Annotated in this window: 46 protein-coding genes, 1 tRNA gene and 1 pseudogene (1 of these 48 only partly in view); 21 read left to right on the forward strand and 27 right to left on the reverse strand. The window is 44.0% G+C overall.

Annotation, left to right across the window (positions count from 1 at the left end; translation table 11 throughout):
- Positions 1 to 18: 18 nt before the first annotated feature.
- The 3 genes from AAXE93_RS06645 to AAXE93_RS06655 are packed head-to-tail and all read right to left on the reverse strand — an operon-like array spanning position 19 to position 3,282.
- Complete coding sequence (locus AAXE93_RS06645) at positions 19 to 837, reverse strand: hypothetical protein (protein ID WP_390129287.1); 819 nt, start codon at positions 835 to 837, stop codon at positions 19 to 21.
- Complete coding sequence (locus AAXE93_RS06650; RefSeq protein ID WP_390129289.1) at positions 830 to 1,567, reverse strand: class I SAM-dependent methyltransferase; 738 nt, start codon at positions 1,565 to 1,567, stop codon at positions 830 to 832. The genes AAXE93_RS06645 and AAXE93_RS06650 overlap by 8 nt, the downstream gene beginning before the upstream one ends.
- A gap of 35 nt (positions 1,568 to 1,602) precedes the next feature.
- Positions 1,603 to 3,282, reverse strand: a complete 1,680-nt coding sequence (locus AAXE93_RS06655; protein WP_390129291.1) for a hypothetical protein — start codon at positions 3,280 to 3,282, stop codon at positions 1,603 to 1,605.
- 91 nt (positions 3,283 to 3,373) lie between these two features.
- On the opposite strand from AAXE93_RS06655, the gene pseB reads away from it, so the two are divergent.
- The 6 genes from pseB (at position 3,374) to AAXE93_RS06685 (ending at position 10,640) form a co-directional block, all read left to right on the forward strand.
- On the forward strand, positions 3,374 to 4,381 hold the full coding sequence (gene pseB, locus AAXE93_RS06660) for a UDP-N-acetylglucosamine 4,6-dehydratase (inverting) (RefSeq protein WP_390129293.1): 1,008 nt from the start codon (positions 3,374 to 3,376) through the stop codon (positions 4,379 to 4,381).
- On the forward strand, positions 4,381 to 5,565 hold the full coding sequence (gene pseC, locus AAXE93_RS06665) for a UDP-4-amino-4,6-dideoxy-N-acetyl-beta-L-altrosamine transaminase (RefSeq protein WP_390129296.1): 1,185 nt from the start codon (positions 4,381 to 4,383) through the stop codon (positions 5,563 to 5,565). Before pseB ends, pseC begins: the two co-directional genes overlap by 1 nt.
- A gap of 196 nt (positions 5,566 to 5,761) precedes the next feature.
- The gene (locus AAXE93_RS06670) at positions 5,762 to 7,102 is read left to right on the forward strand and encodes a DUF4910 domain-containing protein (RefSeq protein ID WP_390129299.1); all 1,341 of its coding nucleotides are present in this window, start codon (positions 5,762 to 5,764) and stop codon (positions 7,100 to 7,102) included.
- A complete protein-coding gene (locus AAXE93_RS06675; protein WP_390129301.1) occupies positions 7,102 to 8,658 on the forward strand; it encodes a GNAT family N-acetyltransferase in 1,557 nt (518 codons plus the stop codon). The genes AAXE93_RS06670 and AAXE93_RS06675 overlap by 1 nt, the downstream gene beginning before the upstream one ends.
- On the forward strand, positions 8,648 to 9,859 hold the full coding sequence (locus tag AAXE93_RS06680) for a glycosyltransferase 61 family protein (protein ID WP_390129303.1): 1,212 nt from the start codon (positions 8,648 to 8,650) through the stop codon (positions 9,857 to 9,859). The genes AAXE93_RS06675 and AAXE93_RS06680 overlap by 11 nt, the downstream gene beginning before the upstream one ends.
- A gap of 4 nt (positions 9,860 to 9,863) precedes the next feature.
- Complete coding sequence (locus AAXE93_RS06685; protein WP_390129306.1) at positions 9,864 to 10,640, forward strand: hypothetical protein; 777 nt, start codon at positions 9,864 to 9,866, stop codon at positions 10,638 to 10,640.
- Here the strand turns inward: AAXE93_RS06685 and AAXE93_RS06690 are convergent.
- Genes AAXE93_RS06690 through AAXE93_RS06700 form a run of 3 tightly spaced genes read right to left on the reverse strand, consistent with a single transcriptional unit; the run spans position 10,618 to position 14,361 of the window.
- Entirely contained in the window at positions 10,618 to 12,213 is a 1,596-nt protein-coding gene (locus tag AAXE93_RS06690; protein WP_390129309.1) for a hypothetical protein, read from the reverse strand. The two genes, AAXE93_RS06685 and AAXE93_RS06690, sit on opposite strands and share 23 nt — an antisense overlap.
- Before the next feature lie 44 nt (positions 12,214 to 12,257).
- Positions 12,258 to 12,977: a class I SAM-dependent methyltransferase gene (locus AAXE93_RS06695; protein WP_390129311.1), complete on the reverse strand. Its 720-nt coding sequence runs from the start codon at positions 12,975 to 12,977 to the stop codon at positions 12,258 to 12,260.
- Positions 12,978 to 12,984: 7 nt separating this feature from the next.
- Entirely contained in the window at positions 12,985 to 14,361 is a 1,377-nt protein-coding gene (locus AAXE93_RS06700) for an HAD hydrolase-like protein (RefSeq protein ID WP_390129314.1), read from the reverse strand.
- Positions 14,362 to 14,481: 120 nt separating this feature from the next.
- Between AAXE93_RS06700 and AAXE93_RS06705 the strand changes: the two genes are divergently transcribed.
- Positions 14,482 to 16,086 (forward strand): TIGR04372 family glycosyltransferase, encoded by a 1,605-nt coding sequence (locus AAXE93_RS06705; protein ID WP_390129316.1) that lies wholly within the window; start codon positions 14,482 to 14,484, stop codon positions 16,084 to 16,086.
- An 8-nt stretch (positions 16,087 to 16,094) separates the two neighbouring features.
- Here AAXE93_RS06705 and AAXE93_RS06710 read toward each other — a convergent pair whose 3' ends face one another.
- The 11 genes from AAXE93_RS06710 to AAXE93_RS06760 all read right to left on the reverse strand — a co-directional run bounded on the left by AAXE93_RS06710 (position 16,095) and on the right by AAXE93_RS06760 (position 25,533).
- The gene (locus tag AAXE93_RS06710) at positions 16,095 to 17,063 is read right to left on the reverse strand and encodes a hypothetical protein (RefSeq protein ID WP_390129319.1); all 969 of its coding nucleotides are present in this window, start codon (positions 17,061 to 17,063) and stop codon (positions 16,095 to 16,097) included.
- Entirely contained in the window at positions 17,057 to 17,668 is a 612-nt protein-coding gene (locus AAXE93_RS06715) for a hypothetical protein (protein ID WP_390129321.1), read from the reverse strand. Before AAXE93_RS06715 ends, AAXE93_RS06710 begins: the two co-directional genes overlap by 7 nt.
- A complete protein-coding gene (locus AAXE93_RS06720; RefSeq protein ID WP_390129323.1) occupies positions 17,668 to 18,561 on the reverse strand; it encodes a transketolase family protein in 894 nt (297 codons plus the stop codon). Before AAXE93_RS06720 ends, AAXE93_RS06715 begins: the two co-directional genes overlap by 1 nt.
- Before the next feature lie 20 nt (positions 18,562 to 18,581).
- A complete protein-coding gene (locus tag AAXE93_RS06725) occupies positions 18,582 to 19,424 on the reverse strand; it encodes a transketolase (RefSeq protein ID WP_390129327.1) in 843 nt (280 codons plus the stop codon).
- Between the two features lie 4 nt (positions 19,425 to 19,428).
- Positions 19,429 to 20,379: an NAD-dependent epimerase/dehydratase family protein gene (locus AAXE93_RS06730; protein ID WP_390129330.1), complete on the reverse strand. Its 951-nt coding sequence runs from the start codon at positions 20,377 to 20,379 to the stop codon at positions 19,429 to 19,431.
- Positions 20,376 to 21,398, reverse strand: a complete 1,023-nt coding sequence (locus AAXE93_RS06735) for an NAD-dependent epimerase/dehydratase family protein (RefSeq protein WP_390129333.1) — start codon at positions 21,396 to 21,398, stop codon at positions 20,376 to 20,378. The genes AAXE93_RS06730 and AAXE93_RS06735 overlap by 4 nt, the downstream gene beginning before the upstream one ends.
- Entirely contained in the window at positions 21,395 to 22,882 is a 1,488-nt protein-coding gene (locus tag AAXE93_RS06740; protein WP_390129335.1) for a PfkB family carbohydrate kinase, read from the reverse strand. The genes AAXE93_RS06735 and AAXE93_RS06740 overlap by 4 nt, the downstream gene beginning before the upstream one ends.
- Before the next feature lie 81 nt (positions 22,883 to 22,963).
- On the reverse strand, positions 22,964 to 23,389 hold the full coding sequence (locus tag AAXE93_RS06745) for an LIC12192 family sporadic carbohydrate cluster protein (protein ID WP_390129338.1): 426 nt from the start codon (positions 23,387 to 23,389) through the stop codon (positions 22,964 to 22,966).
- Between the two features lies 1 nt (position 23,390).
- Complete coding sequence (locus tag AAXE93_RS06750) at positions 23,391 to 24,215, reverse strand: sporadic carbohydrate cluster 2OG-Fe(II) oxygenase (RefSeq protein WP_390129342.1); 825 nt, start codon at positions 24,213 to 24,215, stop codon at positions 23,391 to 23,393.
- A 24-nt stretch (positions 24,216 to 24,239) separates the two neighbouring features.
- Positions 24,240 to 24,911 (reverse strand): class I SAM-dependent methyltransferase, encoded by a 672-nt coding sequence (locus AAXE93_RS06755; protein WP_390129344.1) that lies wholly within the window; start codon positions 24,909 to 24,911, stop codon positions 24,240 to 24,242.
- 7 nt (positions 24,912 to 24,918) lie between these two features.
- Complete coding sequence (locus AAXE93_RS06760) at positions 24,919 to 25,533, reverse strand: SIS domain-containing protein (protein WP_390129346.1); 615 nt, start codon at positions 25,531 to 25,533, stop codon at positions 24,919 to 24,921.
- Positions 25,534 to 26,370: 837 nt separating this feature from the next.
- On the opposite strand from AAXE93_RS06760, the gene AAXE93_RS06765 reads away from it, so the two are divergent.
- Entirely contained in the window at positions 26,371 to 27,036 is a 666-nt protein-coding gene (locus AAXE93_RS06765; RefSeq protein ID WP_390129349.1) for a CatB-related O-acetyltransferase, read from the forward strand.
- Between the two features lie 60 nt (positions 27,037 to 27,096).
- Positions 27,097 to 28,332 carry a methyltransferase domain-containing protein gene (locus AAXE93_RS06770; RefSeq protein ID WP_390129352.1) on the forward strand — a complete coding sequence of 412 codons (1,236 nt, stop codon included), beginning with the start codon at positions 27,097 to 27,099 and terminating at the stop codon, positions 28,330 to 28,332.
- 87 nt (positions 28,333 to 28,419) lie between these two features.
- On the opposite strand, the gene AAXE93_RS06775 is transcribed toward AAXE93_RS06770, so the two are convergent.
- The 5 genes from AAXE93_RS06775 to lhgO form a co-directional block, all read right to left on the reverse strand.
- Positions 28,420 to 29,580 carry a class I SAM-dependent methyltransferase gene (locus AAXE93_RS06775; protein ID WP_390129354.1) on the reverse strand — a complete coding sequence of 387 codons (1,161 nt, stop codon included), beginning with the start codon at positions 29,578 to 29,580 and terminating at the stop codon, positions 28,420 to 28,422.
- A gap of 155 nt (positions 29,581 to 29,735) precedes the next feature.
- Complete coding sequence (locus AAXE93_RS06780) at positions 29,736 to 30,119, reverse strand: WbuC family cupin fold metalloprotein (RefSeq protein ID WP_390129357.1); 384 nt, start codon at positions 30,117 to 30,119, stop codon at positions 29,736 to 29,738.
- Between the two features lie 5 nt (positions 30,120 to 30,124).
- Complete coding sequence (locus AAXE93_RS06785) at positions 30,125 to 30,883, reverse strand: SDR family oxidoreductase (RefSeq protein ID WP_390129361.1); 759 nt, start codon at positions 30,881 to 30,883, stop codon at positions 30,125 to 30,127.
- A gap of 112 nt (positions 30,884 to 30,995) precedes the next feature.
- Positions 30,996 to 31,712 carry a nucleotidyltransferase family protein gene (locus AAXE93_RS06790; protein WP_390129362.1) on the reverse strand — a complete coding sequence of 239 codons (717 nt, stop codon included), beginning with the start codon at positions 31,710 to 31,712 and terminating at the stop codon, positions 30,996 to 30,998.
- Positions 31,709 to 32,956 carry an L-2-hydroxyglutarate oxidase gene (gene lhgO / locus AAXE93_RS06795; protein ID WP_390129363.1) on the reverse strand — a complete coding sequence of 416 codons (1,248 nt, stop codon included), beginning with the start codon at positions 32,954 to 32,956 and terminating at the stop codon, positions 31,709 to 31,711. Before lhgO ends, AAXE93_RS06790 begins: the two co-directional genes overlap by 4 nt.
- 520 nt (positions 32,957 to 33,476) lie before the next feature.
- Here lhgO and AAXE93_RS06800 point away from each other — a divergent pair.
- The 4 genes from AAXE93_RS06800 to AAXE93_RS06815 all read left to right on the forward strand — a co-directional run bounded on the left by AAXE93_RS06800 (position 33,477) and on the right by AAXE93_RS06815 (position 38,470).
- Positions 33,477 to 33,548 (forward strand) — tRNA-Gly (locus tag AAXE93_RS06800).
- Positions 33,549 to 33,788: 240 nt separating this feature from the next.
- Complete coding sequence (locus AAXE93_RS06805; RefSeq protein ID WP_390129365.1) at positions 33,789 to 35,462, forward strand: glycosyltransferase family 4 protein; 1,674 nt, start codon at positions 33,789 to 33,791, stop codon at positions 35,460 to 35,462.
- Entirely contained in the window at positions 35,462 to 36,160 is a 699-nt protein-coding gene (locus AAXE93_RS06810) for a class I SAM-dependent methyltransferase (protein WP_390129367.1), read from the forward strand. The genes AAXE93_RS06805 and AAXE93_RS06810 overlap by 1 nt, the downstream gene beginning before the upstream one ends.
- A gap of 960 nt (positions 36,161 to 37,120) precedes the next feature.
- Complete coding sequence (locus AAXE93_RS06815; protein ID WP_390129370.1) at positions 37,121 to 38,470, forward strand: sugar transferase; 1,350 nt, start codon at positions 37,121 to 37,123, stop codon at positions 38,468 to 38,470.
- A 33-nt stretch (positions 38,471 to 38,503) separates the two neighbouring features.
- Here AAXE93_RS06815 and AAXE93_RS06820 read toward each other — a convergent pair whose 3' ends face one another.
- The 3 genes from AAXE93_RS06820 to AAXE93_RS06830 form a co-directional block, all read right to left on the reverse strand.
- Positions 38,504 to 39,514 carry a GDP-L-fucose synthase family protein gene (locus AAXE93_RS06820; protein ID WP_390129373.1) on the reverse strand — a complete coding sequence of 337 codons (1,011 nt, stop codon included), beginning with the start codon at positions 39,512 to 39,514 and terminating at the stop codon, positions 38,504 to 38,506.
- A gap of 13 nt (positions 39,515 to 39,527) precedes the next feature.
- Positions 39,528 to 40,640, reverse strand: coding sequence for a GDP-mannose 4,6-dehydratase (gmd, locus tag AAXE93_RS06825; protein WP_390129376.1), 1,113 nt, complete (start codon positions 40,638 to 40,640; stop codon positions 39,528 to 39,530).
- A 407-nt stretch (positions 40,641 to 41,047) separates the two neighbouring features.
- Complete coding sequence (locus AAXE93_RS06830) at positions 41,048 to 42,142, reverse strand: glycosyltransferase family 9 protein (RefSeq protein WP_390129379.1); 1,095 nt, start codon at positions 42,140 to 42,142, stop codon at positions 41,048 to 41,050.
- Positions 42,143 to 43,209: 1,067 nt separating this feature from the next.
- Between AAXE93_RS06830 and AAXE93_RS06835 the strand changes: the two genes are divergently transcribed.
- From AAXE93_RS06835 to AAXE93_RS06845, 3 genes and pseudogenes are all read left to right on the forward strand, one after another.
- Positions 43,210 to 44,142, forward strand: a complete 933-nt coding sequence (locus AAXE93_RS06835) for a hypothetical protein (protein WP_390129381.1) — start codon at positions 43,210 to 43,212, stop codon at positions 44,140 to 44,142.
- A gap of 991 nt (positions 44,143 to 45,133) precedes the next feature.
- A pseudogene (locus AAXE93_RS06840) lies at positions 45,134 to 45,676 on the forward strand (glycosyl transferase); the annotation flags it as partial.
- Entirely contained in the window at positions 45,677 to 46,372 is a 696-nt protein-coding gene (locus AAXE93_RS06845) for a glycosyltransferase (RefSeq protein ID WP_390129774.1), read from the forward strand.
- Between the two features lie 148 nt (positions 46,373 to 46,520).
- Here AAXE93_RS06845 and AAXE93_RS06850 read toward each other — a convergent pair whose 3' ends face one another.
- Positions 46,521 to 47,825 carry a glycosyltransferase family 4 protein gene (locus tag AAXE93_RS06850; protein WP_390129384.1) on the reverse strand — a complete coding sequence of 435 codons (1,305 nt, stop codon included), beginning with the start codon at positions 47,823 to 47,825 and terminating at the stop codon, positions 46,521 to 46,523.
- Here AAXE93_RS06850 and AAXE93_RS06855 point away from each other — a divergent pair.
- The 5 genes from AAXE93_RS06855 to AAXE93_RS06875 all read left to right on the forward strand — a co-directional run bounded on the left by AAXE93_RS06855 (position 47,794) and on the right by AAXE93_RS06875 (position 56,438).
- Complete coding sequence (locus AAXE93_RS06855; protein WP_390129387.1) at positions 47,794 to 49,365, forward strand: glycosyltransferase family 4 protein; 1,572 nt, start codon at positions 47,794 to 47,796, stop codon at positions 49,363 to 49,365. The genes AAXE93_RS06850 and AAXE93_RS06855 overlap by 32 nt on opposite strands.
- Positions 49,366 to 49,630: 265 nt before the next feature.
- Positions 49,631 to 50,581: a hypothetical protein gene (locus AAXE93_RS06860; RefSeq protein WP_390129389.1), complete on the forward strand. Its 951-nt coding sequence runs from the start codon at positions 49,631 to 49,633 to the stop codon at positions 50,579 to 50,581.
- A 12-nt stretch (positions 50,582 to 50,593) separates the two neighbouring features.
- Positions 50,594 to 51,853 carry a glycosyltransferase gene (locus AAXE93_RS06865; RefSeq protein ID WP_390129391.1) on the forward strand — a complete coding sequence of 420 codons (1,260 nt, stop codon included), beginning with the start codon at positions 50,594 to 50,596 and terminating at the stop codon, positions 51,851 to 51,853.
- Between the two features lie 101 nt (positions 51,854 to 51,954).
- Positions 51,955 to 54,246 (forward strand): beta strand repeat-containing protein, encoded by a 2,292-nt coding sequence (locus AAXE93_RS06870; RefSeq protein WP_390129393.1) that lies wholly within the window; start codon positions 51,955 to 51,957, stop codon positions 54,244 to 54,246.
- A gap of 47 nt (positions 54,247 to 54,293) precedes the next feature.
- Positions 54,294 to 56,438 (forward strand): hypothetical protein, encoded by a 2,145-nt coding sequence (locus AAXE93_RS06875; RefSeq protein ID WP_390129395.1) that lies wholly within the window; start codon positions 54,294 to 54,296, stop codon positions 56,436 to 56,438.
- Position 56,439: 1 nt separating this feature from the next.
- On the opposite strand, the gene AAXE93_RS06880 is transcribed toward AAXE93_RS06875, so the two are convergent.
- On the reverse strand, positions 56,440 to 57,671 hold the 3' portion of the coding sequence (locus AAXE93_RS06880) for a hypothetical protein (RefSeq protein ID WP_390129397.1). Its footprint extends 934 nt past the window's final position; the window shows 1,232 of its 2,166 coding nt (coding positions 935-2,166); its start codon lies off the right edge, out of view — the gene reads right to left on this strand; it ends in the stop codon at positions 56,440 to 56,442.

Consider the following 57,671-nt stretch of genomic DNA (forward strand, 5'->3'; position numbering starts at 1 on the left):
ATCTTGTGTCAATATTGCTTAAAAAGGACATGATTTTTGAACGTAAGGCTTCGAAAATAATGAAGAAGAAGTAGTATTATCTTTATCGATATCAAAAATTCTTGCCACAAGTGTTAAAGCTGGTTTATTTGAGTAATTAAGAGTACTACCATGGATTAGAAATTGGTCAAACAGTACATATTCCCCCGAATCTACTGTAAGATCTTTATAGCTATCAAGTATAGCTGTTGGCAGTATTGGAAGAAAGGTAGTAAATGTATTTGTTGAAGAACTTATAGGTGAATGACCCTTAAATTCATAGAAATCATGGATTTGTTGTGGAATTGTATGCTCTGAAACTTTTGTGTGATCTACAACACGCAATGTAGAAGAACTTTGACTTCTGTTTGAAAATAAAGGTATCCAAATACTAACAAAATTTTTTCGATGAGGGTAATAACTTGCTTCTTGATGAAGACATAAATTTAGACGTGTTGAAAGTTTGTGTGGATGGTTAATAAAAAGATCAAAACCCTCAAATACAGGTATATTAAAGTTGAAGTCTTTGGAGACTAAATTTATAAAATTAGAAGCGATTAAATTAAGTTCAAGTGAAGAACGTAGAATCTTAACGAGCTCGTAATTGACTGCAGGACAATTTGCCTCAAAGAATGATATTACATCAAATATATTAAAATCAGAAGAGTCAATTAAAGGACTCTTTGTTGCGTCGGCGATCTTATTATATTTCCGAGCGTAATCTTGAATAAATTTACTGACTATTGACTCCAACCCAGCCAAGCTAATGCACTCAGGGAGTGCTTTGATTTCAAATCCATAATCGTTGATATTAATCATTTGAACACCTCTCCGCGATTACAATATAATCACGCATCAAAATATTGAGCTGATTAACTGTAAATTTATCACCTTGGGTTTCTAAGTGATAACTTCTTAGTTCATCTAAGTTTTTTTCCTGCGTAAGTGTAGTTGACATTAAAAAACGCTCAAAGTATATAGGCCTGAAATTCTGGGACGCGAGTATCGTTTTTATAGTATCTGTCGAAAATATATTGTATGAATTCTGATATTTACTACTATCATCAGAAGATCTTTTGTGAGATACTTTCATATCCCAACCGTCCTGATTAAGCGTGAAATGCCCAACAACATATCTAGCAGATTTACATGCTGCTTTGAGAAGTTCTTCGGGATCATTAAAAGCTGTTATTATGCCTAGAAGGCACACTGCATCAAAATTATCATTTGGTGAATTGTCGTTTAAAATGTCATGAACTAAATAATCAAGATTACTTTTTGAACGAGTGCTTTTAGCTATTTCAATTAATTCCGGCTTGATGTCAGTATTTAAAAACTTGATGTGCGAGGGCGCATACCAACCAAAATCTCCTGTGGCACAACCAACATCCCAGACATACTTAATATCAAGCTGGGAAAATTTTTCATAGAGAAAATCATAATAATCTTTTTTTCTCGGATTAACGTATTGAGAAATCGCTTGATTATGTGATTGCACTTCAAATCCTTTTCCACTTATTCTATAGAACAGGCGGCTTTGACGAAGCAATGTGTGACTGTGATTGGAGTGTCATAGAGATGATCCTAAGGACGTTCACTCATTTGGAAATGGCAGTGAATTAGACTTTTTAGTCGATCAAACTTATCACCATATAATTCCTCAAAGGATATGTTGTTGGACCTCTCCGAAACTAATTTAGTCAAACCAATATCTGATGTGATTTGATTAATCTCTTTTATCAGGAATTTTTCAGCAATAATATCTTCCGAGAAAAAATTAATCCAATAATATTTTGCTATTTTCTCTTTAGATGACAGGGTAATTCCAGCGGATAAATTAAAAGAACATAGTTGATTGTACAGCTGTTCTTTGCTATTTATTGATAAACCTAGTTGAAGGCTTGGGCTGTACGGCGCAAGACTATTGTAAATACTCGGAACACCGACGTATGCCATCTCAAGTGCACATGTTCCGATGTGTGTAATGCACAAAGGATTGGAAAGTTTGGCTAGTGATGTGTTCGATATTCCTGGATTTAAAAGATAAATTGCACAATCGTTTGCCATTGCTAACTTGATTGCACAATTGATAATATGAGCCGACAATATAAAATCTTTTTCAAGTAAACGTAATTGATTGGGAGTAGGGTCAACCTTCTTGAGCATCATATTAGGGTGCGGTTTAATATATATTGCTGACCCATTTAAAAATCTATTCTTTGCAATTCCCTTAAGAATGGAAAGAAAAAAATCAACCGCCCCATTAAATCCGTTGTATCCTTCTTGCAATGAAGCATCACTAAAAGCTTGCAAGAATATAATAATTGAATTATTGTAATGAGGTAAATCACGAAGCTCGTCTATATTTTTGATATCCTCAATTTGGCCGCTCACTTTAGACTTTAATGTATTGCAAATAATTTTTGAATTCTCCATGGATTCGGATTCATTAATACCTTTGACCCTTGGTTCTGTCAATATCTTATTGACTTCTTTTATTTTCTGGCGAATGCCCGGCATATGCGAATCCATAGACTTATACCTTTCGTCATAAATACTTAAGAAAGGGCTTCTGTGTTCTTGTAAGTTAGGCAAGGAAGACAACATGATTCCTTTTCTCAAGACATCATTCGGTCTTGGGGTACAAATATTATGTCTTTGAATAAATGTAAGAATAGAGGAGCAAAGGTAAACATGTTCAGTTGCTAGAAAGGCTTTAATATCGAATTTAGAAATCATAAACTCAACAAGGTTTATATAAGCAATTTGACTGTATATATAAAGGTGCAATTCACGTGAATTCTGTAAGCCTACAAGGTGAATGTGTGGATCTATATTATGAAGCCATTGGAGTATTGATAGACCTATTGGTATCTCCCTGTGCTGAAGTCTTGATATTGCATCCACAAGGTCTATTCCCCCTAGTTGTTGTGAAAATGAACTGATCGCTTTTATATAGTCTTTCATTATATTCTTTTTTATAGTAAGCAAATCCAAGGGTAATATTTCTACCGCCTTTCTTGTTTTACTTGATAGCAGCGATGCTAAGGATATAAAATCATGGTCTATTTCATTTGTATAAATACTCGTATAAAGACTATCTAATTTGCTTGTCCTTGCAATCTCGAAACCAGGATTTTCAATCCATATTATTAATGGATTATCCTTTGTTGTTATTCTTTCTTTAAGCCAGTAGTCCCAATATAAGCTTATATTAGTAGTTGATGACTCGCTTTTTTCTATAAGTACAGCCTGGCGCCTCATAAATGCTTCCTTGTTCTAGTTTTGGTACTCTAGCTTAGGTAGCCATATGTAAGCCTCTTGGCGTGGTAAGATTAGATATCTAGGAAGTTTTATGAAAAGGATCTTAATTACCGGAGGCACAGGGTCTTTTGGAAAGGCTTTTATTAATTATTTGCTTAAGCATTCTCCGGAAATTGAAAAAATAATTATTTACAGCCGAGACGAATTAAAACAGTGGGAGTTGCAAAAACTATATCCAGCTGATGTTTTTCCTCAGCTTAGATTTTATCTTGGGGATGTACGTGACCGCAACCGGTTGTGTCGAGCTCTTGAAGGAGTTGACACTGTCGTTCATGCAGCTGCTTTAAAACATGTTCCCGCGGGTGAAAAGGAACCAATTGAATTTATCAAGACAAATGTGATTGGTTCAGAGAATTTAGTTCAAGCTTGTTTAGATTCGCAGGTAAAAAAACTTGTTGCCTTAAGCACCGATAAGGCTGCTGCTCCTATTAATCTTTATGGTGCTACAAAGCTGTGTGCAGATAAACTATTTATTGCTGCAAATAACCTTGTAGGCTCTAGAGATCTAAGTTTTTCAGTAGTACGTTATGGAAACGTAATGGGATCAAGAGGCTCTGTAATTCCTTTTTTTATGTCCCTCTCAGATGATGATATTTTACCGATTACAAGTTTAGAAATGACCAGATTTAATATTACACTTTCTAGTGGATGCGCAATGGTTTATTGGGCCATTAAGAATTCCATTGGAGGTGAGATTTTTGTACCTAAGATACCAAGTTACAGGATACTTGATGTTGCAAAAGCAGTTGCACCTAATTCAAAAATCAAGGTTGTTGGGCTTAGACCAGGAGAAAAAATTCACGAAGAAATGATCACTAGTTCTGATTCAGAATATACATTTGATCTTGGCCCTTATTATTCAATAATGCCGTCTAGCAGTCTTTATGATGAAGAGTATCTATCTAATCAATACTCAAATCTAAGTGTCTCTAAAGTTCCAGAAAACTTTTCATATAATTCTAAAGATAATCCTGATTTCTTATCCGTTGAACAGCTGAGAGATCTTATTGATAAGAATATAAATGTGCACTCTAGGTAATGACCGATCGTCTTGATTCCACTGACTTCCTCCCATATGGTTGTCACGACATCACAGAAGCAGATATAGAGTGTGTGGTGGATGTTCTCAAGAATCAGAATATAACACAAGGCATAATCGTACCTGAATTTGAAGCAGCTATTTCTCGCTATGTAAGATCTCGATATTGCCTCGTTACGACTAACGCAACTAGTTCTCTTCATCTTGCTTGTTTAGCCCTAAATGTATCAAAAGGGGATTTAGTATGGACATCTCCTACTACATTTGTAGCTTCTGCAAATTGTGCTAGATATTGCGGTGCAGAAGTTGATTTTGTTGACATAGATCTTACAACTGGCTTGATGTGCTTAGACAAACTTGAAGCAAAACTAGAACTGGCTTCAAAAAATTCTTCCCTTCCAGATGTTGTCATACCAGTACACTTGGCTGGAACATCTGTTGACATGAGAAGATTGCATCAACTTTCTCTAAGATTTAATTTTTCTATTATTGAGGATGCAAGCCATGCTATTGGTGGCTCTTTCGAAGATAGTAAGGTAGGTTCATGTAAATTTAGTGATATTTCTGTATTTAGTTTTCATCCGGTAAAAATTATCACTACTGGAGAAGGAGGTGCAATTACAACTAATAGAAAAGACCTATATCAGAAAATGTTGTCTTTACGATCTCATGGAATAACCAAACAAGTTCATGAGTTTGCTTATCAAAAGCCAGGAAACTGGTATTATGAACAACAGTTGTTGGGATTTAATTATCGTTTGACAGACATTCAGGCGGCTTTGGGTCTCAGTCAACTTAGAAGATTAGATGATATCATTATAGAAAGGCAAAAGCTTCGCCAAAACTACATTGATTTGTTGTCTAATGTTCCTGTTCGCTATAATCAGGTGCCGGACAATGTTGCCTCGTCAAATCATTTATTTATTATTCAACTTATAGACTCCATGGAGAGATCTCTTGCCCATGTTTTTGATCAAATGCGATATTTCAATATAGGTGTTCAACAGCATTATGTACCTTGCCACTTACATCCTTATTATCGCAATTTAGGTTTTGAAGTTGGAGATTTCCCAGTTGCTGAAAAATATTCACAAATATCAATGTCAGTTCCAATATACCCTGGACTTACCATAAACGATCAGAACAGAGTTGTGCATACATTGATGGATATAGTCAATAACTGATATGTTTTCTTCTGTCTATGCCAATCTTGTCGAGATTAATTTTTACATGCTCATCGATCCATTGAATTCTATTGATTTATTTTTAGGATATCTTGTATTCTTATTGAGTTTTTTTCTTATCAAATAATATATTTAGATGTAAGTCACTTGTGACTGTCTATAATGTACACCAGCTTCAGTCGCTAACTCCATAATTATGAGTACTAACGTATCAGGTGATTTAATTAAGGATATAGCTAAGAAGCTCTACCCTTTTAATTACTCTGTTGTAGGCGAAGATTCAAAAGCTGCTTTAGATATCTTTCTACAATTTGCTGATTTTACTCTCCATGAGTTTGATTCTGGTTCTGAGCTCCGTGGATGGGTTATTCCTCCAGGTTGGAAACCATTAACCGCTACAGTTTCCTATAAGGGATCTCTCATTTACGATTGCCTAAAATCAAGTCCCCTTGGATGCGCTTATTTATCACCTTCTTTTCAAGGTACCGTTTCTAAGGCTGATCTATTAAGTCACTGTGCTTGGCGTGACGATCTACCTGGTGCCACTGTTTATGACTGGACTCGCTTATACAGAATTGGAGAGCAAGCGAAATGGGGGCTCTCCATACCTTCGGAGATATTAAAAAAGTTTCCCGATGAAGACCTTGATGTGTATATCGAAACCTTGAGATATACTTCCCAAATGACCGTACTGGATTACAAAATTCAGGGGCAAATAAATGAAGAGATTATTATAAATGCACATAACTGCCATCCTTTTCAAGCAAATGACGATATCTCCGGCTGTGCTGTAGCCTTAGCACTCTTTATATATAGACTTTCTAAAAGCAATAATTATTATACGTATAGGTTGTTAATTGCACCAGAGCTATTTGGCCCTATGTTTTGGCTAGAAAAATTATCTCTCTCAAATACAACCATTAAGTCCTCAATTCTTCTGAAGTCTGTCGGCAACGACTCTCAAATAAAGATTCAAAATAGTTTTACAGGTGATGCAGACATTGATCGCGTCGCAAAGTCAGCTGTACTTTCTTCCTGCTATGCAGACGTTTGTCAATCCTTTCCCTATCGTTCATATTATGGTAATGATGAAAGTGTATTCGAAGCCCCTGGGATCGAGATTCCCACCGTCACGCTTACTAGATATCCATTTTCTGAATATCATACAGATTTTGATACTCCAGATAGGCTTTCAGCGAAGAATTTGATGGAAACATATGAAATCCTTGAACGTATGATTACTATAATTGAAAGTAATAAGTGTGCTTCTTATGTTCAGCCAGGCCTATTTTGCTTGTCAAATCCTAAGTATAATCTATATCGGAAGGCCCCCGAGCCAGGCATATCTCATGAGGGCAATAGTCGCAATGAAAAAACTTGGAATTTACTTATGAACTGTCTTTCACGAGAACTAGATTCAGGAATGAGTGTTTTAGATATTTCTTTAAAGTATGAAATTGATTATGAGCTTCTCTTAGATTATATTCTTGAATGGCAGGCTAAAGGTCTTGTCAAATTAGTACCTTCTTTTTCCTAATGTCTTTACCTCAAATTATATCTCCACAAAATATATCAGATGGAGTCGTAACGCTCAGACGTCTTGATGTTAATGATGTCTCTTCTGAGTATGTGTCTTGGCTTAATTCTCCAAAAGTAAATCGTTTCTTGGAGTCAAGGCATATAGTTCATACTATTGAAAGTACCCGACAATATATAAACGATTTGAATAGTGAAAAAAGTAATGAATTGATCTTTGGCATCTTCCTTAATGTTGATCATGTTCATATTGGAAATATCAAAATTGGCCCAATCAACGAATTTCATAAACACGCTACCGTCGGTTTGATGATAGGTAAGATTAGTGAATGGGGAAAAGGCTATGGCACAAGAGCTATACAGCTCATTACTAGCTACTCTATTAACTTTCTAGGTATTGAGTCGCTTACAGCAGGCTGTTATAGCATTAACCATGGTTCCTATAAATCGTTTCTAAAAGCAGGCTGGGTGGTTGCCGGTAAAATCCAATCTCACTGGGTTGATACGGTAGGCAGTAGGACTGACGAAATAATTTTGTCGTTCCGCAAGCTCCATCAAATTAAGCTTCCAGCTGATGGTGGAATTTCTTTAATTGGTGGCGGCTCTCTGATGATTGACTATGCCGAAGAACTAACACATCTTGGTCTTGACGTTGTTGTTTTTTTCGCTCCCAGGCATGCAGATGATTTATTGATTTCGCGTCTAAATGATATAAATGTACGTGCAGTAGTCTCCTCTGACATAAATGATGACCATATTGCTCTTGAAATGCTATCAAAACATAATAGACTCTGCTTGTGTTTTGGACCTGCTTGGATATTTAGTTCATCCATCTTAGAGATCTTTGATGGACGTATTTTTAACTTTAATGGTATCCCACTTCCTAAATATATTGGAGGTGCTCACTTCACTTGGCAAATTCTAAATCGAGATTTCTCTGGAGGACTTTTCATTCAACAGATCACTCACAAGGTTGATCGAGGCTTAGTGGTTGCATACCAAAATTATACTCTGCCTAAAAATTTTCAGTATCCCGCAGATTTCGAAAATTACAATCATAACTTAGCTTTTAAGTTTCTAAAAATCTTTACACATGACCATATATGTGACAACAAGCCTATCTGTGAGTGCAGTGAACAACCTAAATGGTCTCATTCACTATATTTTCCAAGATTAAGTACCTCCCAGTGTGCTTGGATTAATTGGGATTGGGATGGTCAGCAAATTGCAGATTTCTGTAATGCTTTTGATGACCCCTACCCTGGCGCCATGTCATTTATTAATGACACTAAAGTCACTCTAAAGCATGTACGATTTATTTCTGCTTCTTACTTTCATCCGTATTGCTATGGACTAATTGTTACTAAAAACTCTGAATCTATCAGCATTGCCGTAAATGGAGGATTAATAATAGTACCTCTGTTGTCTCTGATTGAAAATAATCCTAATACAGCTTTCCGCTTAGGTGACCGTCTTTTTACCCCATCCTCTAAGTTGGATCAATCAAAATCAAGAGTTAAATATGATGCAGAGGGAGTTATAACTAATGAAAATTAATTACAAGTCCCTTGATGAATCATCTATTCCCTTAATTGACCTATCTCGATTATCAGCATACCGCGAATATCTCCATGTACTAATAGCTTCGGCCCAACGACTCCTAAAAAATAAACTTTTATCTGCTTCTATTTATCACAATATTTTCTCAAATCTTTTATGTTCAAAACATTCTGTATATTATCGTAGAGGACGAGCAGATTTATTGTCCTATATTTGGCCCAATAATGAGCCATTGTTAATACCAATATGGCATGATAATGATGAGTATCTTATTACCAGATCCTCTTCCTTTTGGTATTCTAAATATCCTTTTTTTACCCAGCTAGATCACTCTTCTTTCCATTTAGATAACCGCAATTTTGTTCGACAATGTCCCAATACTGATTGTCCATCTATCCTGTTGAGTGATAATAATCACTTTGGCCACTTCTGTTATGATTCATTGTCAATTACAAGCTTAGTTTCTTCTCTTCCTTATTTTTACAACTTAAGCACTGTATCTATCCTTCCGCTTGATATAAAGCAGTCTATTAGGCTTTCGTTTCAGTTTTTGGCTCGGCTCTCAAAATCTACTGGATTGAATTCATATCCCGACTTTACTATCAACGAAGATTTTTTGTCCTTTAAAACTCATACTTCTTCGATCATATATTTTCAAGACCTTGTTCAGTTTTTTCAGTCTAATACTTTCGTTAGTCACTTTATTTGGAGAAACTTTTGGCTTCCAAAAATCAATCATTTTTCTTCAACGAGTAAGTCAATCAATGACTTAGCTCGATATAAAAAAGTCTTCCTTATCAGAACAGGTTCGTTTCAGTCTCGTGTTCACAATATTTCCGAAATTACTGCTTATCTGGAATCTCTTGGTTTCATTTCTCTAGATCCTGTGGAGCATTCCTTAGAGGACCTAATTCACATCTTGGCAAATTCTGATGTGGTTGTTTCTGAGGCAGGAAGCTCACTCATTAATGCAGGATTATTTACCTCAGAACATACACAAATAATAGGTTTGATTCCAAGTAGCTTGTTATTAGATCCCTCAGATAATATGATTGCAGGTGGATTGCCATACTTTCTACCCTTTATTGATCGTATTAATTTTGTATTAGGTCAAACTATTCATTCAACTTCTATTCAATCTTCTGATATCGCTTATTATTCGATTTCTGATCTAAGCACAATTATCTCAACAATTTAGAGCAATGCATTCTCTCTTTTGTCTTGATTCTTCCGCAACTATTAACTTTGACCGTCGACAAATCCGCGATCTTATACTCTCAATAGATCGATCTCTTTTTCAAAAAGATCAAATTGGATCAAAATTACGATACGAACCACGTTATCATATTACTCATTTTAATGATTTGTATAACGACTCCGAACCCTTGCGCATTATTTTAGCGTATTTCTATTCTCAAGAATGGCTGGATACTATTTACCCTCTTATTTTGAACTCTAAACGTGCTTTTGATAAACTACAAGGTATCACAGGTTTTTCTAAGTCAGATTTTAACTCAATTCAACATGATGACCTTGCGCCATTTATTTCATCCGACATGAAAAGAGGAGGAAATGTAAATACTCTTTCTATTTATCCCAATATTCAATTTTCAATTCTCCTTCCTGGTTCATCGATACCTATTCATTTAGATCGTAGTGATAAGATTGCATCATTAATGATATATTTGCCTGATTCAGTTCAAGAAAACCATCCCAAGCTAGGTACGTCCTTCTGGTTTCCCAAATCTTCCTCATTCAACCCTCCATCTACCTATTCACATGAAAGCTACCGCTTTTTCAGGTCTAATGAAGAGGCTTATATTATGAACAATTCTCTTGAATATCCAATCCCATTCTCTTCTGCTTGTATCTTTCTTTTCACTAGTAATAATAGGAGCTATCACTCTATTAGTTATCCTTCAAATTTTGACCTCGGCCCACGTGTCAGCATAAACATCAACTATTACGCATGTCAGTAATTGGTTTAAAACCCTCTTCATTGTATTTATCTATTAATTTGTCAATTAGTGGATTATTGTAATAGTCTCTGTTGTATGATGCTTCTTCTACTGTTTTTTGCCATAAATTATTTTCGAATGGCGAAAAATGTGCAAATCCTGGCAATTTATACGAAAATTTAAATAAGTCCTCTCCTAGAAACTTTCTTGCCTCTAATCTGGTTTTCCTAAGTACTTCTTGATTTTCTGCTTTATTTTTATATTCTTTTAGCCACTGATGTGCTGTATCTATTGCATCCTTACTTGTAAATCCTAGTATTCTGCCAGTTGCAGCATGATTCCCTCTGCATCTTGAGTGTACCAGTGATATACATCCAATTGATTGAGCCTCAATTGCTGCAATACTAAATAATGATATTACATATCTGCATTTCTTCATGAGATCGTATGAACTTGTTTGGTCTCTAGGCATATATAGATAAATATTTGATTGTTCTGTTAATGATCTAATCTGTTCGACCATTTTCTTGTATGTCCCATTTGCTTGTATCGAGTTTTCGTATTGTGTTATTGATCGTGGGTGAAGTCTTACATGAACTCTATATCCAAGATCGCCCAATGACTTAATTAGCTTTGGCATTATATTTTGTTCATACAGTACCCTGTCGATCGGATATGGAATTGATACTTCATCGTATGATGACAGCATTATTAGTATGCTCTTTTCGTCTTTATTTGCTGTATGTCTTGTATAAGCAAACGGTATTTTGTTCCCATAAAAGTTTTTTCTACCATCTAAGCGTGAGTTCATATATTCTATATAGTTTTCAAGCCCTCTCCTTGATAATTTATTACTTGACTTTTTCCAATCATTGATTATATTTGTTGCTGTTGATTGTGGGAAATATTCAGTAGGTAATAATTCAAAGTGATCTTCATTTGATACTCCATTCAAAATTGAAAAGCTGTCCTTTGATAGACCTATTTCATGTATGAAGTGTTTTGAATTTGGATTATACTTCTTAAATTCTGACCAAAATGCTTTGCTTGCTGTATGCCTTCCGTTGTATACAATTAGTGTGTCATATTCTTTTCCATCTAAGAAGTTTCTTGCTGTTCGTTTGGTTCTTTCTGCGAGTGTTATCTGCTTTATTGCATTTTCATCATATATGTTAGTACTTGCTATATCATAAGCTGTGGCTGAGGTTAATGTACAGAGCTCTGATATCCATGCATAGTTCTTGTATTCATTCGCTTTAGTATTGCTACTAGCCACTTTTAGGTAACTGTTTTTAAACTCATTTAATATTGAAATACTCTTTTCATGTGATGTCTCACTCTCTCCCTCGATAAATGTGCTGCTTTTAAAAATATTGACTCTGCCATAAATGTCTAAGTTATGTTTAAAGTTTGCTATCAATGCGTCTATATATTTTATCCCACCTTCACATTCATTACACTTGCCATAATATAGCTTTTTCCCAAATAATGATTTAACCGGACAGTCGGCGTACGAATCATCGCACACTAATATATCTACTTTAGCTTTTGTCTTAATTACTAGGCTAAAAGCTGATATCAGCGCAAACCCCACATGAAAATTTTGATTTGGCCTTGGTATATGAACTAATATCTTCCTCATACTTTGCTCTTAAGATAACTTACTATCGCATTTTTCTTTGAATGTATTACGGCAACGTACTTTTTGCTTTCCACCCTTTTCTGTACCATAAAACAATCGAATTCATAATCTTGCCTTAGATATTTTATTGCTTCTATTGACGGATTTCTTTTCTCCAGTATTATGTCATCCATCATAATTATTGATTCATCATTCCATGTTGTCAACGCATAGTTTAAATCATTATATGGTCCAAAACTTTCATGATCTGCATCTATCCAGTATAAATCAAATCCTGTATGTGCCATAGCGCTGTATAGTTTAGTTGTTGACATCTTGAGGAACGACACATTTTGAAATTCTTCTGTTACTAGTATATCTCTATTGGCTTTCATTTGTTGCGTTACATCCTTGCCTAGATTATAGAAACCAGATAGCCTCTCATCATTCATATCAATATCTACGGTTGTATATTCAATATATGGTAGACTCTTTGCAATTGCTGCTATATTTGCACCACAAAATGTTCCCATTTCTAAGCATTTAATCTCACCTCCGTATTTCTTCGAGCCTAAAAACCATACTATCAGTGCTCCATGTATGCTGGTATGCATACTTGACAGAGGCACAATGCCCTTTTTTTGATTATCCTGAATGCTATAAATATACAAATTGTTTGATCTTTGAATAGGCTGAAAATTGAGTATTTTTTTAATTTCTATAATCTCCGATTCCATTGCACTGTTAATTAGATTCTGCTTTTGATGATATAAAGTAGCTGCTTAGATCATTGTGAGATGAAAACCATAATATTGAACTTGGGTCGTCTGGTAGGCCGTATCCCCAGCTTGCTAAAGCAAAGTTGTAACCCGCTTTTCTTGCTGCTACTCTATCAGACTCCATGTCCCCAAGATATAGTGATTGACGGGGCGTAGTCTGACTTATTAAGGCAGCCTGGAGCAAAGAATCTGGGTTTGGCTTTGTTCTCTTTGTTATTATATCTTCTGGTGTAATGATTGTATCAAATATTTCACTCAAATGGAATTTTTCTATTATTTTCATTGTAAGATTTTTAGCTTTTGATGTCACTAGCGACAAAATAAACCCATTATTCTTCAAGTTAGTTAGTGACTCCTTTGTTCCTTCATATAAACTTGTTAATTCAATATTCTCCATTGAAACTTTGAAATAATGTGCCTTGATTGCTTCATGCATGTTCTCCTCTATGCCTAGTTTCTTGAGAATATCCTTGAATCCCATGCCTAGATACTTCTTGTATTCAATAAAACTGCTTTCAATTTTAAATATTTCTTTAGTGGATTCCCAGGCTCTTTCCATTGTAGGCAATGAATTAATTATGACGCCATCTAGGTCGTATGCTATATGATTTATTTGTGATAATGGCGGAAGATTTTCGTCAGAGATTCTGCTCATTAACTGTTGATAGTTAGATGTCTTCTGTGAAAGACTGCTCGTTACGTCAAAATCATATAAATGGTTGGCTAGCATAAATTCTTCTTCGTTATCTATATCTATTGCCTCTTTTATGTCCACTTCTATCATTTTCGAATTACCGTGTATTCTCGTATTGGATTCTAGATATTCTTTCTTTCTGAACGCATAAACTCCACTTGTCTCTTCGAACACTGGTTCAAGATCCTGCGTTTGAGCCATATCTTCTGTATTGTAATTTAATGGCTTGTTAGCTTTCCAGCAATACTTTTGAATCTTCTTTACTGTAAATGCGCAATCGTATCCTTCGTTCGTTATGGCTTCTACACAATTATCGATTGTCCCTGGTTTCGTAAATGGCGACGGCGCTTGGCATAATGCAATTATGTCAGCATCGACTCTTCTGACTGCATATTCAAATAATTCATTCGCTTTAATATTATCGCCATCAAGCCTTGGATCCCTTAATAGTAATTTGACGCCATCAGGCAATAAACTCAAAATATTACCCTCTGAGCAATAGCAATATACTTGCTCAATCTTCTCGCATTTTCGTAAGGTATCGAATATGTACCAACAAAGGGGTTGGTTTTTTAACGACAAAAAGTTTTTATTTGGTAATCTTCTCGAACTGAATTTTATAGGTACAATCGCAACACACTTGTCCATCTCAATGCTATAGTTGACTTACTATAGCCTGTGTCTTACTTTCTGGTCAAGTAAAGCGTATTTAGCTTTCCAAATTATTGAATTTCATTTATACTTGAATTCCGCTTTGTAGCTGTGAATATGAACTCTAACTTGATTTTAACCCGTTCTCACTTAGTTAATACAACTAAATTAGCTTCCTATCTCAGCTCTTCCCTTACACTTGACACAGAATGTGAGTTTTTTTACGACTCTCAAAATTATTCTGTATCCACTCGTACCTCTTGTTCTCCCCTGATTCTTTCACTTGTCGATAAAGTCAACCTAGCAATACATCATTTCAAGAGTAGTTTTGTTATCCCGATTGATTTTTTTCATAATGATTTAGATAATATCCTTTTTAACTGCCCTAATATTTTGATTATCCTGATTGAGCACTCAAATATACCGCTGATTTCTAGAATTAAGTTTATTAAGAATATATTTCCCGCTACTTGTTCCTTATCCCCTTTTTGTTGGAGTATCTGTCATCGATGGTACCAGGCTCTTTCATTGGATGATGTCCATAAGGATTCTATGGAGCTTATGTATTCTAATCCCCCTTACATTTCGCAGACTTCTACCGAAATTTGGTCCCCTCATATCGGGGTGTCATTCGGCCATCTTTCTTTTTTATTTGAGCACTTTATATCCATCGACTTCCCGTCTTTTAGTAATTCCTCTGTCCAGGCTTCATATCTCTCACCCTCTCCAGAGCTAACTGCGTATTCCGATTTACCCTTTGCACAGATTGTTGCATCTTCTGACATTTCTAACTTTACTATTCATGACTTATCTCACTCAATTTCATCCTTTAGATACCTTCAGCTTCTTTACTGTTCTGATTCACTTACACGGGCTGCTTCTTTAAAGCGTCTTGATCGTCATGGTTATCACAACCTCTGTACACTTTTGCCTATATCAACTTCTCATAAAACTAATTCTTTGCAGAGGATATATGCTGAAAACTTGCCAACCTTTTCCAGATTTAATGATTCTCTATCTGATTTTTTATCAACGGGTTTTTCTCATCCACAGATTGCGAATTTCTTAGAATTATTCCCAACTTTCATTGTTATACATTCCAGAGACTCAGCGTATTCTGGTAACTCTCAAAGTTGGCGTGATTCAAATTTTGATAACTTTGAACTGGTTGTTGAATATGCCCGTACCATTGGTATTGGAGTTATTCGTCTTTCCCTCTCCGCTAATTCTACTTGTATTATCTCCGATAACTTCTTAGATCTATCTACTATATCTAATGTTAGCCTTAACGACCAATTATATCTTCTTAAGCATGCATCCTTCATTATTGGTACTGGCTCAGGTATCTCTCACTGGCATTATTTAAGCTCATGTCCTACTTTATTTATCAATACAGTTGTAATGCATGTAAGCGCTTTTACCGATTCCGTTTTGATTAGTCCAAAACGATTCACCTGTAATTTTACATCATTGTTTGATTCACCTGATTTGTTCTCCTTTGCTACTCAGTGGTCTACCAAACTTATCCAGGATTTGCAGCCTCGTGAGTTATCACCGTCAGAGTTACTAGCAGAAGTTCAGTATCTTATTGGTCCTTATATTAATCATCAATGTTCTCGTTTTACTTTGCACGCTGCACTATCTCAACTTGGATTACATTTTGATGGCATTCCTGATGCCCTTATCACGAAGGATTATTATGAATTCCTTGTTGGCGCCTAGTATGCGGCCTATTTTGATATCTCATTTGCATAGTTGACTATCTTTTCAATTCCCCACGTTTTTGATCTGTTGTCACTGTAAATATTGCACATTATAAGCAGCCACTTTATCTTAGTTAGTTGTTTGCTATCTCTTATTCTTTTTTCTGCTCCGTTGTCTTTAAATACTTCCTGTGTTCTCAATTCTTTTATCCATTTCTCTTCTTTCTCCTTTGTAATTTTGTGATCCGGATGGCTCAGAACATCACTTACTAATTTTGCAGGATCGTCCCAGCCTGCATATTCAAAATCGTAAAATTTAAATTGTTTTCCCTCTCTTTTTATGTTATTTATGCTCATATCTGATTGAGATAAGATCATATTTACCATTTCAGGCCCCCAATAATCCTTGCATGCGTTTTCTCTGAATAATTTTATTTCCTCTTCGATTCGTTCCGCTATACTTACCTTTTTCAACAATTCTTTTATTTCGGATTCTTTCATGCTTCTCGTCGGTCTATTGGTTAGTAGTTTATACCTCTTTATTATATCATTCTCAATTATTGCAGGTTTACTCCAGTAGTCTTTTGCTTTCTTGACTTTACTGGCTTTAAGTATGTTTGCATCTGTGTTGCATATTGCTGTAAAGTTTGCCATTGCCCGAAGAGTTTCACCGTCTATTTGTCTGATATTATCGCCTTGCATCCAGTTCATAATCATAAATTTGCCTTTTTCGCATTTGTATATTGTCTTTGGTGTATTTGAGACTTTAATTGCATTCAAATATTCTAGGAAGCACGTCTCTCTTTTAAATCTTGAAGATTGCCTGTTTTCTAGTTTGCTATGAGGATATATCTTGATCAATAAATTATCGTATTCAGTTTCTATTTTGAATACATTGCTATTTGCGTTTTCCTTCATCTCTATAAGGTTCAATATTTTATCGCCGCGTTTTTCAAGTATTCTTGTTGCTTCTTTCTTTAGTTCGTTTGTTAGCATTTTATTGTCTCCTTCAGATTTTCCCAGCTAGCTAGTCTTATTAATTCTTTTTTTGACAGTTCTTCTTTGCTTTTTTTCTTCCCTGGGTCATATAAAATCCTTTTTATTCTATTTGGTATGTTCTCTAGTATATCTGTTAAATCGTCGATATAATGTGTGCAGCCTATCTGTTGGATTCTTCGTATCTTTGCGTCCTTTGATTCTTCAAAGAAGACCTGATCTCGGCTCCATCCAAGTCCGTTTTCCTCAAAGAAACTGTACTTCTCCAGCCATTGCCAGGCAGCTTGTTGTAGGTCATATGCTGGGCCTTTGTAAGGAGTCTTTGTTTTATGGCTTACCAGCACCATGGCTATACCTAGTTGATTTATCTCTCCCAACGCTTTTACCATTCCTTCTGCTGGCTCTGCCTCTAGAATCCTTAGCCCATATACTTCACCCTGCAGCAGTGTGAATTCTTCGTCTTTCCCTTTGTTTCGAAGATAGTTTCGAACTTCAGTTTTGCTTTCAGGCAATGATTCTTCTATTAAATTCTTTTCCAGAGCAAGCTTATAAAACAACTTGTCATAGCTTACTAATGTGTTGTCAAAATCCAGCCCTAATAACATCACAATGATTGCACTAAGTTGACTATTGAAGTCGCATCTATGCCTTCACTTTCACGTACGTATTCCTGGGCTCCAAGTTTGTGCACAAAATGATCGACTACTCCCATACGTGTTAGCTTAATTGTATTGATTTGTTGTTCAGAAAACCATTCCAGTAGTGTTGATCCAAGTCCTCCGGTTCGATGGTGCTCTTCCAGGCTGATCCAATGGCTGTAGCCCTCCGCCACACACTGCTGAAGGAATTCGTTATCCACTGGTTTGATGCTCCCCATGCTGGCGACGGCTAGCTGGATGTCTTGTTTCTCCAGCATTGTTCTCGCTTGCAGGGCTTCTGAAAGAATTGGACCGATGCCGAGTAGCAGAACTTTTCCCCCTTTTTTCAGGAAATGGGCCTTGCCGATCCCCAGTGACGCATGATCAGTAAGTAGATCGGGTTCTCCTTTCTTACCTATTCGTATGTATGTCGGTTTGCCTTCAGAAATTGCTTCGCGTAATTGAGCCTCAAGTTCTAGTGAATCAGTGGGTGCACACACTTGCAGATTTGGAATACTTCGCAGGATGGCTAGATCTTCAAGGGAATGGTGGGTTGCACCAAGTTCTGCATACGACAGCCCTGAGCCGGTTCCCACGATCACTACGGGTGCCTCGTGGTACGCGATGCCCGTACGGATTTGCTCCAGGCAGCGTGTGGTGGTGAACGGAGTGATGGTGTACACCACTGGCCGTAGGCCGCTGAGCGCCATGCCGGCGGCCATGCTCATCATGTTCGCTTCTGCAATGCCGCAATTGAGGAACCGTGTTGGCGCCACCTCTTTGTAGTGATCAAACATGCGGTTGCCGATATCACCCGAGAGCAGGCACACATCGCTCCGCTCCTTGGCCAGTTGAGTCATTACGCGGGCAAAGGCATTTCTCACAGCTGCACCTCCTTGAGTTCTGCCAGGGCTGCATCCAGCTCTTGGGGGTTGGGGGTGCGGTAATGCCAATTGTTGTCGTCTTCCATGAATGACACCCCCTTGCCCTTAATTGTGTGGGCCACGATCACACTTGGCTTGCTGGTTTCTGCTCGTGCTGCAGCAAGTGCCTGGCCAATCGCTGCCAGATCATGGCCATCAATCTCCTGGGCATGCCAACCGAAGGCGTCCCATTTCGCTCCTAACGGCTCGAGTGCCATCACCTCTTGGCTGCGGCCCGTGGCCTGCCATTTGTTGTAATCCACAATGGCGGTGAGCTGATGCACGTGCTGGCCTGCTGCAAGCATGGCGGCTTCCCAAATGCTGCCCTCGTTGCATTCGCCATCACTCAACAGGGCGTAGCACCGGCTGTTGCTTTCTTGGATGCGTTGGGCAATTGCCATGCCAAGGGCCATCGGTAGACCGTGACCCAGGGAACCAGTGGCTGCTTCAACCCCTGGAACGAAGCCAGGTTTGGGTGGGTGCTCGTGGAACACACTGCCAGGTTTTCCAAATTCAGCCAGGCGCTCAATTGGGAAAAAGCCCCGTTCCGCCAGCACCTGGAACAGTACGGGTGCACCATGGCCTTTGCTCAGCACAAATCGATCACGATCTTTTGCTTCTGGAGCCTTGGGGTCAATGCGTAGTTCTTGCCAATAGAGCGCTGTCAGCAAGTCAACGCAGGAGAGGCAGGAGCCCAGATGTGGGATTCGGGCACGGGCAGAGGTTTCAATCGTGCGTTGCCGGATCGTGAGGGCAATGCGAGCGAGCGCTGTTGTGGAACTAGAAGCAATGATGGCCATGGCGTTAGCTGTTGGCCTCCAGTTGCAGGTGTTTCATCCATTTCACGGTGTAGCAATTCTCTCCATCGGGAAGTTCACCATTCCTGTAGGCAGTGGTGATTTCATCAATGGCGCTTTGAACACTGAATTGCGGCTGAAAACCAGTGGCCAGCAATTTGCTGGAATCTTGCCGGTAGGAGCGTGGGTCGTTGGATTCGCTCACTACGATCTCGGCTCCAGTGCCCTGTTGCACCCGTTGGGCAATATCAAGGATTTTCAGATTTTCAAAACCGGCGTTGTAGCAGCCCGATGGCAGCTCTGGATTGGCGAGAAAGTGGCGATACACATTGGCCATATCTTGGATATGGATGTTGGGCCTAGTTTGCTCGCCGCCGAACACTGTGATTTTTCCATTCTTGAGCCCCTGGTAAGTGAGCATGTTGACGCTCACATCCAGCCGCATGCGTGGTGATAAACCGCACACGGTGGCTGGGCGGATGCAGTGCACCTGCATCTGATTGGCATAGGAGAGGAACACCCGTTCCGCCACCATTTTGGTTTTGTTGTAAACCGAGATTGGCACCAGGGTGAGGTCTTCGGTGACCTGAGGCTCATCCTTCACGCCATACACGCTCCCGGAGCTGGCAAAGATGAATTGCTTCACGCCCGCGCGAACGGCTCGATCAGCCAGCTGCTGGCCTGCCAGCACATTCACCTCCCAACTCAAGGCGGGGTTGAGCTCCACCGCTGGATCATTGGCGATGTTGGCTAGATGAATGATGGCCTCTACGCCATCGAGCGGGATGGCATCGGTTTCACGCACATCCAGCTTGAGGTTGGTGATCTGGGGGTGCTCCGGCAGGGCATTGCCAAACCACTGAGTGTCGATGCTGACCACGCTGTGACCATCAGCCAGCAGCAGGGGGATCAGGACGGAACCCTTGTAGCCGCAGCCACCAGTAACGAGCAGTTTCATGACTTGTGCTGGTAGCTCCAGGGCAGTGTCTTGAGGGTGGCTAGATTGGCATCCACCCAGGCCAGTGTCTCCTGAAGCCCTTGCTGCAGGCTGATCTGATCAGACCAGCCATGTACCTGGCGCATGGCCGAACTCTCCAGCAGGTAACTCTGATCCTTGCCGAGGCGTTCCTCGCTGCTCTGGACCAGTTCGCTGAAGCTGGCACCAGCGAGGTTGCAGATCTGCTCCACCAGCTCCTTGATGCTGCAGCTCTCCTGGGTGGAGAGGTGCCATGTGCTGCCCGGTTCCCCTTCGATCGCCAGCTGCAAGGTAGCGCGCACCACATCCTTGATATGAATGAAAGCCCGTACGGAATGGCCGCCACCATGGAGCTGCATGGGCGCACCGGTGCGGGCGCTCAGCAGAGTTCGGGGGATGATGCGATAGAGCTGCTGGCCGGGGCCATAAACATTGGCGGCGCGGGTAAACACCACAGGGAAGCCATAGGCCTCATGGAAGCTGTGCAGGTGCAGATCACAGGCTGCCCGACTTACGGCATAGGGGGTGCTGGGCGCGAAGTGGTTGTGCTCTTTGATCCAGCCCCCATCGGTGCTGCCATACACCTCAGGCGTGGTGACATGCACGTATTTCTGCAGAAAGGGTTTCTGCCGCAGGGCATCGTGTAGAGCCACCTGGGCAACCACATTGGTGCGGTACCAGTGCGTGGGATTGAGCCAGCTTTCGGCCACCATGCCCTGTGCGGCAAAGTTCACCACGAGTTCGGGTTGCACCCGATCGATCAAGTCCAATAGCGCATTCAGTTGGCTGTTGAGATCAATGGCTTGAAAGCTGAAATTCTCCGCAGTGGCCAGGGGTACGCCGCCACCCGCTTGCGGCCAGCGGTAAGGAAGGAAAACGGGATTCGGCTCTGCTGAGCGACTCACCCCATACACCTGATGGCCGGCGGCGAGGGCTTCCGCCACAAAGTGGCTGCCGCTGAAGCTGTTGGAGCCGATGACAAGAACTTTGGGCTTGCTCATGGCAGCATCACCTCCTGCAGGCTGCTGCGCAGAGCAGCAGCGCTGATGGGCGTGTTCCCCATGGTTTCAACGGCAAGAGCGGCCATGCAGCAGGCCAGTGCGGCGGTGGGCATCATCGCCTGCCCAGTGGCAAGGCCAGTAGCGAAAAGAGCTAGCAATGAATCACCGGCACCAGCTACATCCAGCGGATTCACAGAGAGGGCTGGAAAGGCTTGGCTGTTGAGTTGGCCATTGGAGGCGCGGTCATAGGCAATAAAACCTTCAGGCCCCAGCTTCATCACCAAGCGTTCACTGCTGGTGATCTGCAGAAGGTGCTGACTCAGTTGCTCAAGGCCGCTGTCTTTGTCTTGCAGAGCCAGGCGGGCTTCCCGTTCATTAGGGCAGAGCAGCGAGAAACCTTCAAAGCGGGTGATGGATCCCACTTGGCTGCTGCATTGCAGATCCCCAAAGAGAAGCAAGTTGTGCTGATGTGACAGGTGCTGCACAACCTCCAGGATGCGGGGAGTGACCACCCCGTAGACAAAATCGGAAACAACGATGCCATTGGCTCCAGGAGCTAGCCGCTCTAATTGTGCGATCACCTGATCTTCCACGGCTGCGTCAAGGTTGTGCTCTTCCAGTCGGCTGACGCGAAACAGCTTCTGGTTCTCCACCACGTAGCGTTTTTTGAAGGTGGTGGGCCGTGAGGGATCGCTGCTCAGGCCATCACCGATGCTTTGGCAAGCCAGCTCCTGGCGCACGAGCTCGGCGGTGCTGTCAGCCCCCACCACAGAGATGAAATCGCAGTGGGCTCCCAGGGCGCTGATGTGAGCAGCCACCACTGCAGCACCACCGATGAAGTTTTTGCGTTCAAGCTCGCGGACCACAACTACCGGAGCTTCGGCGCTCATGCCGATGGCTTCACAGGCGGCGTATTGGTCCACGATGGTGTCGCCGAGCACGATCAAGCGAGTGTCCCCCCAGGCATTGATGGCGTCTAGAAGCTGATTTTGGTTAATGCCTTGGCGCCGGCAGGCGGTTTGGAACAGGGAGCGGCGCTGCTGGCGCAGATCGCGTTCCGAGCCGCTGAGTAGATCTGCTGTTGCATAGTGAGTTTCCCCTGCATGAAACTGCACTAAACCGCCTTGCTTCCGCTGCTGATCAAGAGTGGGCTGAATTTCAGGCTTGTTTTTGTACTCATTCCCCAGCACGAGCACCGCTGGTTTGAGGGCAGTGATGGCTTCATTCAGCTCATCGGCTTGCAATAGCAGCACGGAATCTGCAATACCCAGTAGGTTTAATGCTTCAGCTCGCTCTTGCTGATTGAACGGATAATTGATGGTGCAATTATCACCAATTAAGGCAACCAGTAGGTTCTGACCTAGGTTACGAGCATGACGTAAGTAGCGTATGTGGCCAGGATGGATTGTACTGAAGTGCCCATAAGCGAGTACGCAACCTCTGAAAGCTTGTGCTTTGTCTAAGGTTATTGAGTTTGCATGCATCTCGGGATCGCCAGAGGAACTAGATTTGTTGCCTGAAGAGGATCAGGCGTAGAAACTGGTTACAGAATTAATGATCTATATCTATATTAACACTTTGAGTGCATTCAGGTGTTCATAGCTTGAACCCTGGAGCATGACTAAATGCGATTCGATAAGTATTTCAAGATCGGCAAAGTCTAATTCTTTAGAGTCAGCACGCATTCTCTCGGTTGCGAAGTGCAAGATGATATTATTTTGGATGCAGTATTCGTAAATCATTTTTCTTTTCTGTCTGCTCACGGGCAATTGCCAAAGGCTAAAAAATACAACATGCGGTAACCCCTCCTTGAGTGCAGCCCAGAGTTGGCATTGCGTGCTTCCATTAATCCAGTATTCTGCACGCGACAATACAAATTCAAGTTCATTTGAATCACAATAATGTTTTATGATTTGATTTTGCAGGTGTTGAGGTACACGATTGCCATTAAATTCACCACTAGCAATATAGCCTCGAGCTTGGTTTTTCATCTTATATCCAATTGTCTGGGTGTTGATAGTTCATTCCCATTCTAGTACAGTTTTTAACTGTGATTGGCATAAAATATTCACCTAATTTTTTGTCCCAGTAAGGGGTATGAAGACCTTTGAAGCGACAATTTATTGACCAATGAGAAATATTTTCTTCGTTTACTGAAAAGCCGTGGGGTAGAGATTGATCGAATGCTAGGACCTTGCCATATTCAATTGGTATCCAAGTGAGATCATCAAAAAGTTCATCAAAAAGTTCATCAGAACTGAGCTTAAGGAGACCATTGCACTCTTTTATCCTTCTATTATATTTATCTCTTTTGAGGATGTATAGACACATTGTATTAGAGCAATCAACAAATGGAATCCACACGTTCAGCTCAAATGGCGATACTCCGTTCCATGTATCAGCATGTATTGGTAGAACATCATTGAGATTATTTGGAAGGTTTATCGAAAGACCTGGCCTCTTTTGCATAGATAGTTCATTGCCGCATAAATTGTGAATAATGTGTTTCGCAGAATTGTAGTAATTTCTATGAAAATTTGTGCCTTTAAAAAGAGCTTGCATGATAAATAGCCTGAGTTCATTACTTTCAGAGTGGCTTATGCTTAGATGAGCTTGCTCAAGAGATGTATTGATCTTGCTATATGAACGAGTAAAGTCAAGATAGGCATTTTCGATGTCTTTTTTGAGCAATTCGAGATATTGTTTGTTAGCAGATTCAATAAGAAAACCTTCTTTTTCGTACGTATTGCTCATTGACAACTCTTCGGTCTCTCTAAAATCCCAGCTAGTTGGGGTAATGATTTCGTGTGAGGTCATTTTAAAATAGTGATCAATAAAGTGCTATTGAAAAAAGATAAATGAATGGTCTCCGGCGTAATTTGTTTGCTTGAACCACCACATCCATTCCTTAGGAGTGTTGAAGGCTTCGCAAGTCACTTGCCAATAAAGTAAGTTGGCCTTTTCTTGTTCGTTTCTATAGCTTTCTATACAAATATATTTGTTTTGTTTGCCGACTCGCTCTATCTCACGTAGCGCGGAATCAAGCTCATAAACATGAAGATTGTGCAAGGTGTTTATAGATATTACCAAGTCAAAAGTATTATCGCTCCATGGAAGATCAATGGCATTTCCCACTCGAAGTCGGTTTCGAATTTCTGGCTTACAATTTGAAATCGCATATTCTGATATATCAATACCATAAACCTCTGCATTAGGCATAACTTTTAGAAAGTCATATAGTAAATAGCCTTTCCCGCACCCTACATCCAAAATCTTACTTTTAGGATGTAGTTGATAATGTTTAGCCAATGCAAAAGCCACTTTTTCCCAGCGTCCTTCTAAATACTGATATCCTCCATAGCAGATACGTCGATCTCCGTCCCAATAATCAAAGGCAAATTGTTTAGCAAGTTCAGCAGCCTTTGCTTTAGGGAATTCAGGATCATTTACTCGACTAAGATAATTTCTTTGAGTGCTTTTGTGCAGCATACTCATGAAGTCAACTTCAGCCATTTGATCTTTACTGTAGATTGATAGGCTTGTGCGCATTAAGCCATTGCATGCATAAATGTCCAATAATGAGTTGTGTATCTTCAGCAACCTGCATGTCGTTAATTGGGAAATGAATGGCTTGATCAGCTAATCTTTTGCATCGACCACCATCAAACGCCACAATAGCGTAACTTTGCATTCCCAGTTCTTTTGCTGTTGTTATTGCATTAACAACATTGGGTGAATTCCCACTACCTGACAGTACGATTAAGATATCTTTTGGATTAGCTTTGACTCTAAGTTGTTGAGCGTAAATGTTTTCATATCCTGTGTCATTGGCTAAACATGTAAGAACACCAATATTTGCCGATAGCGCTTCCACCCTTAGCCCTGGAAGCTTTGGTTCTGGCCCGCAAGCACCAATCCCGTAGTGCAAGTCGTTTGCCATATGCAAAGCATTTGCGGCACTTCCGCCATTTCCACATATAAAAATGCATCTACGAGCAATCCAAGCTTTTTCTAGTTCTTGAGAAAGCCTTTTTATTTTCAATATGATTTCAGTTGAAAAGCAGGAATTAAGTCGCTTGATATAATCTATTGCTGCAGATTCAAATGTGCCTGCAAACTTGTCATTATTAGACATTGGCTACGTGCATTTTTTTAGCTTGATATTGCCATAAGTAGTAATATAAAAACACTTTCGGTGGTGGTTTAGAAGCCATTAGGGTCCTGCGGCCTAACTCTATATTTTCATCATAGCCTATCCCGGCAGTTGTGCCTATCTATTCATCGCTTAGCTTTACTAGATCAATTTATATTCAGCACCAACTATTAACACAACTATTATCGCGCAATACTAATCCTTGAATTGGCTGAATGTATGACGGATATTAGATACAGACTTCTCTTTATAGGATAATCTACTGCTCTTTGATTTTGTCAACTTCCAATAACTTGTTGAGTTTAATAAGACTTGCTCATGTGAAACTTGTATATTCAAAATATAGAGTTGATGCGGAATATTGTTTCAACTCAGCCTTGATCCCATTCGCGAATTTTTCTAGATCACCTTTTATATAGCAAGGCTGCGAGAAATAATTTTCGCTTCCTTTTTCAAACCAAATTAGATGATAGTGTTTTATTGCTCGAGTAAACCCTTTTGCTTAAGCCTAAGCTTAGGTAGAAAATTGCCACCGTTTCTATCTGTGATTAAAATAAATATCCAATTTACTTTGTTTTCATTATTCTCTCGTTTTTGTGGAACTCTTTTGTTGTGCGGACTGAACTAGATGTTATTTCTATTTTTTTAACCTTTCTAATCGTTTAGCGAGAAAAAGCCTTGCTGTAAATATTATCATCTCTTACGGTATATTCGTTTGCGCTATTAGTGAAGGATTGAGCTTAAAAGTATAACCATTGTTTTTACCTATAATAAATCACGCTTGTGCTAAAATTATATAGCTTAAGCAGTTCTAGCTTCGTGAAAATAACTTTGGCTAATACAGGGTTTGAAACCCTTCATCATGACTTCCAGCTTGGTAAACTTTCTTTAGAGAGCTATGGCTCTGTAAATTCTTGCGAGTTGTTTGGATCAATATCCGTTGGTAAAATGACTATGCTCACAAATTCATCTATTGGGAGATATTTTAATATAGGGTCATTTTCTTTTGTTAGTAAGGCATCGATTGCTAACTATACAAGTATTGGTTCTCGGGTTTCAATTGGTCCCTTAAATCACCCTTTTGACCGACCTGTAAATAATGAGATCTCTTATACTGATTTTTCACATGTTTTTGGACAATCATTTACTAAAAAACAAAGGACTGATTATCCAGAAAAGTATTCTTTAACAAGAGTTGATATTGGCTCTGATGTTTGGATCGGTGACAATGTGGTTGTTCTTACATCAGTCAATATTGCTCATGGTTCAGTAATAGGTGCTGGAGCAGTCGTGACTAAAAATACTGAGCCATTTGGAGTCTATGTTGGAAATCCAGCCAGATTGATTAAAAAGCGATTTTCAGATAATAACATCGAAAAGCTTATAGATTCACGATGGTGGGATAGAGACATATCAGATTTCCCTGATAAAAAGTTATTTGATTCATTGGAGACTTTTCTAGAAATAGTTTCTTCTATGCCGTAGATCCTTTAACCCAATATTCTCTTATTCTTGAATCCTTAACTCATTTGTTCTCGATTATTCATGAAAACTCGTTCAACTTGTCGACTTTGTAACTCCACCGATTTAAAGTTGGTGTTTCCAATGCCATCATGCCCACCTGTTGATAACTTTCATTTTGCCGCAGATAGAGACGTATGTCTTGACAGTTTTCCTATGGATTTATATATGTGCAGTAAGTGTGGTCATGCACAATTAATTGATATTGTACCGCCAGAAATTCTTTTCGGTTCATATATTTATACATCTAGTAGTTCCCCGGATCTAAGCCTTCACTTTGATCGTTATGTTGATACACTTACCAATTATAAAAAGGTCAACCACAATTCATTAGTTATTGATATTGGAAGTAATGATGGGCTCTTCCTATCTAAATTTTTAAACCTTGGAGTTAAAGTATTGGGTATTGAACCTGCAGAATTTCCAGCAAGTATGGCAAAGAAAATAGATATACCAACAGAGATATCTTTTTTAAATTCCGAAATTGTTGAGAGAGTTCTAGAAAAGTATGGCTCTGCAGACATTGTTACGGCAAATAATGTATTTTCACATAATGATGATCTTCGTGGTTTTGCGTTGAATGCACGCAGTTTACTTAATTCAGAAGGTCTGTTTGTTTTTGAGGTTTCATATCTGCTTTCCATGATTAATAATAAGGTTGCTGACTATATTTATCATGAGCATTTGGCACATCACAGTGTCTTGCCTCTGAAGAAATTTTTTGATTCAATAGGTATGACTCTTGTGCGTGTTGACGAGGTCAGTACCAAAGGTGGAAGTATTAGAGGGTATGCTGCCTTAAAATCCTCCAGTTGGATCATTGATGATTCTGTGGAAGAGATGATAGCTAAGGAGAAAGACCTTGGAATATATGAAATTGAAACATATACACGTCTTCAAAGTTTTTATTCTGAGTTAAAAAATTCTATTCATGATGTACTTTTGCCTATTTTTAATGCAAATAAACTGATTGCTTCTTACGGAGCATCAGCTACCGCTACAGTGTTCAATAAAATGATGGATATTGATCGTTATTTGTCTTTTACCGTTGATGATAATAAATTAAGACAAGGTAGACTTACGCCATCTTCAAAAATTCCTGTTGTCGGAAATGACATCTTGCTCACACATATGCCCGAAATTGTAATAATTTCATCATGGAGATTTGCTGATCTGATTATTGAAAATAATAGTGAATATCTATCCGCTGGTGGCAAATTTTTAGTTCCCCAACCCTTAATGAATGTTGTAACTAATTAATCTGGTTTTTGCCTGCCTCCTAAATTGTTTGAAGTTTAATTCAGCGAATAATTCCTTATTACATTCGTCTATTGATCGGGATTCACCTTAGTATCCCTTTGCTGCTTCTTTAATCCAAAAATCGGGTAATCTTGGAGAAGGAGGAAGTATGCTTTTGCAGTTATCCTCGCTTAGATTCAGTTTTTTAATTATCTTTGATTCCGTTTCTGAGTTAACCCCTAGCAAAAAATATGTATGTTTAATATCTTGAAGTTGATCTGAGTCAATAATTTCTAGGCGGGAGCCCGGAATATATCTACCTTTCTTGATTGGTGAGTCATCTATGAACCCATTTATATAGGAAGAAATTCCGAGAAATGAGGCAGTACACAATGATCTACATCCTGCTCCATAGACAAAAACAGAACTATATTCACTTCTCTTTGAAATAATAAATTCTTGCAATTTTGATTTAATAACTTCGAACTTTTTTATGTAGTTACTTCGCGATCCAGTATCTAAATCGAGTGCAAGACTGCATGATATGTCATGTTTTTTGCAATAAAGAATCATTGCTTTCCCGGAAAATAAAACTGATTCATGGTGGTGAATAAAAAATCCGTGTTTTTGAAGTAGTTGCCGTGCTGTATTAATTGTGAAATAGTTTATATGTTCTTCCCAAAAACTGTAGTCTAAATGCTCATAATTCATCCCCTGATCTGGGATTTCAATTACTAGCAGTCCATTTTCATTTAGAATCCAATGCAGTCCTTTCATGAAGTCATCAAGATCAGATATATGCTCTAGTACTTGTCTGGTGACGACGCAGTCAAACTCATGGTGTTGGTAGTTTTTTTGTGCAGATTTCTGCGTAAAAAAGTCATTTACAACCGATGAATTAATTTCTCTCGCTTTTGTGTACGCATCGAGTGCCGGCTCTATGGCGTCAATTTGATAAAAAACATTAGGGTCTAGGCGTTTGAGAAATTTGCCGTCATTACATCCAACCTCACATATACTTATGCGATCTTTATCAATAAACCTGGTGATTTTATCTACTATCGATAATGCATGCTCGTCTGGCTTGGCGGATGAAAGGGTGATGTAGTTCCCATATAAAAGGCTTTGGTCATAGAAATAATCTGGTGAGTACAAAAAACCACAGTTTTTACATTCATTAATTATAAAATTTCTAGTAACGCTAGGATTCGAGTCTTTTTTTTCTAGTAGATGATGGACAACATTGTGATTCTTGAATTCGAATGCCACTTCTTGAGATTGACCATCTGAACCACACAGCCGACATGTATGCATATTGACGATCTGGAAATTATTCGTCCTTATCTTAGCGTCACACAGTGATCTCTCTTATGTTAGGAGGCTACTTGTTACTTGTGTGATCATTTATGATTGTATCCTCTTTTTTATTTTTTATCAGGTTTAAATGGTCCCTTGATTATTTCAATAAATTGGGCACCATCCTTTCCGGCTTTTACCGAATGCGGTACTCCTTTTGGAATAATTATTGATTTCTGCCCTGACATTGTTAGCTCGACAGTTGGATTAGCCTTAAATGAATAATATAAACTACCGGTAGTTAGTATTGCAATTTCGTCAGAGCTTTTATGTGTATGAAGTGGGTATTGTGATTCTGGGAGAATCTCAATGAGCATCATTTGTAGATCTGATTCAAAATCTTTATGCAGGCAAAGACGTCTTGTGTTTGTTTCTGAATATGATAGTTTTTTTATTGCCTCAAAGGCTTGATTAGATAGTGAGTCAAGTTCAAATGATACAGATTTTCTCATAATTTCTAAATTGTGGACCTAAGTATCGATTCAATACTAAGATGTGATAGGCCGCTGTCAATGAAAAGTGTTTGCCCACTTAGAGAATATTGATCGGCATTACACAGTACGATAGCCAGATTTCCTATCTGATCTGTTGTTGGTAAGTCTTTTCCATTGAGATGTTTCCTTGCTTTTCCAAATAACATTGAATGATAATCACTGTGACTTTTAATCGAACTGTTAATTGCCTCGCCAAAACTGATATTGTTTGAAAATATTCTGATCTTGGGTGTGTAAGCCAGCATTTGTCCCGCTGCGGCCTGAGCAGCCTTTGTTATATGATATGAAAAAGGAATATCATTTGCTCCGCATTTATAAGCATTAGATGTGATATTTACCACGTTAATTTTTAAGCCCTCAAATCTTTCCGATCGCAGGAGATTATGTAAAGCTAGATAGGGATTAATCTCGATCTTTATATTTGAGTACATTGATTCTTCTTCATTTTTGTGGTTGCAATGCCTTCCTCTATGCGAGAAAATTATTGTGTCTCCATTCTCTAGCTCGATGTCTTGAAGCGATTTCTCTATAGATTCTAAGTTGCTAAAGTCAGACTCTAGAAATAAGGAATCTGGAACAACTTTGGATCTTCCTGCCTCAATCAATTTATAATTGCAATATAGGACCTTTTCGCAAATTTTCCTGCCAATTAACCCCGATGATCCAAATACTATCACTTTTTTTTGACCTGAGGTATTCTGTTTAGTCATTTCGTTGTCCATCGATCTTGACGTAAACATCTATCCTTATGGCTGATTTTATTTTATTATGGTTTGATTTTCAATTGTTTTTAGTAAATTTGTAATAGTTAATCTTTTTCGTTCAGCACTTTTTTTATACTATCCCCCATAGTTTACGAGCTTTCTTCAATGCGCTTGGTGTGCCAATATCGATAAAGGGTTGTTTTGTGTGCTTTGTATATATCTTATTTATTAGTTTAGGTAGTACTTGAGTGCTTAAATCAGTTGTTCCCGTACCCAGTTGATTCATAGTGTCTAATAACTCTTGATCAAAAGCATAAATTGCACCATTCGCTCGATTGCCTGGTGGATTTTTGACTTTTTCGTGAAAGCTTTTCACAATGTTGTTTTGGTCAATCTCAACAATTCCACAGCTTTCAGGCGTGTCCGTATCGAATGTTAACATCGTTAGAATGCATTCCTTTGGTTTATGCTGGTGTGCATCTATCAATTCTTTAAGTTTAAAGTTTGTAGCATTGTCGGCATGAATGATCATGCTCGTACTGCCTTCAAAAAAGCTTTGATTAGCTAGAAGTGTGCCTGCCGTGCCAAGGAGTTTAGGTTCATAGCTGCTCTTTATCCTCATTGTGCTGTCTGGTCTTTTATCAAGAAAGTTATGTACTTGATCTGCCAGGTAGTGAGTATTAACTAGTACATCGCTGCAGCCGCATTCCTCTAGGTTCTGCAACCATCGTTCCAGCAGTGTCCTTCCTCCTACTGATACCAAACATTTGGGTGTTGTGTTAGTTAGAGGCCTAAGCCGCGTCCCTAAGCCCGCAGCAAGAAGTAAGGCACGAATGGGTTGTTTCATGTTGTGGTGTTTAGGAAACCCGAGCGTTCTAAAATCAGATCTGCTAGAGCAAAGCTGGCAGTGAATGCTGGTGAAATTGCATTGAGAACATGGGTGCTGTGTGTTCCTTCAACACATAGAAAGTCATCTTCAAGCTGTTTTTTCTCCTTATTAAAAAGTTGAGCTCGAATCGCTACCTTATTACTAACTTCGATATCGTTTATTGTAATTGCGGGGATCAGCTCTTTAGCAGCACGTAGTAGTAGTGGTGGCAAGCTTAGAAAGGCCTGCTCGTGTACATAACGCCTGAAGTTCCCTTGATTTAGTGCATATTGTTTGGCAAGCAAACTTGCGTTTTGTATAGCCATTTTAGGCTCGATGCCCTTAAAACCTTTATAGTGCTCACGTCCCCATGATGGTGTGGCTGTTGGTCCAATGGATACTATTGTTTGCTTATCAGCGCTTGGCGTAAAGTGAACTCCGAGAAATGGAACAGACAAATCTGGCACAGGATAAATATTTGTGCTTGGCTTAATCTTTGATGTTTGTTTTATTTGCCAGTAGAGGCCTCTAAATGGTACTAGTAAGTAGTTATCACCAACTCCAAATTCTTGGGCAATATTATCAGCTTGCAGGCCGGCGCAATTGAACAGATGTTCATATTGTATTGATTCACCTGATTGCATTGCGATTTTTTTTGATTCTTGATCGAACGATAATGATCTTTCATTAAGTATAAAATGAACTCCTTTTCTCTTCAACTCATTTTGCAGTGCCTGAATAACCTTCAGCGGTTTTACTACGGCTGTGTTGGGGCTCCATAGACCGCGGCCACTGGCACTCTTGACTTCAGGAGCCTTTTTCTTTAGATCCTTTTCATTTAGAAGTTCAACTGTTGCCCCATTTTTATGCCCGCGTTTTAGCAGTTCATCTAACTGGCCATCTAGATGTTCTTTAGTTGGGACAATGATCTTCCCACATTGCTTGTATGGCAGATTCCGTTCCTGAATCCATGTTTTAAGTCGTCGCGCTCCTTCCACGCAGACCTGAGCTTTTAATGTGTTTGGTTTATAATAAATTCCAGCATGGATAACTCCACTGTTTCTACCAGATGTGTGAATTCCTAGGGATTGTTCTTTATCAATAATTGCTATTCTATTTGTTATTCTCTTTTCAATAATCTGGTTGGCTAGGCTCAGCCCGGTAATTCCTCCACCAATTATCACTATGTCATAAGTAAATGTCTTGTAGCCTAATTTTCTCATTATGCCCCCTTTGATAATGCATTTCGTTGTAGTCTATCATCATTCGCGTTTATTTCTTATTCTTGTTTCATTATCATTTTAGTCCTCTTTGCTTTTTCATCTTGAGTATGTAATCTGTCTTTGCTTTTGGTCTTCGCTGTTTATTCGTCTGCTTTGCCTCGTATTATCTTCACTTTAGATGTTTTCTAGTAATATAGTTTATTGCTCGTTTTACTCTGTATTTTATTATTTGTATTGACGAGTGCCCGAGCAACAGCATGCTTATTTAGCTTGGTAAGTATAATTACTTATTTTAGTTGGCCCGCTTTTGTTTTACGGGCTCGTTTTGGCTACTCATCCCTCTCTCTTCTCTGCGCTGGCTGTGAGCATGATTTGGCTCTTTGCTCCAGAACGCGCTCCCTGACTGCTTCCCTGCGTGGTTTTCTCTCGAATCTGTTCAGACGTATTGACCAAGGGCTACTCCATCGTGCATGATCTTCCTATCGGCGGTTTCGCCGGGGGCTTGGCGGTCGCCATGCTTGCGGATGTAGCTCAGTGGTAGAGCATCTCCTTGCCAAGGAGAGGGTCGAGAGTTCGAATCTCTTCATCCGCTTATTTTATTTCTTTAACTCTTTATATTTAGACTATCATTTATCATTTTTTTTGGAATTAACAACTTTATTTTATTGTATTTCTGAATTATTTTATACACGTCTCTTGATCTTCTTTTCTTTATAATATCTACCCTCTTCGTTATTATTTCAGCTTTTTGTGATTCTGAATCTTAAGACCTTCATAATGATGTCTATAGTTGTCGACTGCCGTAAGCTGTAGGAAACGTAGCGTTACTGGCATGCGCCTGTCGATTCATGCCCCGAATCTTGGCATATGTCTCCCGAATCAGCCCTTTGGCAAGGATGTAGCAAATCGTGGGCTCTACAGAGCTTTGGCTTTTCACGGTGGTTTTACTGAAATTAATTTTCGTACGGCTGATCAACCCTCTCCTTCAAGTTTGTACGAGCATTTTGGATCTGTTTCAGAGTGTTCTGCTCTCACCATATCGTCGCTTACTGAAACCGATGCAGCTGTCCAGGCAGGCACTCTCCTTCGTGGTCAGCCTTATCTTTCTGAGTTGGCCTGGGAGCGGGGAATGCGTCATGGTCACAAGGCTTACAGCTTGGTGGGGCTTATCCATACCCTGGGACCTCCAAAGGTCCGTGAGTTAATCGGCGAGGTTTTGCTGGCACCTGTGCAGCCTTGGGATGCTCTTATTTGTACTTCACCTTCTGTTCGCGACTGCCTCGAGGGTTTGCTTGACCGCTGGCAGGAATACTTATGCATCCGTTTTGGAGCAGCCAGCTTTACTCGTCCTCAGCTTCCGTTAGTTCCGTTAGGCGTTGATCAGTCTGATCTGCTTTCGCAGCGAGCTGACCAGAGCTCCCGCGACTTCCTTCGCCGCCACCTTGGATTGACTGAAAGTGATGTTTTTGTCTTTTGGTTGGGGCGACTCTCCTTCTTCGAAAAGGCCTTTCCTCAGGGCATGTTCATTGCTTTGCAGAAAGCGTTTCTACGTAGTGGTCGTAGGCTGCATTTCGTGATGGCGGGTTGGTTTCCTGGTGGTGAGACTGATCACATGTTCTATCAAGAGGTGTCTGAGCGTTATGCTCCAGATGTACCAGTTCATTTTCTTGATGGAAAGAATCCAGAAGTAGTCCGTTGTTGTTGGGCTGCTGCTGATATTTTTCTATCTCTAGTTGACAATCCGCAAGAGACATTTGGTTTGGCTCCGGTGGAGGCAATGGCGGCTGGCGTTCCCGTAGTGATAAGTGATTGGGATGGTTACCGTTATACCGTGAGTGATGGTGTCGAGGGTTTCAAGATTCCTACTTTGGCTCCCTCTCGCGGGGCTGCACAAGGAGAGCTTTTGGCCTTACAGCACGATCATGGTCTACTCACATACCAGGATTATGTTGGTGCTGTAGCTCAGCATGTGGCTGTTGACACTGATGCTGCTTCTGCAGCCCTTGCTTTGCTTGCAAAGGACCCGGATTTACGCCAGCGCATGGGTGAAGCTGGTCGTCAAACCGTTCGTCATCGGTTCGATTGGCCCGTTGTTGCAGGCCTTCATCATCAACTCTATGCCGAATTAGCTGAACGGCGGTTTGCCGGTGATCAAGATTCCGGTACGGAGGTTCAGAATCCTTTGCGTGCTGATCCCTTTCGCGATTTTGCGCCTTTTGCCACAGCAGCGCTCGAGCCAGAAACTGAGCTGCGACTGGCCATACCGTTGCCAGAAGTGCAGCATCGACTCAACAACCTCACCAGCTTGGATCGTTTCTACGAGCATCTCCACGCCAGTCCATCAGATTTGGAGAAACTGGTGCTGCAACTCCAGAGCGAAGGCCCATGTCTCCTGAAGCACCTGCTCACCGCCTGGCCGGCTGAGCAGCATGATGTTTTACGGCTTTCGTTTACGTGGCTTGCGAAGCTGGGCTGTATTTACTGGTCGAACTCCAAGGCAACCTAATGACTCAAGGCGAAAATTCCTACCGGCAGGACGTATTCCTTCAGGATCTGCGTCAGCAGAAGGATCGTCAGCAGCACCGCATTTGGGCTGAACATCAGCAGATGCAGCTCTCTTTTTTGTACAAGCGGGGCCTTACTTCGTCGTCCACTGTGCTCGATCTCGGCTGCGGTCCGATGCGTTTGGGATCGGTTCTAATTCCTCTGCTTAAAGATGGTTGGTATTACGGACAAGATATCAACCCCAGTACAATCATTTTTGGTGAGGAGGTTCTGCGTGAGGCCGGCATTTCCGAGCAGGCACCCTACAGCTTGTTTGCCTCAGATCAATTTGATCTCAGCCTGGTTGATCGGCCTGTTCAAATCGCTTTCTCCAATTCTCTATTCAGCCATCTAACACTTAATTCGATCCTCACGGCTTTGCTCCAGCTGCAGACAGTATTAGATCAATCTGGTGTGTTTTACGCAACGTTTTTTGCATTAGATCCTGGTCGCCATTGGTTAAAGCCCCACCCACGTAACAAGTGGGGACGCCAATTTGACACCTATCCCCATCAGGATCCTTACCATTACCCCCTCCCGCTTCTGCAAGATCTGGCGCGCCAGGCAGGTTTTTATTTGGATGTGCTTGATGACTTTGGTCATCCCACTCAGACGATGGGGCGATTCCGCAGATCAAGGTGGCAGCACTGGTTTAGTTGACGTGTGCATTGGTCTTTTTGCCACTCTTAGGGATCATCTCAGTTATTGCTACGTTAAATCAGGTTGCTTGCTTCGGAGGCTGGCTTCTGGCTTGCACTCCTATTTTCTAGTTTTTACCTGAACGATTTCAAAGATGCCAGCTAGAAGTTTTTGGTGGCATAGCAGGCAGATCGTTCGGGCTTTTTACAATGTGAATGGTTGGGAACTCCTTGCGTCCATGGCCTTGAATCAGCCTCACAACTTCTCTGGCTGATGTGTTCAACAAAGAGCTAGCCCCTCTCGGCGATGAGCCCTTCGACTGGTCGTCGCCGATATTCACACCAAACCGTATCTGCTTCTATTCAGGTTGTTGGGTGTTGCCGAGGTGTGGCGGTTCCCTTTGCCAGAGCTCTACAAAACATGCCTAACATCTTTGGGCGTAGTCCCTGAGCTATTGCGACAGCTTCGTTTTGTTCGAACGGAAAACTTGCTTCGGATTATCGGAGTATTTGCTCTCCTGCGGGACTTGTAGGACCTCGTCAAGTGGGTGGTCGTTCTTCTGGTGTCTGTCTAGGCAGTATTTGTTGGTGTTTCGGTGCGTCTATGGTCACTCTCTCTTCGAAGCGCTTGCGCTGGAACGGTTCTCAGGGTTGCCAGCATTGGAGCTCCTGCTTGGAAGCCGGTGCGGTCGGCCAGCTGGCTCCTTGCCCCCAGGTCACACAGTTTTTTGCATGACCAGCCACCTCATTAGAATGGTGGATATCCCCAGAGTCGCATGCGTGAATGAAGCAGCCTTGGAGACAAGAAATTACATAGCTGTTATTAGTTGATTTTCAACGTGATATGCCGGCTTTGCTCACCTCAGGACCTATTCCACCGACCTTCATGTGGTTTGACTACGCAATTGTATGGCTGCCTTCCATCACCTTTGATCTTGATGGTGTATTAGTCATGCTCTTCACGAGGTGATTGCCTGTGTGGATGAATAATCTGCGGAGTCTGATGCTGTGGGCGTTGCTGCTCGACTGGCTCGGTCAGGTTTTGATAATGGTTTTGATTCTCTCGATGCCTGCTTGGACAGGCATCGACCTTGGTGGAGACAGTCTTCATGGGCAGGGGCCTTGGCTTGTGTTCGTGTTGCTTCTTTATCCCCTATTGGGCTGGCTATTCGGTAGCTATACCGTGTTGCGTTGGAAGCGACTCTCCCTGCTGTTTCTGCTGCAGCGTCTGTTGATCACAGCGGCCGTTACGCTGATGGTAGTGGCGATCGCCAGATGGTTAATCAACCCAAGTGAATTGGTGTGGTTGGTGCACCGGCGGGTTCAGCTGTTGTGGATAGGGTCGCTTTCGCTTTGGGCGCTGGCTGTTCGCGTCGGGCTGCGCCGTGGCCTTCTGTTGCCCGATTCTCCAAAGATTCTGTTCCTGGCACAACCACAAGAAATAGATGCAGTTCTTGGAGAATGGCGGCGTGTACCACAGCGCCAGCGTTTGCGCCCCATAACTGCAACAGCCCTTGCTAAACAACTCGATCATGTTGAGGAGCCAATTCTGTTGGCACTCAGTGAGGCAGTGCGAAAAGACACTGCGCTTCGGCCTTTGCATGACAGCCTGGAGATGTGTGATCCACGCCACGTGCGTGCGGTCTCGGTGCTGAACTTGTTTGAACAGCATCAGGAGCGGTTGCCGCCGATTTTGATGAAAGACACCGTGTTTGCTTATAACGATCTTCCTTGGGCTGCAACTTTCAGTGTGCAAGCCCAGCTCAAGCGCATGGCCGATTTGCTGGTAGCGGCGCTGCTGCTGCTTCTCACTGCTCCTTTTGTTTTCATAGCGGCGATATTGATTTGGCTTGAAGATCGCGGACCTGTTCTTTATGCCCAGAAGCGCAGTGGCTGGTTGGGGCGGCCGTTCACTGTTTACAAGCTGCGCACTATGACAGTTCAGCCTGTAAATGCTCCAGCCTGCTGGACAGAACCGGGCGATCAGCGCATCACGGTGGTAGGGGGCTGGTTGCGTCGTGTCCGGCTCGACGAATTACCCCAGCTGCTCAACGTGCTAAGTGGCGAGATGAGCCTGATCGGACCGCGCCCTGAGCGCCCAGAATTGGAGGAGGAGCTTGAGCAGCGCATCCTTCATTACCGTAAGCGTCACTGGATGAGACCGGGATTGAGCGGTTGGGCTCAGGTGTGTGCCTCCTATGCCAGTAGTGTCGAGGACTCCGATCTCAAGCTTTCCTACGACCTTTACTACCTTCGGCACTTCAGCGTCTGGCTCGACCTCGTGATCCTGCTGCGCACTGTCAAGACTGTGCTTAAGGCCGGTGGCCGGTGAGCTCTCAAGGAGGTATTGCAGGGTGTTGTTTATCTATCTATCCAGACCGCGTAGCTGTTTGGAATTTTCGAAATCAGTCACGGTGCTTGCTAACCCTTCTGTTAGGGCAATGCGTGCTTGCCAGCCCATAGCGGCGAGGCGGCTCACATCTAGTTGTTTTTTGGGTGTCCCATCCGGTTTGCTGTGGTCCCAGTGAATTTCTCCTTCGAATCCCACGGCGGCGGCCACATGTTCGGCCAGCTCTCGGATGCTGAGATCGATTCCCGTGCCAACGTTAAGAAAGGCGAGTGGTGTGCCCTCATCGTGTTGAGGTGCGTCATCGCTTAGGGCCGACCAGTGCTCCAATGCAAATACGCATGCTTCGCCTAGGTCGTCTGCATGGAGAAATTCCCTTAAGGGCGTGCCCGTGCCCCAACAGCTCACTGACTCGGCTCTGAGTTTGGCTTCGTGAAAGCGGCGAATGAGAGCTGGCAGAACGTGACTGCCAGTGGGGTGGTAGTTATCTCCTGGTCCATAGAGATTTGTTGGCATCAGGCTAATTGCATCAAACCCGTGCTGAAGTCGCAGTGCTTCACAGAGCTTAATGCCGGCGATTTTGGCGGTGGCATACCAAGCGTTGGTTGGTTCCAGGGCACCGGTAAGCAGTGATTCCTCTCGAATGGGTTGCTCTGCGAACTTGGGGTAGATGCAGCTACTACCCAGAAATAGCAATCGCCTCGTGTCGTTCCGCCATGCTGCCTCGATTACTTGGGTTTCGATCCTCAGGTTCTCGAGCAAGAAATCCGCCGGACGGCTGCGGTTGGCTTCAATGCCACCAACGGTCGCGGCAGCCAGCACCACCACATCGGGTTTTTGCACGTACATCCAGTGGCGCACGGCCATGTCATCGAGCAGGTTGAGTTCTTGCCGGCTAGGGGTAAGTAGTTCTCCGCCTTTAGCTGGATCGCCGTAGCCGCTGCGCCGGAGTGCCCGCACTATGGCGCTACCTGCCATGCCACGCGCACCGGCCACAAAAATGCGATCGCTTGGCTGGATCAGGCACATAACCATGATTTCCTCACTCCCTTGGCCCTATCACCTGAAAGCCCTTTCGCTTTAAGTAGGCTTCCTTACGGGCTTCTTCTTTATCTACGGCGATCATTTCGTTGACCAACTGCTCAAGTGTTGTGCTAGGAGTCCAGCCAAGTTTCTCTCGTGCTTTGGTGGGATCCCCAAGCAGGGTCTCAACTTCAGCTGGCCTGAAATAACGGGGATCAATTCGCACAACAATTGCACCGGTGTCGCTGCGTCGGCCAAGCTCATGAAGGCCATTGCCTTCCCAGCGTATTTCTCCCCAATTTAGAGCGCTGGCGGAGAGTTCAATGAAGCGGCGCACAGATTCCTGGCGACCGGTAGCTATCACAAAGTCTTCGGGAGTTTCCTGCTGGAGCATCCGCCATTGCATCTCCACGTAATCGCGGGCATGGCCCCAATCTCGAAGGGCATCGAGATTGCCCATAAAAAGACAATCCTCCAGCCCTGCATCAATCCGGGCAAGTCCACGGGTGATCTTGCGAGTTACGAAGGTTTCACCGCGGCGCGGTGATTCGTGATTAAACAAGAGCCCATTACAGGCATACATGCCGTATGCCTCCCTGTAGTTAACCGTGATCCAGTAGGCGTAGAGCTTCGCTACACCATATGGACTGCGCGGGTGAAAGGGGGTTGTTTCCCGTTGAGGGTTCTCTTGCACCAAGCCGTAGAGCTCAGACGTGGAAGCTTGGTAAATGCGGGTTTTTTCAACCAGACCGCATATGCGCACAGCTTCGAGGATGCGCAAAGTGCCGAGAGCATCCACGTTGGCGGTGTATTCCGGCGCCTCGAAGCTCACCGCAACATGGCTCTGCGCTCCTAGGTTGTAAATCTCATCGGGCTGCACCTGCTCGATTATCCGCTGAAGATTGCTGCCGTCGCTCAGGTCGCCGTAGTGCAGCGTGAGTCTTGGTGGCTGTCCATGCTCACCAAGTTCGTGGGGGTCCTGATAGAGGTGATCTATTCGGGTTGTGTTGAAGCTGCTGGCTCTGCGCTTGATGCCATGCACGGCATAGCCTTTCTCCAGAAGCAGCTCAGCAAGGTAGCTGCCGTCCTGTCCGGTGATGCCGGTTATGAGGGCTTGTTTGCGGTTGCTCATGACTGCCATTGTTGCTGGTGGAAGCTGTCGGTACCTGATAGTTCGTCAGAACGCAACGGTGGCAAGATGAGCCTAGAGATTTGCGCTCCCTCTCCTTCGGCACCGTGACCCACCACCACCCCCCAATCTTGGCGTGAGTCTTTCCGGTCGAAGTTGTAGTGAGAATGTGATCAGTGGGTGTTTTTACACTGCATTGGCAAACTATGTCGACTTTGAAAGATCATCCTCGGATCGGTGCAACATTGGTCGCTATCAAGGAAACAGCTGTGATTCTCACTATGCTGGGTCAAACCTCAGCAAGTGTTTCGGGGTAACTGGCTTGCCACAGTTCAAGTATTCTCTCTACCTAAGGTGAAGCAATATAAGGAGCTTTGAGTGAAGCTGCAGATTTAATAACTGGTCTCCGTTCAGGGCACGATGCCTTTTATCCAAGTTGCAATCATCGCGCGAATCACTTTTTCCCAATCACCATCTCGGGGTTGCCGGAAAAGACGGACACTTTTGTACCAGGCTGTGTGTTCTCCCTCTAAGCCCCATCGCCATTCCGGAATCCACCGCAGGGCAAGCCAAGTGGGGATCCCCATAGCGCCTGCCAGATGAACAACTGCGCTATCGGCGCTGATCAGAAGGTCACAGTTCGCGAGCACAGCGGCTGTGTCTTGAAAGTCCATCGACTGGCTCACTCTTCCCTGTCCAGCAACAAAGTTCAGCCCACTGTTGTCTTGGAATTGTTCGCTTCCAGCCCCTTTCTGTATAGAGACAAATTCCACGTCAGCTAATTGACGAAGGGGCCGCAATCGCTCGAAGGGAAGAGATCGACCCCGCGAGTAGAGCGAGTGTTCATGGTTGGGGTTTCCTTGCCAGTGCAGGGCTATTAATCGATGCCCTGGTTTGCGCTGCAATAGGGCTGACCACCGTTGAACGCGTTCAGCCTCAATTTTTATGTAGCCATTGCTGAAGGGGGCCCACAGCTCCCGGGCTTGCAAGGTGGGAAGGAGATCCAGCAGTGGGAGCCAGTTGGGTTGAAGCTCAGCCCATTGCTCGCTCTCAAGTTGGTCGATGACGTTCTTCAGGCCAACGGCATCCCGCAGCAGGGGCACCAGGGCTGGCTGGCTCAGGAGGGTGACGTCGAATCCACTCTGTTGAAGATGTAAGGCGTAGCGACTGAATTGCAGTGTGTCTCCGAGCCCCTGCTCGCTCATCAGCAATACCGGTCTTCTTGGCTCGAGCGGACCCCTGTGGCAGGGTCCGAAGGCTCGTTTAAAAAGCGGATAGTTCCCTGGTTTACGGGTAAAACGCTGGCCGTAGTTGTCCCAGCCCTCCTTCCAGCGGCCGAGTAGGAGCAAATCCTGAGCCAGGTTGTTGCGTGCTGCCTGCTCGGTTTCTGTGTTGTGAGGAAGCGCCAGGCAATGGCGATAGGCGCGCACTGCTGAATGAATACGGCGCTGCTGGTGCAGGCCGATTCCGAGGTTGAACCAGGCGATTGGTTCGCTGGGCTCCATTTGCAGGCCCCGTCCCAGCATTCGCTGAGCAAGAGAGGGGTGGTGATCGAGTAATTCACCCCCACGATTCATCCAGTCGTGGGCTGTCCATGAGCTGCTTACATTCATGCCTGCGCGTAGCGCACCCCCACATCTAATAGATCATCTTCGATCTCATCTACCACTTGTTCAGCCAAATTCTTTCCTGTTGAGGAGATGTTTGCACAATGCTGGCGGTGGTCTTTGCACCACTCAAGCTGCTCACTTAGATCCGCTCGTGTGGGCACTATGAGCACCTAGGGCTTAGGTGCTGGTTATACCACTGTCTCTTTGGGCTTTGTACTTTGTACACGCAGAATGCTGCTCTTTGAGAGAAGCTTCAACAGCATGCCCCATGATTTATATTGCCGTTGATTTCGACCTGCCAGGCGTGTAGTGCGGTATGCCACGGGCTAACAGTGATGCTCTGCAGACTTTCCTGATGCATGCAACTCACCACGAGTTTGCGGGCCTGCGCGTTACGGCACTGAACAATCCTGTTGATTTTTGCGTCGAGCCGATCTGGCCGTACTCGACTCAAACGAGAAAGTTGGTACCTACTAATGAGCGCCAGGGTGGTCAAATTGATGGCTTTGTTGCCGGTTGTAGAGCCTAGCCAGAATGCCAGCGGCAAATGATCATGTCACGGAGGTAGGGGGAACCGTTCAATGCGCCCGAGCAGGTTCGTGCATACACCCTTCATTGGGTTGGGATAGTGTCCGGCTCGAATCGTTGATTTCATTGGTGGAGGCGTCAAGATGAAGGTATGGAACTAGCCGGTCCTCGTCATTTAGCTGGATAGCCAAGGAGCCTTGGGGTTGGCCCAAGAGTGCTGCGATTCCGCTACCTGCTCTGAGTAAGGACATCCCAGCGAATGCCCATGTCCCGGTCTAGGTAATGGATTGATGCTGTAAGGGGTTTGCTTACTCCATCAGATGCAGAGAGTCCGTTGCTGTGGGTCTTCATGGACAGTGAACTGTGGCAATTGTTCGGCCAGGGAAAGTACCTCTTGCCACGCATGAGATCCTGGGCGTTGGTGGTCTTGCTCGGTGCGCATTCTCGTAGCTGTCGTTCATTACTGGGACCCTGAAGGGAGTGGTCGACACGCTTCCCTGCGGCCCAATCCACGGCCTCGAATTGAAGCATTTCAGCAACAGCTGCTTGCTCTGCAGCGTATTGGTGCTCGTCAGGCCCAGCTCAACATGAAAACCATGGCTGCTGAACCAGCCAACGGCCAGTTGCAGCACACAATCGATATCAAGGTAATTACCGATGGGAAGCATCATGTCCTCGATCGTCTCGACCCGCCTTATCGAGGAATGTTTCAGATGGTTGTCACCGAGCCATCAACACCAAAGCATCTCGGTTTTGAAGCCCAGCGCTTTCTCGCCAGCCGGCTCGATCAGGATTACGAGTTGTATGCCTACTTTGAAGACGACCTAATTGTTCTTGATCCATGGTTTTTTCGCAAAATCGATTGGTTTCGCTCGCAGGCTGGCGATGGTTGTGTGGTGTTCCCTCATCGCATCGAGTTGGCGCCTGAACCCCACCCTGTTGACCGTTTTTATATAGACGGCCCTATGCCGGAGTCAGATTTGCGTCAAATTTTGCCGGAGCCTGAGGCGGCTGTTGCTGCACAGTGGCCTGGTGGGATGCTTTTGTTTGAATCTCCACGCAACCCTCATGCAGGCTGTTTCGTTTTAAGTCGAAGCCAGTTGTTTCATTGGACGCAGCAGCCACACTGGCAAGACGGTGACTGCTCTTGGGTGTCCCCACTTGAGAGTGCTGCGACCCTAGGTATTGCCAAAACTTTTCGTTTATTCAAGCCGGCTATGGCGCAGGCCTCCTGGCTTGAGATTCAGCACTGGGGAACCAATTTTCATTGCCTGCTGGGAGACAAAGTCGCCTTACCTGATAGCAAACGTTCTCCAGTGAGTGATGTCAATAGCGATGAAAGCACGGCTGACCAAGATCCAAAATGATGAGATCGCCATAGTTTGATGAGTTGGCCGTAGTGATGGTTTGGCCGGTGCAGTTCTTGCCAGCGCTCATCAGGAAAAGCACTGAGCAAAAGATCGGCTCGCTGGCCTGCAGCGGCGCAGAGATGAACAAGAGCTGTGTCGATCGTCACTACACGGCTTAGCCGGCAGTGCTGGGTCAGGTCGTGCAAAGTCCCCTGGCGAGGATTGAGGACTTTCACTCCTATGTCTCTGAGTTGTCTAGCTTCCCAGTCTTGCCACTTTGTGATGTCGGTCATGAAGCTCTGTGGGTAAAGACTTTGCAGGTGACCGTAGAACTCTCGTACCAGTGCCCAAGGTACTGAGCGGCTGTGAGATGAAAGTCTGTCTCCAGCTCCCTCTGCACGCCAACAGAAGAGCCATTTGAGGCCTATCGCTTGGCTGTCGTCGTTCTCCTGCTTCAACCAAGAGCGGTAATGCGTGGGCTCAATGTTGCTCATGACAGCGCCTCTAAATGCCATAGCTGGGATCGGGCTTGTCCCTTGATCTTGGGTTTGATGGCAACTAATCGAGTTCTCTCTTGGAAGTAGTGGCTCGATCTGCTGCTTTCGCTCAGTGCCCATTTTCAGATTTAGGCAGCAGCTCTGAGCCTTGGCCCAGGGCACCAGCAAGCTCAAAGCTTCTAGATGATCACCGATGCCGCCATTTAGCTCCACGCAAAGAGGGCGTCCCTTTGACTTGCTCTGTGCGATCGCTTCCAAGGTGTGTTCTAGAAGCCCTTCAGGCAGCAGGTGTCGGTAGGGATTGGTCTCCCCGTGTAGCCGTGCGACACGAAAACGCCATTGCCTTAGTGCATTTGCATCTGCTTGGAGTCCTCCCTCCCTCACACGATCGAGTAGCGCATCTCCCAGCCCGAGGCTGATCGCCAGATGACCAGTGCGTAATGACACAAGCCCCTGAAGCTGTGGGCGGAGCCAGGACCTGGCTAAATCCAGGTCATCGCCAAACAGAGGCCATGGAGAATGGAACCCGGTCATCGGATCTGGGCGTGCGGTTGCTGCTGATTCATCAGAATTTTCCAGGCCAGTTTCGTCAGTTGGCACCCCATCTCGAGCAACGGGGCCATGAGGTTGTGGCGATCGCCTCGCACAAACGTCAGATCGCTCTTAAAGGTCGTGTACTGCGTTACGAGGAGCCCGCTGGCTTGACGGGTGCGCCCCTGGGCACACAGATCTGGCATGAGGGGCTTGAGCGTGCTGCCCGGGTGGCGCGTATTGCTCAGCAGTTGGAACAGGAAGGATGGCGCCCAAACATAATCTTGGCTCATACCGGCTGGGGTGAAACCCTTGGACTTCAGGAAGTTTGGCCGGCAGTGCCTCAGATACTTTGGCCCGAACTATGGGTGCGCCCTGAGCATGGTGGTTATGGGATCGATCCGCTCAAGCCACCAGCTGGTCTTGATAGCCGATTGGAACAGCTAGGGCGCAATGCCCTCACCCGCACAGCCCTGGCCGCAGCTCATGGGTGGGTTTTGCCCACCCGTCATCAGGCCGACAGCTTGCCTCCGGAATTCTGCGATCAGCGTCTCCATGTGATCCATGAAGGCATTGATACGCGTCTGGCGCATCCCAATCCTGAGGTCAGTTTTGAGGTGCGCGGCGTTCGGATTGATCGCACCGTGCCCACCATCACCTTTGTGAACCGGAATCTGGAGCGGCTTCGTGGTTTTGATATGTTCATGCGTTCATTACCCCTGATCCAGCAGCAGCATCCCAAGGTGCGTGTCTTGATCGTTGGAGACAATGAGCCTGGTTATGGAGGAGGCGAACGTCATGCAGCACCGCTCCGGCAACGCATGCTGGAGGAGTTGTCAGGCCAGCTGGATATTGACCGAATTCACTTCTTAGGTCGTGTGCCTCATCCGGTGTTGATGGCTTTGCTGCAAACCAGCTGGGTGCATGTTTATCTCAGTTACCCATTTGTGTTGGGCTGGAGCTTGCTAGAGGCGATGGCATGTGGTTGTTGCATTGTTGGCAGTCGGGGGATGCCTGTTGAAGAAGCAATCGAACACAACGTTGAGGGGCGTTTGGTCCCGATGGGTGATCAAAATGCATTGGCGAAAGAAGTACTGCATCTGCTTGCTAGCCCTGACAGCCGTGCCCGTTTCGGTGCTGCCGCTAGAAGACGTGCTCTGCTTTATGACCAGCGGCTAACTCTTTCGGAAATGACATCACTTTTAGAGGATCAAGTCTGATTGAGAATTGCATTCATATTGTTGTCTTTTGCGTATTTTTGATGCTTGAAATTGTGATGAAATATCGTGTTCTGATGAATGCATGAAAAAGCTATGGAGTGCGCTGTGAGTCTCAATTAAGTTAATTTTCAAATATGAGTATTTTATTTTAATCGTTGTTCTGTCTAATTTGCTCTAGGTCAAAATGTAAATTATCGGGCCTTGGAGATGTGTCTTTTTTTTCGGTCTGTAGTATTTTTTCAAGTTGACGTGCCGACTCTTTCACGCTGAATTGTGTTCTCACTCGCTCCTCGCCTGCCTGTTGCAGCCGATTAAGTAGAGCAGGATCTCTCGCAAGGCGTTCTAATTGTGCTGCTAAAGCTGTGCTGTTTCCAGGTGGGTAGCTTAATCCGCTGATTTCGTTTTCGAACACTTCTGACGCACCACCAACTCCAGTGCTGACGAGAGCTAGCCCGCTTGACATAGCTTCAGCAGCCACAATCCCAAAGGCTTCGGGATAAATAGAGGTGAACACGCAAACGTGCTGCAATTGGAAGAACCGAGCAAGTTGTTGTCGATTTAGCTGTGGGAGAAAATCTATTCGAGACTCGAGATCGTGAACTCTGCAAAATTCATGCAACTGTTCTACGTAATCTTTTTGAAAAGCACCACCCGCAAGCATTGCGTGAACTTCCACGCCACGCTGCTTGAGCTGTAGTACTGCTTCAAGCAATGTGTGTGGTCCCTTGCTTCCCATTTGCAGCCCTGCAAAGCACACCCGAAGCGGCTTACCCGCTGTTCCGTTCGGTGTCGGGGGTAAAGGTCGTCTGAGCTTGGCTGCGCCGAAGAGATCCACCCGTGCACCTGGGTAAATCACGAAGGAATCGCTGACGTCCATTCCAGATTGTTTAAGGCAGTGCCGAACTGTTTCACTTGCAGAAAGAACCCGGTAACGGCTGGTTTTTGGTGGCATCTGCTCTGGTGGATATGGGGGGCTCACAAAGCCGATGTGATGAAGCAGAGGAAGTTCGGATGCCAGCAGAGGTTCGAGCAGCTCTGGACCTAGAAGGTCCAAATTGCCGAGGAGGACCCCATCCCAGACCCCCTGTTGGAGCCATTGGACAAGAAAATTACGATTATCTACATCTATAGCGTTACGACTCGTTAGATCTTGTAGGGGATGAACGCCATCTCGAAAGCTACCCTTTAATTTCAAGCCTCGATCAACCTGTTCACCGCTTGGTCCTGGGCTATCAGGCCCTAGGTATGACGCTTGACTACTCAGAACTTGAATTTTGTGGCCACGTTGCTGGAGGCCCCAGGCAAAGTCGGCCATGCAGCGGCCATAACCACCCAGCTCTTGGGGGGGGTAGAGGTTGGTTATCAGAAGTAACCGCATCGTGAACTGTTTGGGCCCATAAGCTGGTTTCTCATTTTCCTCCATGGCTTTGCATTTTTTGCCTGTTTTGATCACCAGCGGTGATTTGCTGCCAGGGGGAGGTGATTTGAATGGTCGCCGCTGGGCTGGCCAACAACTCTTACGTTGCTGGGCACGTCAAGCTGGGTCGAGGCCCATGGCACTGGCCAATGCGAATCCCGCCCAGCTTGAGCCACTGAAGACATGGCTCCATAGCCAAGGTTTTAGTGGTGAGCTGCACTGTCTTGGTTTGATAGATCCGGAGCCGTGCAGGCCTTGGGGCGGCTTCTTTTTGCCAGATCCTTCGATTGGTCGCTGGGCTCAGTGGCGGCAGCCTGTCGGCCCTGCTGCCTTCTCGCTGATTGGTCAGATCCATACCCTCTCGACTCCTGCGGCGTTGGGACACCTGCAAGATTTGGTTACTGAGCCAGTACAGCCTTGGGATGCGTTGATTTGTAGCAGTCGTGCAGGTCGAGATGCTGTTGAGCAGGTCTTGCAATGTCGTGAAGAGCAAATTCAATCCCGCACTGGTGCTGTTGCTGAACGATTGCGCTCTCAGCGTCCACGATTGCCAGTAATCCCTTTACCGCTTTCACCAGAAAGTCTGGAGCCAACAAACGTGAGCACCCAAGAGGCTCGTAGCCAGTTGGGTATTGATCCCGATCACGCCGTCGTAATTTGGTTGGGACGCCTTTCTTTACTTACCAAAATTGATCCTTGGCCTACGTATGTCGTTCTGGAGCGTGTCGCCCGTCAACTCGAACGTCCCATGGTCTTTATTGAGTGTGGTCCAGACGACAAACCATCTCCTCATAAGGAATTTGAGAGTTTACGTCACCTTTGTCCATCCGTGAGATTCATTCGTCTTGGTGGTGACGAGCCCGTTTCAGAAGAGTTAAAACGCCAGGCACTCAATTCTGCCGATCTCGCAATCTCACTTGTAGATAACCCCCAAGAAACTTTTGGCTTGGCTGTAGCCGAAGCAATGGCTGCTGGGCTGCCTCTAGTTGCTTCTGATTGGAGTGGTTATCGCGATCTTGTACGTGATGGGATTGACGGTTTTTTAATACCCAGTTCCTGGGCATCATCGGCCTCATCTCTTTCTATCTCATTGGGTTGGCAACAGTTTACAGGGATTCAGAGTTTCCCCGCAGTTGCTGGTGCATTGGCTCAATTAGTTCAGATTGATATGGCGGCAGCTGAAATGGCTCTTTTAACATTATTGACTCAACCTGCAATTGCTCGGGCGATGGGATCCGCTGCTGCATGTAGAGCTCGTCAAATATTTTCGCCCGTAAATGTTATGAATGCTCACGAAGATTTGTTTTCTGAATTAAATGAAATTCGTCGATGTGCTCCTGCTGATGCCCATTCGGCAAAGAGTGTTAGTCCCCAGATTGATCCCGTGAGAGTGTTTTCGGGATTTGCTTCTGATCTCAAAACGCAATTTACTGGACCTGTTGACTCCCTTGAAGCATTGCCGACACCTGTACGCCAACAGCGGGACCCGTTATGGCAGATTTTGAAAGGTTCTACTCACCAGTCAGATCTTCAAAGCCTTGTCAAAGATTTGGCTCTTAAGCACTTACAAGTTTGAAGTCGCCCACATACCATCTCTATGGACCATCTCTCACTGCAAACACGTCTTCGGCATCTTCTGATCACTAGTCGTTGGCAGCGTTGGCTTTTTCCTGTCATCTGCATCCTCCCATATTTAGGTATTCTTGTTTGGCTTCTCACACGCGGGCTCTTCTGGGTCGCTCAGGTACTACTAGCCCCTTTGCTTATGGGCGTTGTTCTGGCGATGCTGACGTTCGTCTTGGCCAAAGCAGAGTTCAGAACTCGTTTGCGGAAACGGTAAAGTGGGTGAAGCGTTGAAAACTCTTGTGTTCCAGCTCCCTACACAGCCTTGGACGCTTGCGACTTGTGCTAGTTGCGAACACCGTGATCGTTTGGCCTCTTTTTGGCTAGCTGCGCCAGAAGATCTGGTCCCAGGTCTCTGGGCTTCGTCGGTTGGCGATGTGACTAAGACCTTGATTCAGGCTCTTAGTAAAGAAACAACGTTCACATCCGAACAAATTAACTTCCGAAACTCCATTGGTGAGCGACTTTCTGCCGGCCTAGATTCACCGGGTGCCATCCAACTTCTCATTGCCAATTTTTTATATTCCCCTCCGGGTTTAATGACCATTGCGAGAGCTGACTCGCAGCTACCTGAATGGTTGCTTCAGGATTATAAAAATATTTATGAACAAAACACGCCTGACAAGCTTGATCAATCATCGATTCAAGATTCCCTTGAGAGTCCAGCCACGGAATTGCCGCAGCCAGATTTTGGTACTTTCCCTGATACGTTGCAAGAACTGGTAGGTAACCGTGTACAACTCAATCGTCTACTAGGTTTATCTAATTTATATTACATTGATCCTGAAGATCAAGAGATTTTGAACGAGTTGCGTCAAGTTCGCACTTCTCTTAATGATGCGATTTTAAAGTGTCCTGAAGAGCAATTGCAAGCAATTTGGTCTACAGATTTTGGTGATCGTTATTGGTCTCTTATTCGTTCAGGTATCCAAAAAGAGCCGTTGACTCCGGCCGAAGAGCAAATGAAGCATTCAGTTACTACTAAGTTGAGCCCTGCTTCAGGGGGAGGCTTTGATAAGCCGGGAGCTCTAAACGCTGTTTTGATTGCAATGACTCTTTTTGAGCCAGGAACTATGCACATTAATCATGCTGAAAAGCAGCTTCCTGATTGGCTGTTGCCTTCTTATCAGCAGATTTTTGTGGCAGATTTAAAACGGCAGGATTCATGATTTAGAACCATAATGCGAATTCTTATATCTCACACTAATTTTCCGGCCCAGTTTCGGAGGTTGGCTCCCAAGTTAGTAGCTGAAGGCCACGATGTAGTGTTTCTAGCCAAAAGTAGAGAGTGGCACGCCCCTAGTCCTGTTGAAGGATTGAGGGTCCTTACTTATGAGACCCATCGCGCTGGTGGTGTAGAGGCACTACATCCTTATCTTCGCCGTTTTGAATCGAGTGTTTTAGAGGGTCAGGCGGTATTCCGTCTTTGCCAAAAGTTACGAGCTGAACGATGGGTTCCGCATTGGATTTTGAATCATGTGGGCTTTGGAAACGGTCTCTATTTCAGTGACGTTTTCCCTGAGGCAAGACGTATTGGTTTGTTTGAGTGGTATTACAACTCTACTGGCGCTGATGTAGATTTTCTCCGACGGGGTCCTGTTGATGCTGACCGTGCATTGCGTCTTCGTACATGGAATGCGCAATCCCTACTAGAGCTTGCTGATTGTGATATTGGTGTTGTCCCAACTCATTGGCAGAAGCAACAGTTTCCTGACCACCTGTCTTCTCGCTTGCGGGTAATCCATGAAGGAGTTGATGTCAGCTTTTTGAATTCTCTAAAGAGCCAACAAACGCACAGGCACTCAGCTCTTCCGCAAAATTCAAAAATTGAGGTCTTGACTTATGTCAGTCGTGGTTTCGAGGAGTATCGAGGATTTCCACAGGCTATGAAGGCCATCGAGCTTCTTCAGAAGAAGCGTCCCCACTTACATGTCTTGATTGTGGGTGCTGATGTTATCGCATATGGTTCCGGAAGAGAGGATGGTCGTAGTTGGGGGGAGTGGGCAAAGCGTGACCTGTCGTTAGACCCTCACCGTACACATTGGTTGGGTTCGCTCCAAACAAACGACTATCACGCCGTTTTGGCTAACAGTGACGTCCATCTTTACTTGACCGTACCTTTCGTGCTCAGTTGGAGCCTATTGGAGGCTATGGCAGCCGGTTGCAGCATTGTAGCTAGTGATACCCCCCCAGTCCGGGAGGTGATCAGACATAAAGAGAACGGCCTCCTGGTCGACTTCTTTTCCCCTGATCAGCAAGCTGCGGCGATCGAGTCGCTCCTCGATTCAAAGGAACGTAGAGAGGCGTTGTCAGAAGCCGCTATGAAGACGGCTGACTCCTATGACTGTGACCGAGGTCTTCAGGCTTGGACAGAGCTTATGTCTGTGAACAGTGATCAAACTGCCCAAAGGCCTGGCAGGGGCACGACTTGTAGGGTATAAATACGTTGCCGTAAGCCCTAGGCGTGCGGTACACGCCGCCCCCATGGTGGGTGCGGTTGTGAGGAGATCATCAACTCACCCACCAAAACAGCCGATCATCAATGACTTCGAGTTACAACAACATCACCGGGACGGACTCCGCCAATACTCTTATTGGCAGTACCGGATCGGACTCCTTCTCCGCTCTCACCGGCGATGACAACGTCCTGGGTGCCGGAAGCAATGACATCGTTGACCTCGGCGCTGGCAACGACTCTGTCAACTTCTCCACCGACTTGAGCGGCGGCGTTGTTTATGGCAAGGGTGGCAACGATTCCCTCGGCATCACCGTTTCCGTCAACACCGCCACGCTCTCCGGCGGTGCAGGAAACGACACTTTGTGGATGACAAAGGGTGTCAGCGCCTATCTGACCGGTGATCTGGGATCAGACACCATCAGCTTTGTTGGCTCCGACTTCAATAACTCAACCGTCTACGGTGGCAATCTTTCCGACGCCACCTCTTCCGACGGTGCTGACAGCATCAGCATCAATGGAACTCTGAGCGCTTCATACGTAGCCGGTAATGGTGGCAATGACACCATGTATGCTGCTGCGCCTCTGACTGGTTCCTCCTCAGTTGTTGGTGGCCAGGGTGCTGACGATCTGTCACTCGTCGGCAGTCTCACTGGATCAGTCGTTTCCGGCAACCTCGGTAACGACACCATGAAGTTTGATGAGGTCATCAAATCTTCCAGCATCTATGGCGGTGGCGGTTTCGTTTACGACACCTCTCTTGACGGTGCTGATTCCATTCAGCTGAGCAAGTCGCTGTCCGCATCGCTCGTTCAGGCGAACGGCGGCAACGACAGCATGTACCTCAGTGGTGTTGTCGAAAACAGCACCGTTTACGGCGGTCAGGGTGCTGATCTGATTTCCCAGATCTCCGGCACCAGCATCACCAATTCCCATCTCGCTGGAAACCGCGGTTCCGACAAGCTTGTTCTCGAGGGTGCTACCACCATCCTGAACTCCACCATTCTGGGTGGTGATATTTCCGGCACGCTTGCTGGTAATGACTCGCTGAGCCTTGCAGTCACTACGCTTCAAACCTCAACGGTTTACGGCGGTGCTGGCAATGACACCATTGCTTTCGCAGCTACCCAAGTCATCGAGACGGACGTCAAAGCCTTCGCTGGTGCTGACAGCCTGTCGGTGACAGGCTCTTTCGTGAGCACGACCGTTAGTGCTGGCGCTGGTGCTGACACACTCTTCATCAACACTTCAACCGCTGGATCCACGAGATCCTCTTCTACCGCTTTCTACGGTGGTGCGGGTGCTGACCTGATTTCGGCTAACAACGCTGCAAACGTCTCCATCTTTGGTGACAGCTCTGCAACTGATACTGCTGGATCAGCTGACAGCTTCTCTCTTGGGGCAGTCACCAGTGCAACTATTTATGGTGCAGCGGGTGCTGACACACTTCAAATTGGTGCTCTGACTAGCGCTTCTACCCTTGATGGTGGTACTGGCGTATCTGACTTCAACCTTGAAGCAGTCACAGCTTCTACCATCATTGGTGGAGCTGGTAACGACAGCTTTGATTTCTCTGCTGGTGTTTCCAACACCTCCATTGTGGGTGGTGAAGGTGTCAATACCTTCACTCCAGCCGCATCGTTGATGAGCAGCACCATCACTTCTGGTGACTCCAACGACACCTTTACCTTGGCTGGTGTTAAGGACTCATCTCTGACAGCAGGTGCTGGTAACGACAGCATCTCTGCAGCTGCTTTCTTGACATCTACACTGCTTGGCGGTGCAGGTGCTGATACTGCAACCTTCACTGGATTGATCAGTGGATCAAACCTCAACCTCAGCGGATCGGGTGCTTCTCTCATCAGTGCTCAAGGTGGTGTTTCCAGCTCTACCCTGATCGGTGGTGCTGGTGCTGACACCATTAACTTCACTGGCGGTGGTTTCAGTGCTACCCGAGTGATCGGCGGCGCTGGTAACGACACCTTTACCTTCGAAGAGACCAATCTCAACGCTTCGATCGTTGGTGGTGCTGGTGATGACAGCATCAACATGGCAACCGCTACCATCGGCATGACTGGTGGCTCTGCAACTAACACCTACTTCTTCGGATCTGGTGGTGGTAAGGACACCATTAACTTCGGTTCCTTGCAGACAGCCTCCTTCTCTACCGGTACTATTGCCTTCACCATTGCAGTTGACTCTGCTTACGGTGCAACCTCAAGCTATAGCTTCGCCAGCGGTACTGGTAAGTTGAGCTTCGGTAACGACAACAACTACCTCACCATCTCTGGTGTAACTGGTACATCAGCTAACAGCCCCAGTGCTCTTGGCATTACCTTCACAACGGTTGCTACTTCTGTGATCACCGCCCTTGGCTGATCACTAGCATTCAACTAAGATAGAGGGCCGAAAGGCCCTCTTTTTTTGTGGAAAATTTTTTACTTGAATGGCCTGACACCGCACAAGAAAATCTGAATTTATCTAATAACAAGATTGACTCAACTATTCATGCTTTATGGGCCATAAGATCTGGTACATTTAGTCATAACAAAATTCAGTCGTATCTACTTTCCCAGGACGTTAATACATTAACGGAGCATCAAGATAGACTTGTACTCCTTGGGGTTTTCCACTTTTTTCGCTTTGATCTTCCTTCTTTTGCATCTGTTCTATCTAAATTACGTTCGATAGCTCCTGAGCGTCTTGAGGTTCGAGTCCTATCAATACTGTTCTGGTTATGGCAAGACGATATTTCTGCAATTTCCTGTGCTCCTTCGGGGCTTTGGTCTGGTCTAGAAAAATCTTTGTTGTTACGTATCTGCAAATCATTTTATTTATTAAAACTTGGTCAAATTGACAACGCCTTGGGTTTAGTTCATTCTTTAAATGATCCACCTCTTGAAGTTTATCTCTTAAGAGCAAAAGCACTAGCTCTTCAGGAAAATTATTCTGAAGCTGTAAAACTATTGAAGTCTGTTCGAAGTAGGGCCAAGTCAAATTTAAGATTCTGGAAGCAATTAGTGCAGTATCAAATTGACGCAAGAGATGGTAGTGATATTAGGCAGAATATTGCAGAGGCACTTTCTTATTTTGGGGAGCATCCTCAACTTTTATATCTTTGCACTGCCTTAAATCTTTTCCAGCGTCAGCCTGGTTTAGCACGTCGCTCTGCTCTTCTTCAACAAATCTGGTCCAGTGTCACCAGCACTCCAATTGTGGTTGGTAATCAGGTCAATTCCTATGAGGGGAATGGTGCATCCGATTGGATTGAGCATTTATTGCCGTCTGTTACAGCCTTATCACTTCAAACAGATGCACAATTGCATAGCAATCTAATCATGCAGTTAGCTAGTAGTGAATCAAAAAAATACAAGGATCATGTAAATAAGTTAGTTTCTTTAATGTCTAGCGAACGTGAGTTTAAGCTTTTTAAAAATGCCCAACCAGGCGTACCAATAAAGTCCACTAAAGTCCGGGATCAATTAAAGATTGCTTGGATTTCAGGAGATCTTGATTATCATCCGGTTAGTCGATTTCTTCTTGGATTCTTTGCTTCTTCTAAGGGCACGTTGACTCACTCTCATGAAATTATTTCGACGCAAGATGTAGGCCCAACATCGCTTGTAGATTTTTTTAGACAAGATTGTGGGATTAACGTGCTCCAATTATCTGGAAAGTTTAATGCTTCACGCGTGTCTGCAATTCGTTCTCGTGAATACGATATAGCTATTGATCTTTCTGGTTGGACTGGCGGTAATTTTGTTGCCGGATTCTTATCCCGCTTGGCTCCAATTCAAGTTAATTATTTGGGTTATTTCGCATCTACTGGATTGCCAACAATGGACTATTGGATTGGCGATCATTCATTGTTCCCAGATCCAATGAGCGAATGGTCTGCTGAAACAGTTGTCAGATTATCTCGACCATTCTTAGCTTGGAAACCTGTGGCACCTCTACCCGAAGCTGATGTAGATATCAGCGCGCCTCCATCAGGACCTATACGTTTTGGCAGTTTTAACCACAATCGTAAATTCAGTGATAGAACTTTAAAACTTTGGGGAATGGTTCTAGATTGTGTTCCTGGTTCTCGCTTAGTTCTAAAAGCTTCCAACCCTACGGATTCTGATACCCAGCGTTTATTAAGACGACGCATGCATAGACAAGGCTTAGATCCGGAAAGAGTTGATTGGCTTGACCTCACAAAGGGTCCGATTGAACATCTACATCAATATTCTCAGATTGATATTGCCCTTGACCCTTTGCCTAATGGTGGCTGTACGACTACTTGTGAGGCTTTGTGGATGGGGGTTCCGACTGTTACCCTTGCTGGTAACAATTATGTGAGTCGTATGAGTACAGCTGTCTTAAGCGGTGCTGAGATGTCTGATTGGATTGCTCAAGATGTCCACGAATATATTCAACTTGCATCTGGATATGCTGCTGATTTAAATCAGCTTAGGAATAAGCGGCACGATTGGCGCGTCCAGCTTGCGAAAAGTCCTCTTGGTAATCCTTTGGATTTAATGATTCAATTAGAAGACGCATTTTCTAGAATGTATGCAAGTAGGTAATCTAACTAATCTGAGAGCGAAGTTTTAAGTATAGCTTTTCGAGTTCTTTGCTTAGACGTTTCCCATCTGCAAGTGGTGATCTCTGCAATTCAAGTCTAAGTTTATAGCGTTTTTCTTCAGATCTCGGTCCTTGACGTGCAAGATCTGAGGCTATTTGAATGTATTCATTCTTGTTTTGCGCTACCCATTGATGCTGGTTTCCATGTGTCAGCAGACTCGCTGCTAGTCGGCCCACCATCCCTTCCCCGGCAAGCGCAATAACAGGCACGCCCATCCATAGTGCTTCTGCCGTAGTTGTTGCACCACCATAGGGAATTGGATCAAGAGCTACATCTATTTCGCTATAAAGTTGCAAGTGGTTAAGTCCCCCTTCAACCCAATCCAACAGTAAAAGTCTGTCACTAGGTAAGCCTGCTTTTTCAAATCGTTGACGTATGCGGAGTTTTTCGTCAGGTTCGCAAAAACTAATGCTCTTGAGAGCTAACTCTGATTCTGGATTAACTCTCATTACCTCGCAGAATAGCTCAATCGTAGACTGCGTCAGTTTTCGAGCATGATTAAAGCTTCCAAATCGGAATTTATTTTTGGCTGTTCGCCTTGGCATAGGCAGTTCACCTCCTGTATCAAAGACCATATAACCGCCATCAATTTCAATTAATGGGTGAGCAGCGCGGTCTATTGGTTCAAGTTGCTCAAATAAGACTGTATCGCCAATCCATCCATCAATACATTTAAGGTAAGTAGGTCCGGGATATCCTAAATAACTTAGTTGTATGGGTGCAGGCCTATAGCATAATAATTCTAGGTGTGAATCTGCTGAAAATCCTCCAAGCTCGATAATTATGTCGAGACCTATATCTGCAACAATCCTTGCGCATTCTGGGATTGATTTAAACCTTAGATCAACCCAATGATCGAGACGTTTACGTATATGGTCAGTAATCCAATCATCATGTGATCCGCAGCTTAGTCCCCAGATTTCGACAAGATCGTGATCATGGTTTGTAAGGATAGGGAGTAAAAATCTACCTACAGGGTGGTTTGCAAAATCCGCAGATAAGTACCCTATGCGCAATTTTCGTTGATTTAGTGGTTGTTGTATTGTGTCTTGCCAAAGATTATTTGTAAAGGTTGATTGTTGCTTCTTTTCCCATAAACGGGCTTGTTCTGCAAGATATTGCTTATTATTTTGACCTGTTCCGATTCCTAGAAATTGTCTGTTGAATAGATAAT

The organism is Synechococcus sp. HIMB2401 (assembly GCF_042883245.1).
GTDB lineage: Bacteria > Cyanobacteriota > Cyanobacteriia > PCC-6307 > Cyanobiaceae > Parasynechococcus.

Excerpts from the sequence above, each read along its gene's own strand:
- AAXE93_RS06740 (WP_390129335.1), bottom strand. The coding sequence starts at position 22,882 with ATGCATGCAAACTCAATAACCTTAGACAAAGCACAAGCTTTCAGAGGT.
- AAXE93_RS06785 (WP_390129361.1), bottom strand. The coding sequence starts at position 30,883 with ATGGACAACGAAATGACTAAACAGAATACCTCAGGTCAAAAAAAAGTG.
- AAXE93_RS06830 (WP_390129379.1), bottom strand. The coding sequence starts at position 42,142 with ATGGAGCCCAGCGAACCAATCGCCTGGTTCAACCTCGGAATCGGCCTG.
- AAXE93_RS06780 (WP_390129357.1), bottom strand. The coding sequence starts at position 30,119 with ATGAGAAAATCTGTATCATTTGAACTTGACTCACTATCTAATCAAGCC.
- AAXE93_RS06720 (WP_390129323.1), bottom strand. The coding sequence starts at position 18,561 with ATGACTCAACTGGCCAAGGAGCGGAGCGATGTGTGCCTGCTCTCGGGT.
- AAXE93_RS06725 (WP_390129327.1), bottom strand. The coding sequence starts at position 19,424 with ATGGCCATCATTGCTTCTAGTTCCACAACAGCGCTCGCTCGCATTGCC.
- AAXE93_RS06755 (WP_390129344.1), bottom strand. The coding sequence starts at position 24,911 with ATGGCTGAAGTTGACTTCATGAGTATGCTGCACAAAAGCACTCAAAGA.
- AAXE93_RS06810 (WP_390129367.1), top strand. The coding sequence starts at position 35,462 with ATGACTCAAGGCGAAAATTCCTACCGGCAGGACGTATTCCTTCAGGAT.
- AAXE93_RS06645 (WP_390129287.1), bottom strand. The coding sequence starts at position 837 with ATGATTAATATCAACGATTATGGATTTGAAATCAAAGCACTCCCTGAG.
- AAXE93_RS06735 (WP_390129333.1), bottom strand. The coding sequence starts at position 21,398 with ATGAGCAAGCCCAAAGTTCTTGTCATCGGCTCCAACAGCTTCAGCGGC.
- AAXE93_RS06695 (WP_390129311.1), bottom strand. The coding sequence starts at position 12,977 with ATGGAATCGGAGATTATAGAAATTAAAAAAATACTCAATTTTCAGCCT.
- AAXE93_RS06730 (WP_390129330.1), bottom strand. The coding sequence starts at position 20,379 with ATGAAACTGCTCGTTACTGGTGGCTGCGGCTACAAGGGTTCCGTCCTG.
- AAXE93_RS06680 (WP_390129303.1), top strand. The coding sequence starts at position 8,648 with ATGAAAATTAATTACAAGTCCCTTGATGAATCATCTATTCCCTTAATT.
- AAXE93_RS06805 (WP_390129365.1), top strand. The coding sequence starts at position 33,789 with ATGCGCCTGTCGATTCATGCCCCGAATCTTGGCATATGTCTCCCGAAT.
- AAXE93_RS06855 (WP_390129387.1), top strand. The coding sequence starts at position 47,794 with ATGGCTTTGCATTTTTTGCCTGTTTTGATCACCAGCGGTGATTTGCTG.
- AAXE93_RS06820 (WP_390129373.1), bottom strand. The coding sequence starts at position 39,514 with ATGTGCCTGATCCAGCCAAGCGATCGCATTTTTGTGGCCGGTGCGCGT.
- pseB (WP_390129293.1), top strand. The coding sequence starts at position 3,374 with ATGAAAAGGATCTTAATTACCGGAGGCACAGGGTCTTTTGGAAAGGCT.
- AAXE93_RS06710 (WP_390129319.1), bottom strand. The coding sequence starts at position 17,063 with ATGCTAACAAACGAACTAAAGAAAGAAGCAACAAGAATACTTGAAAAA.
- AAXE93_RS06685 (WP_390129306.1), top strand. The coding sequence starts at position 9,864 with ATGCATTCTCTCTTTTGTCTTGATTCTTCCGCAACTATTAACTTTGAC.
- AAXE93_RS06700 (WP_390129314.1), bottom strand. The coding sequence starts at position 14,361 with ATGGACAAGTGTGTTGCGATTGTACCTATAAAATTCAGTTCGAGAAGA.
- pseC (WP_390129296.1), top strand. The coding sequence starts at position 4,381 with ATGACCGATCGTCTTGATTCCACTGACTTCCTCCCATATGGTTGTCAC.
- AAXE93_RS06655 (WP_390129291.1), bottom strand. The coding sequence starts at position 3,282 with ATGAGGCGCCAGGCTGTACTTATAGAAAAAAGCGAGTCATCAACTACT.
- AAXE93_RS06865 (WP_390129391.1), top strand. The coding sequence starts at position 50,594 with ATGCGAATTCTTATATCTCACACTAATTTTCCGGCCCAGTTTCGGAGG.
- AAXE93_RS06770 (WP_390129352.1), top strand. The coding sequence starts at position 27,097 with ATGAAAACTCGTTCAACTTGTCGACTTTGTAACTCCACCGATTTAAAG.
- AAXE93_RS06815 (WP_390129370.1), top strand. The coding sequence starts at position 37,121 with ATGAATAATCTGCGGAGTCTGATGCTGTGGGCGTTGCTGCTCGACTGG.
- AAXE93_RS06750 (WP_390129342.1), bottom strand. The coding sequence starts at position 24,215 with ATGACCTCACACGAAATCATTACCCCAACTAGCTGGGATTTTAGAGAG.
- AAXE93_RS06670 (WP_390129299.1), top strand. The coding sequence starts at position 5,762 with ATGAGTACTAACGTATCAGGTGATTTAATTAAGGATATAGCTAAGAAG.
- AAXE93_RS06790 (WP_390129362.1), bottom strand. The coding sequence starts at position 31,712 with ATGAAACAACCCATTCGTGCCTTACTTCTTGCTGCGGGCTTAGGGACG.
- lhgO (WP_390129363.1), bottom strand. The coding sequence starts at position 32,956 with ATGAGAAAATTAGGCTACAAGACATTTACTTATGACATAGTGATAATT.
- AAXE93_RS06870 (WP_390129393.1), top strand. The coding sequence starts at position 51,955 with ATGACTTCGAGTTACAACAACATCACCGGGACGGACTCCGCCAATACT.
- AAXE93_RS06715 (WP_390129321.1), bottom strand. The coding sequence starts at position 17,668 with ATGTTATTAGGGCTGGATTTTGACAACACATTAGTAAGCTATGACAAG.
- AAXE93_RS06745 (WP_390129338.1), bottom strand. The coding sequence starts at position 23,389 with ATGAAAAACCAAGCTCGAGGCTATATTGCTAGTGGTGAATTTAATGGC.
- AAXE93_RS06760 (WP_390129346.1), bottom strand. The coding sequence starts at position 25,533 with ATGTCTAATAATGACAAGTTTGCAGGCACATTTGAATCTGCAGCAATA.
- AAXE93_RS06675 (WP_390129301.1), top strand. The coding sequence starts at position 7,102 with ATGTCTTTACCTCAAATTATATCTCCACAAAATATATCAGATGGAGTC.
- AAXE93_RS06705 (WP_390129316.1), top strand. The coding sequence starts at position 14,482 with ATGAACTCTAACTTGATTTTAACCCGTTCTCACTTAGTTAATACAACT.
- gmd (WP_390129376.1), bottom strand. The coding sequence starts at position 40,640 with ATGAGCAACCGCAAACAAGCCCTCATAACCGGCATCACCGGACAGGAC.